The sequence below is a fragment of the Aureimonas sp. AU22 genome (assembly GCF_001463745.1).
Lineage (GTDB): Bacteria > Pseudomonadota > Alphaproteobacteria > Rhizobiales > Rhizobiaceae > Aureimonas.
On record NZ_BBWJ01000032.1, the window covers coordinates 1 to 55,849 of the forward strand.

Annotated in this window: 49 protein-coding genes and 2 pseudogenes (1 of these 51 cut by a window edge); 21 read left to right on the forward strand and 30 right to left on the reverse strand. The window is 66.9% G+C overall.

Going from position 1 to position 55,849, the window contains the following annotated elements:
- Positions 1–1,357 (forward strand): Ig-like domain-containing protein (locus AUL34_RS10695; protein WP_244492525.1); only part of this gene is annotated, 1,357 nt, incomplete at its 5' end.
- Between the two features lie 769 nt (positions 1,358–2,126).
- Here the strand turns inward: AUL34_RS10695 and AUL34_RS10700 are convergent.
- From AUL34_RS10700 to AUL34_RS10720, 5 genes are read right to left on the reverse strand one after another with little or no spacing between them, the layout of a single operon-like run.
- On the reverse strand, positions 2,127–3,023 hold the full coding sequence (locus tag AUL34_RS10700) for a polysaccharide deacetylase family protein (RefSeq protein WP_061933893.1): 897 nt from the start codon (positions 3,021–3,023) through the stop codon (positions 2,127–2,129).
- 20 nt (positions 3,024–3,043) lie between these two features.
- Positions 3,044–4,072 carry an asparaginase gene (locus AUL34_RS10705; RefSeq protein ID WP_244492526.1) on the reverse strand — a complete coding sequence of 343 codons (1,029 nt, stop codon included), beginning with the start codon at positions 4,070–4,072 and terminating at the stop codon, positions 3,044–3,046.
- A gap of 10 nt (positions 4,073–4,082) precedes the next feature.
- Entirely contained in the window at positions 4,083–4,898 is an 816-nt protein-coding gene (locus AUL34_RS10710) for an ABC transporter permease (protein ID WP_192845731.1), read from the reverse strand.
- The gene (locus tag AUL34_RS10715) at positions 4,885–5,709 is read right to left on the reverse strand and encodes an ABC transporter ATP-binding protein (protein ID WP_244492527.1); all 825 of its coding nucleotides are present in this window, start codon (positions 5,707–5,709) and stop codon (positions 4,885–4,887) included. Before AUL34_RS10715 ends, AUL34_RS10710 begins: the two co-directional genes overlap by 14 nt.
- A complete protein-coding gene (locus AUL34_RS10720; RefSeq protein ID WP_210168811.1) occupies positions 5,706–6,701 on the reverse strand; it encodes an ABC transporter substrate-binding protein in 996 nt (331 codons plus the stop codon). The genes AUL34_RS10715 and AUL34_RS10720 overlap by 4 nt, the downstream gene beginning before the upstream one ends.
- Before the next feature lie 265 nt (positions 6,702–6,966).
- Here AUL34_RS10720 and AUL34_RS10725 point away from each other — a divergent pair, with 265 nt between their 5' ends.
- Together AUL34_RS10725 and AUL34_RS10730 are read left to right on the forward strand one after the other, a co-directional pair.
- The gene (locus AUL34_RS10725; protein ID WP_082653303.1) at positions 6,967–7,659 is read left to right on the forward strand and encodes a GntR family transcriptional regulator; all 693 of its coding nucleotides are present in this window, start codon (positions 6,967–6,969) and stop codon (positions 7,657–7,659) included.
- A 47-nt stretch (positions 7,660–7,706) separates the two neighbouring features.
- On the forward strand, positions 7,707–8,717 hold the full coding sequence (locus AUL34_RS10730; RefSeq protein ID WP_061933712.1) for an amidohydrolase family protein: 1,011 nt from the start codon (positions 7,707–7,709) through the stop codon (positions 8,715–8,717).
- Positions 8,718–8,735: 18 nt separating this feature from the next.
- Here the strand turns inward: AUL34_RS10730 and AUL34_RS10735 are convergent, their stop codons facing one another.
- The 3 genes from AUL34_RS10735 to AUL34_RS10745 all read right to left on the reverse strand — a co-directional run bounded on the left by AUL34_RS10735 (position 8,736) and on the right by AUL34_RS10745 (position 10,684).
- The gene (locus AUL34_RS10735) at positions 8,736–9,200 is read right to left on the reverse strand and encodes an NUDIX hydrolase (protein WP_061933713.1); all 465 of its coding nucleotides are present in this window, start codon (positions 9,198–9,200) and stop codon (positions 8,736–8,738) included.
- A gap of 159 nt (positions 9,201–9,359) precedes the next feature.
- Positions 9,360–9,728: a hypothetical protein gene (locus AUL34_RS10740; protein WP_156420880.1), complete on the reverse strand. Its 369-nt coding sequence runs from the start codon at positions 9,726–9,728 to the stop codon at positions 9,360–9,362.
- Between the two features lie 50 nt (positions 9,729–9,778).
- Positions 9,779–10,684, reverse strand: a complete 906-nt coding sequence (locus AUL34_RS10745) for a sugar-binding transcriptional regulator (RefSeq protein WP_244492529.1) — start codon at positions 10,682–10,684, stop codon at positions 9,779–9,781.
- A 283-nt stretch (positions 10,685–10,967) separates the two neighbouring features.
- Between AUL34_RS10745 and AUL34_RS10750 the strand changes: the two genes are divergently transcribed.
- The 6 genes from AUL34_RS10750 to AUL34_RS10775 are packed head-to-tail and all read left to right on the forward strand — an operon-like array spanning position 10,968 to position 18,342.
- Positions 10,968–11,951 carry an ABC transporter substrate-binding protein gene (locus tag AUL34_RS10750; RefSeq protein ID WP_061933716.1) on the forward strand — a complete coding sequence of 328 codons (984 nt, stop codon included), beginning with the start codon at positions 10,968–10,970 and terminating at the stop codon, positions 11,949–11,951.
- A gap of 18 nt (positions 11,952–11,969) precedes the next feature.
- A complete protein-coding gene (locus AUL34_RS10755; protein WP_061933717.1) occupies positions 11,970–13,661 on the forward strand; it encodes an iron ABC transporter permease in 1,692 nt (563 codons plus the stop codon).
- Complete coding sequence (locus tag AUL34_RS10760; protein ID WP_061933718.1) at positions 13,649–14,725, forward strand: ABC transporter ATP-binding protein; 1,077 nt, start codon at positions 13,649–13,651, stop codon at positions 14,723–14,725. The genes AUL34_RS10755 and AUL34_RS10760 overlap by 13 nt, the downstream gene beginning before the upstream one ends.
- The gene (locus AUL34_RS10765; RefSeq protein WP_061933719.1) at positions 14,725–15,891 is read left to right on the forward strand and encodes an MBL fold metallo-hydrolase; all 1,167 of its coding nucleotides are present in this window, start codon (positions 14,725–14,727) and stop codon (positions 15,889–15,891) included. Before AUL34_RS10760 ends, AUL34_RS10765 begins: the two co-directional genes overlap by 1 nt.
- Positions 15,888–16,679 (forward strand): 5'/3'-nucleotidase SurE, encoded by a 792-nt coding sequence (locus tag AUL34_RS10770; protein WP_061933720.1) that lies wholly within the window; start codon positions 15,888–15,890, stop codon positions 16,677–16,679. Before AUL34_RS10765 ends, AUL34_RS10770 begins: the two co-directional genes overlap by 4 nt.
- A 25-nt stretch (positions 16,680–16,704) precedes the next feature.
- Positions 16,705–18,342 carry a Na/Pi cotransporter family protein gene (locus tag AUL34_RS10775; protein ID WP_061933721.1) on the forward strand — a complete coding sequence of 546 codons (1,638 nt, stop codon included), beginning with the start codon at positions 16,705–16,707 and terminating at the stop codon, positions 18,340–18,342.
- A gap of 53 nt (positions 18,343–18,395) precedes the next feature.
- Here AUL34_RS10775 and AUL34_RS10780 read toward each other — a convergent pair whose 3' ends face one another.
- Complete coding sequence (locus AUL34_RS10780; protein WP_061933722.1) at positions 18,396–19,307, reverse strand: AraC family transcriptional regulator; 912 nt, start codon at positions 19,305–19,307, stop codon at positions 18,396–18,398.
- A gap of 110 nt (positions 19,308–19,417) precedes the next feature.
- Between AUL34_RS10780 and AUL34_RS10785 the strand changes: the two genes are divergently transcribed.
- Positions 19,418–20,302: an NAD(P)H-binding protein gene (locus AUL34_RS10785; protein ID WP_061933723.1), complete on the forward strand. Its 885-nt coding sequence runs from the start codon at positions 19,418–19,420 to the stop codon at positions 20,300–20,302.
- A gap of 108 nt (positions 20,303–20,410) precedes the next feature.
- On the opposite strand, the gene AUL34_RS10790 is transcribed toward AUL34_RS10785, so the two are convergent.
- The 5 genes from AUL34_RS10790 to AUL34_RS10810 all read right to left on the reverse strand — a co-directional run bounded on the left by AUL34_RS10790 (position 20,411) and on the right by AUL34_RS10810 (position 28,324).
- Positions 20,411–23,503, reverse strand: coding sequence for an efflux RND transporter permease subunit (locus AUL34_RS10790; RefSeq protein ID WP_061933724.1), 3,093 nt, complete (start codon positions 23,501–23,503; stop codon positions 20,411–20,413).
- Positions 23,500–24,738, reverse strand: coding sequence for an efflux RND transporter periplasmic adaptor subunit (locus tag AUL34_RS10795; protein ID WP_061933725.1), 1,239 nt, complete (start codon positions 24,736–24,738; stop codon positions 23,500–23,502). Before AUL34_RS10795 ends, AUL34_RS10790 begins: the two co-directional genes overlap by 4 nt.
- A gap of 551 nt (positions 24,739–25,289) precedes the next feature.
- Positions 25,290–26,012 carry a 3-beta hydroxysteroid dehydrogenase gene (locus AUL34_RS10800; protein WP_156420881.1) on the reverse strand — a complete coding sequence of 241 codons (723 nt, stop codon included), beginning with the start codon at positions 26,010–26,012 and terminating at the stop codon, positions 25,290–25,292.
- A 251-nt stretch (positions 26,013–26,263) separates the two neighbouring features.
- Complete coding sequence (locus AUL34_RS10805; RefSeq protein WP_061933727.1) at positions 26,264–27,514, reverse strand: FAD-binding oxidoreductase; 1,251 nt, start codon at positions 27,512–27,514, stop codon at positions 26,264–26,266.
- 51 nt (positions 27,515–27,565) lie between these two features.
- Positions 27,566–28,324, reverse strand: coding sequence for an ABC transporter substrate-binding protein (locus AUL34_RS10810; protein ID WP_061933728.1), 759 nt, complete (start codon positions 28,322–28,324; stop codon positions 27,566–27,568).
- 476 nt (positions 28,325–28,800) lie between these two features.
- Here AUL34_RS10810 and AUL34_RS10815 point away from each other — a divergent pair, with 476 nt between their 5' ends.
- Complete coding sequence (locus AUL34_RS10815) at positions 28,801–29,505, forward strand: VIT family protein (RefSeq protein ID WP_061933729.1); 705 nt, start codon at positions 28,801–28,803, stop codon at positions 29,503–29,505.
- A gap of 354 nt (positions 29,506–29,859) precedes the next feature.
- Here AUL34_RS10815 and AUL34_RS10820 read toward each other — a convergent pair whose 3' ends face one another.
- On the reverse strand, positions 29,860–30,423 hold the full coding sequence (locus AUL34_RS10820; protein ID WP_082653305.1) for a cytochrome b: 564 nt from the start codon (positions 30,421–30,423) through the stop codon (positions 29,860–29,862).
- Positions 30,424–30,522: 99 nt separating this feature from the next.
- On the opposite strand from AUL34_RS10820, the gene AUL34_RS10825 reads away from it, so the two are divergent.
- Positions 30,523–30,951, forward strand: coding sequence for a plastocyanin/azurin family copper-binding protein (locus AUL34_RS10825; RefSeq protein WP_061933731.1), 429 nt, complete (start codon positions 30,523–30,525; stop codon positions 30,949–30,951).
- Between the two features lie 268 nt (positions 30,952–31,219).
- Here AUL34_RS10825 and katG read toward each other — a convergent pair.
- A pseudogene (gene katG, locus AUL34_RS10830) lies at positions 31,220–33,541 on the reverse strand (catalase/peroxidase HPI).
- Positions 33,542–34,753: 1,212 nt separating this feature from the next.
- Here katG and AUL34_RS22240 point away from each other — a divergent pair.
- Positions 34,754–35,020, forward strand: coding sequence for a hypothetical protein (locus AUL34_RS22240; RefSeq protein ID WP_156420882.1), 267 nt, complete (start codon positions 34,754–34,756; stop codon positions 35,018–35,020).
- A 159-nt stretch (positions 35,021–35,179) separates the two neighbouring features.
- Here AUL34_RS22240 and AUL34_RS10835 read toward each other — a convergent pair whose 3' ends face one another.
- The 4 genes from AUL34_RS10835 to AUL34_RS10850 form a co-directional block, all read right to left on the reverse strand.
- Positions 35,180–36,214: an SMP-30/gluconolactonase/LRE family protein gene (locus AUL34_RS10835; protein WP_082653319.1), complete on the reverse strand. Its 1,035-nt coding sequence runs from the start codon at positions 36,212–36,214 to the stop codon at positions 35,180–35,182.
- Positions 36,215–36,247: 33 nt separating this feature from the next.
- Positions 36,248–37,630, reverse strand: coding sequence for a tripartite tricarboxylate transporter permease (locus tag AUL34_RS10840; RefSeq protein ID WP_061933733.1), 1,383 nt, complete (start codon positions 37,628–37,630; stop codon positions 36,248–36,250).
- A gap of 1 nt (position 37,631) precedes the next feature.
- Positions 37,632–37,991 carry a hypothetical protein gene (locus AUL34_RS10845; protein WP_061933734.1) on the reverse strand — a complete coding sequence of 120 codons (360 nt, stop codon included), beginning with the start codon at positions 37,989–37,991 and terminating at the stop codon, positions 37,632–37,634.
- A 168-nt stretch (positions 37,992–38,159) separates the two neighbouring features.
- Positions 38,160–39,452: a hydroxymethylglutaryl-CoA reductase, degradative gene (locus AUL34_RS10850; protein WP_274532653.1), complete on the reverse strand. Its 1,293-nt coding sequence runs from the start codon at positions 39,450–39,452 to the stop codon at positions 38,160–38,162.
- Positions 39,453–39,578: 126 nt separating this feature from the next.
- Here AUL34_RS10850 and AUL34_RS10855 point away from each other — a divergent pair, with 126 nt between their 5' ends.
- Complete coding sequence (locus tag AUL34_RS10855) at positions 39,579–40,973, forward strand: PLP-dependent aminotransferase family protein (RefSeq protein WP_061933735.1); 1,395 nt, start codon at positions 39,579–39,581, stop codon at positions 40,971–40,973.
- Entirely contained in the window at positions 40,970–41,866 is an 897-nt protein-coding gene (locus tag AUL34_RS10860) for a hydroxymethylglutaryl-CoA lyase (protein WP_061933736.1), read from the forward strand. Before AUL34_RS10855 ends, AUL34_RS10860 begins: the two co-directional genes overlap by 4 nt.
- Before the next feature lie 234 nt (positions 41,867–42,100).
- Here the strand turns inward: AUL34_RS10860 and AUL34_RS10865 are convergent, their stop codons facing one another.
- Positions 42,101–42,997: a LysR family transcriptional regulator gene (locus AUL34_RS10865; RefSeq protein WP_061933737.1), complete on the reverse strand. Its 897-nt coding sequence runs from the start codon at positions 42,995–42,997 to the stop codon at positions 42,101–42,103.
- Positions 42,998–43,135: 138 nt separating this feature from the next.
- Here AUL34_RS10865 and AUL34_RS10870 point away from each other — a divergent pair, with 138 nt between their 5' ends.
- Both AUL34_RS10870 and AUL34_RS10875 read left to right on the forward strand, forming a co-directional pair.
- Positions 43,136–43,465, forward strand: coding sequence for a nuclear transport factor 2 family protein (locus AUL34_RS10870; protein WP_061933738.1), 330 nt, complete (start codon positions 43,136–43,138; stop codon positions 43,463–43,465).
- Positions 43,462–44,241: pseudogene (locus tag AUL34_RS10875) on the forward strand (SDR family oxidoreductase). The gene AUL34_RS10870 and the pseudogene AUL34_RS10875 overlap by 4 nt, the downstream one beginning before the upstream one ends.
- Before the next feature lie 16 nt (positions 44,242–44,257).
- Here the strand turns inward: AUL34_RS10875 and AUL34_RS10880 are convergent.
- Positions 44,258–44,743, reverse strand: coding sequence for a MarR family winged helix-turn-helix transcriptional regulator (locus tag AUL34_RS10880; RefSeq protein ID WP_061933904.1), 486 nt, complete (start codon positions 44,741–44,743; stop codon positions 44,258–44,260).
- A gap of 150 nt (positions 44,744–44,893) precedes the next feature.
- Here AUL34_RS10880 and AUL34_RS10885 point away from each other — a divergent pair, with 150 nt between their 5' ends.
- Complete coding sequence (locus AUL34_RS10885; protein WP_061933739.1) at positions 44,894–45,679, forward strand: alpha/beta fold hydrolase; 786 nt, start codon at positions 44,894–44,896, stop codon at positions 45,677–45,679.
- Positions 45,680–46,109: 430 nt separating this feature from the next.
- Here the strand turns inward: AUL34_RS10885 and AUL34_RS10890 are convergent, their stop codons facing one another.
- The 7 genes from AUL34_RS10890 to AUL34_RS10920 are packed head-to-tail and all read right to left on the reverse strand — an operon-like array spanning position 46,110 to position 51,270.
- A complete protein-coding gene (locus AUL34_RS10890) occupies positions 46,110–46,904 on the reverse strand; it encodes a transporter substrate-binding domain-containing protein (RefSeq protein ID WP_061933740.1) in 795 nt (264 codons plus the stop codon).
- Positions 46,905–46,947: 43 nt separating this feature from the next.
- Positions 46,948–47,673 (reverse strand): amino acid ABC transporter ATP-binding protein, encoded by a 726-nt coding sequence (locus tag AUL34_RS10895; protein ID WP_156420884.1) that lies wholly within the window; start codon positions 47,671–47,673, stop codon positions 46,948–46,950.
- 26 nt (positions 47,674–47,699) lie between these two features.
- Positions 47,700–48,374, reverse strand: coding sequence for an amino acid ABC transporter permease (locus tag AUL34_RS10900; RefSeq protein ID WP_061933742.1), 675 nt, complete (start codon positions 48,372–48,374; stop codon positions 47,700–47,702).
- Positions 48,375–48,385: 11 nt separating this feature from the next.
- On the reverse strand, positions 48,386–49,063 hold the full coding sequence (locus AUL34_RS10905) for an amino acid ABC transporter permease (protein ID WP_061933743.1): 678 nt from the start codon (positions 49,061–49,063) through the stop codon (positions 48,386–48,388).
- Positions 49,060–49,980, reverse strand: coding sequence for an NAD(P)-dependent oxidoreductase (locus tag AUL34_RS10910; protein ID WP_061933744.1), 921 nt, complete (start codon positions 49,978–49,980; stop codon positions 49,060–49,062). Before AUL34_RS10910 ends, AUL34_RS10905 begins: the two co-directional genes overlap by 4 nt.
- A 34-nt stretch (positions 49,981–50,014) precedes the next feature.
- Positions 50,015–50,461 carry a ribose 5-phosphate isomerase B gene (rpiB, locus tag AUL34_RS10915; protein ID WP_061933745.1) on the reverse strand — a complete coding sequence of 149 codons (447 nt, stop codon included), beginning with the start codon at positions 50,459–50,461 and terminating at the stop codon, positions 50,015–50,017.
- Complete coding sequence (locus AUL34_RS10920) at positions 50,458–51,270, reverse strand: FadR/GntR family transcriptional regulator (protein ID WP_082653306.1); 813 nt, start codon at positions 51,268–51,270, stop codon at positions 50,458–50,460. Before AUL34_RS10920 ends, rpiB begins: the two co-directional genes overlap by 4 nt.
- A 253-nt stretch (positions 51,271–51,523) precedes the next feature.
- Here AUL34_RS10920 and AUL34_RS10925 point away from each other — a divergent pair, with 253 nt between their 5' ends.
- The gene (locus AUL34_RS10925; protein ID WP_061933746.1) at positions 51,524–53,014 is read left to right on the forward strand and encodes an MDR family MFS transporter; all 1,491 of its coding nucleotides are present in this window, start codon (positions 51,524–51,526) and stop codon (positions 53,012–53,014) included.
- A gap of 115 nt (positions 53,015–53,129) precedes the next feature.
- On the opposite strand, the gene AUL34_RS10930 is transcribed toward AUL34_RS10925, so the two are convergent.
- Positions 53,130–54,029 (reverse strand): LysR family transcriptional regulator, encoded by a 900-nt coding sequence (locus tag AUL34_RS10930; protein WP_061933747.1) that lies wholly within the window; start codon positions 54,027–54,029, stop codon positions 53,130–53,132.
- Positions 54,030–54,121: 92 nt separating this feature from the next.
- On the opposite strand from AUL34_RS10930, the gene AUL34_RS10935 reads away from it, so the two are divergent.
- Complete coding sequence (locus AUL34_RS10935; RefSeq protein WP_061933748.1) at positions 54,122–55,411, forward strand: CitMHS family transporter; 1,290 nt, start codon at positions 54,122–54,124, stop codon at positions 55,409–55,411.
- A protein-coding gene (locus AUL34_RS10940) for an acyclic terpene utilization AtuA family protein (RefSeq protein ID WP_061933749.1) crosses the window boundary here: on the forward strand, positions 55,411–55,849 show its start. The gene runs 956 nt beyond the window's last position; the window shows 439 of its 1,395 coding nt (coding positions 1–439); its start codon is at positions 55,411–55,413; its stop codon lies off the right edge, out of view. The genes AUL34_RS10935 and AUL34_RS10940 overlap by 1 nt, the downstream gene beginning before the upstream one ends.

Below are 55,849 nucleotides of genomic sequence, written 5' to 3' on the forward strand. Positions count from 1 at the left end.
CGGAACCGCCATAGGCGGGACTTGGTCGATCGTTCCAACTTCGGCGCTAGCTCAAGGCACCAATACGATCCATGCAACTGCGCAAGATGCGGCTGGCAATACCAGCGCTGCGAGTGGGGATCTCACCATCGACGTCGACAGCGTCGTCCCAACGCTTGCGATCACCAGCAGCATCGCTCGCCCGAAAGTCGGTGACACGCCCACCATCACCTTCACGTTCAGCGAGGATCCCGGCGCGACGTTCGATGCCAGCGACATCACGGTATCCGGCGGTACGCTCGGGGCGCTCAGCGGCAGTGGGGCGGTCCGAACCGCTGTCTTCACGCCCCAGGCGGGCGCTGGCAGCATCGCAGTAGATGCTGGGGCCTATGCCGACACTGCGGGCAACGCCGGCGTCGCGGCGTCGCTGTCTATCGCCGTGGAAGCGCAAGTGCCAGTGCCACCTCCCTCTCCCCCCACAACGGTGGTCACGAACCCGGACGGTTCGACCACCATCATCCTGACAGAGCCGCTATCAGCCTCGCAGCTTGCCCAGTTCGCGACACCGGGCGTCGACAACCTGTCGTCTCCCTTCTCGGTCTTGCTCCCCGATGGAATCGAGAACGTCACCCTGACAGGCACCGGAGATATCAACGCCACCGGCAACAATGGTCCAAACGCCATAACCGGTAACGCAGGGAACAATATCCTGACCGGCGATGCCCCGGCTGGCAGCGCTGCTGCCTTGGCGGCGTCCGATGGACTCGGCAGTTCCAAACTTCTGGTCGGGGGGGCGGACACGATTACGGCCGGCGAAGGCAACGATATCGTTTTCGGCAACCAAGGCGCCGACTTCCTGTTCGGCAACCAGGGCAACGATACGCTCTATGGCGGCAAGGACGACGACGCCATCTACGGCGGCAAGGACGACGACTACATCGAGGGCAATCTTGGCAACGACTACATCGAAGGAAACCTCGGCAACGACGTCGTCAACGGCAACCAGGGCAACGACACGGTTCTGGGCAACCAAGGGAACGATACCGTGCACGGCGGCCAGGGCGACGACCTCGTCCACGGCGGCCAGGGCGACGACATGGTGTTCGGCGACAGGGGCGACGATCGCATCTGGGGTGATCTGGGCAACGACACGCTGACGGGCGGCGAGGGGGCGGACACGTTCCTTTTCGCCCAGGCCTCCGGAAACGACATCATAGTCGACTTCAATCGGGCGGAGGGCGACCGACTGGACTTCCAAGGTCAGAGCTACTCCGTCCAAGACATCGACGGCTCCGCAGTGTTCACTCTGTCGGGCGGCGGTGTCGTCGTGCTGACCGGTATCATGGCCACCAGCCTGGATGGGGGAGCGTTCGCGTAACCAAGCTGCGCTGTTCGGAATGGGGGGCCCGCTGCGATCGCACGCAGCGGGCTTCTTCGTGTGTTCGGTTTGGCGTCGTGAGCAACGTGGTCCGAGGCGGGCTGCGCGGCCTACCCGCCTGCCATCCGCAGCATGCTGCTCCAGCTTTCGCTCTTGTCGCGGGACCGGTGTTACGCATGCGGGCTCGCGGCGGCGCTGCCTTCAAGCGCTTGATGCAGTCCGATAACCTGCCGCCGACGCGGGGGCTTATGAGGCGCGCGGCGTGCCGAGCGAGCTGCTTCCGCAACGACCAAGTTGGGAAGGTCTTGGCGAACTGCGCGCGCATTTGCGTGACCGGCCAAAGACGACGCGGGTCTGCCGAATGCAACGCCGGACGACTTCGTCTGGCGCGGCGATGACGGTAGCCGCGATCTGGCCGCGTTCGAAAACGGCGTCGGCTCGCCGGACGCCATTCCGCGCGATCCTTTTGGCGATCATCGACGCAAATCCCGAGGCATCGTCTCCGCGTAAGCAAAGAGTACGAACCGCGATGGAGGCTCTGGTCGATGCGCCGCCACCCGGCGACTCGCTAGATGTCCGGGCAACTCGCGCCTAGTAGCCGTGCCGTGGGGGTGTCGACCTGGGAGCCCCGTAGCCTTCCTGGAGGGAATGTCCGCTTGCTGGAACAGCGCAAGAACGGCGGGGCGTCCTCGATGGCGCGACAGCGGAACCGCAGCTTTCTATCCGATCGAACCGTAAGGCGTCGGCCCGCCTTCCGCCCATCGCACGCTTAGATCGTTGTCTGTTCCTTGTACCAGTCCAGGATCTGGGAGCCTGTCCAAAGGACGACGCCATCGTGGGCGAGGATGTGGTCGTACAGCATTTCGAGATACTTGATGCGGTGTGGTGCGCCCGTGAGATAGGGATGGATCGAGATCGCCATGACGCGCGGGATTGTCGCTCCCTCGAGATAGAGGCGGTCGAACTGGTCGACGCCGCGTCGGTAGATCTCGTCGGATCGATGGCCCTGGACGGCCGATATGGCGACGTCGTTGATTTCCACCGTGTAGGGAACGGAGACGATCGGCCCGCTCCGGGTCGAGAGCGTGACGGGTTGGTCGTCGAGGCACCAGTCGCACACGAATTCGATGCCGGCCTCCTTCAGGAGATCCAGCGTTTCCATCGTCTCGGTCAGCCCCGGACTTTCCCAGCCCCGGGGCGCCTGCCCCGTCATCTCCCGGATGGCGTCGATCGTGCGTCGGATCGCGTCCGCCTGATCCTCGACGCGGTGCATCGGGCGCTGGACGAAGCCGTGCCCCATGAAGTCCCAGCCCGCCGCGTGGGCCGCCCGGCACGCCGGTTCGTAGACCTCGCAGGCCGAGCCGTTGACCGCGAAGCTCGCCTTCAGGCCTCGCTTTTCCAGAACGTCGAGGAAACGCCAGAAGCCGACCCGCATCCCGTATTCGTGCCAGGCCCAGTTGGGAATGTCGGGCAGCAGCGGCTGGCCCATCGGGGGCGGCAGCACGGCGCGCGGCATGGGCCCGGCAGGCGACCAGTCCTCGACGTTGACGATGGTCCACACCGCCACGCGGGCGTCGCCGGGCAACTTCAGCGGCGGCCGGCCGACGATCGGGCGGTATGGCAGGCGGCCTCGAATGCGATCGGCATCGATGGGGACGTCGTTCATCGTGGTCTCCGAAGCAGCGGTCATGAGAAGGCGGCGAAGGCGGCGGCGATCTCGGCGCGGTCGGCACCGCGGCCGACCAGGAACGCCAGGAGCAACCGTGCCTTCTCGGGTGACAGGAAGCCCGCGGGCACGAGGCCCCGGGCGACGAGGTCGATCTCCGAGCCGGGAAACCCGTAGGTGCTCGTGAAGACGGGACCGGCGCCGACCCGGGTCGCCAGGACGACCGGCATGGTTTCGGCTGCCTCCCGCAATGGTTCCACGAAGGAACGCGGCACGTGTCCCGCGCCCATCGCCTCCACCACGATCGCGCGATAGGCGAGCGTCCTGCACGCCGCGACGATCCGGGCGTCGTCGTCCAGCATCGCCTTGACGATGGCGACGGGAGCGGGCGCCACGGCCGGGTCGATCCGGTACGGCCGGCCAGGTGACGGCGTCAGGCGCAACCGCACGCGGCCATCCGCGACCGATCCCAGCGGACCGGATCCGGGCGAGGCGAAGGCCGACGGCAAGGCGGTGTGGGTCTTGCGCACGAAGGCCGCCGCATGGATCTCGTCGTTGAGAACGACGAGCGCGCCGAGGTCGCGGGCGCCGGGAGAGCCGGCGACCCGAATCGAGGCCGAAAGGTTCGCGCCGCCGTCGGCGCCCAGGTGATCCGCGCCCCGCATCGCGCCGGTCACCACGATCGGCTCCGAACCGGCATGGAGAAGATCCAGCGTGAACGCCGTCTCCTCGATCGTGTCGGTGCCCTGCACGACGACGACACCATCTGCCCCGTCCCGCAGGATGGTATCGATCGTCTCCGCGACGCCGCGCAACTGGCTCAAGGTCAGCGAGGCGCCCGGCACCAGGAACGGCGTCGACACGCCGATCGTGGCGCTCTCATCGAGGCCGGGAAAGGCGTCGACGAGAGCGCGGCCATCGAGGCTGGGGACGATGCCGCCGTCCGCTCCCCTCTGCATGGTGATGGTGCCGCCGAGAACCAGGATATGGACATGGGGCTTGCCCGGCACCTGGCTCGATGGCGAGGGAGGGTGAGGCGCATCGCTCACGACAGGCCCCTCACTTGGCGTCGTCCGGCCGCCAGAAGATCAGGCGTCGATCCAGCCATTCGAGCAGGAAGTATCCGCCGGCCCCAAGGCCTGCGAGGACCACCACGACCGCGAAGACCCGGTCGATGCGAAGCTGGTGGTTGTAGAGTTCGACGAGATAACCGAGCCCTTCCGATGCGCCCACGAACTCGCCGACGATGGCACCGATGACCGCGAAGGTCAGCGCCGCCTTCACGCCGGCGAAGATGACGGGAAGGGCATGCGGCAGGGAGACCTTGCGAAAGGTCTGCATCGGTGTCGCGCGGATCGAGCGCATCAGTTTGCGCGCGTCTTCCGGCACGCTTTCCAGGCCGACCAGCGTGTTGATCAACACGGGAAAGAAGCTGATCACGACGGCCATCACGATCTTGGAGCTCGGGCCGAACCCGAACCAGGCGATGAAGAGCGGAGCGAACACGATCTTCGGGACCGCCTGGAAGCCGACCACGAAGGGATAGGCGACGCGCTTCACGCCCGGCCAGATGGCGAGCGCCGTCCCGAGCAGGAGACCGATCGCCGTTCCCAGGACGAAGCCGACCAAGATTTCCATCAGCGTGACGCTGAAGTGGGCGAGGAAGAAGTCCTGGTGCACCAGCGAGACGAGCGCGGCCATCACCTTGGAGAAGGCCGGAAGGATGATCGGCGACACCAGCCCAAGCCGCGGGGCGGCTTCCCAGGCGATCAGCAGCACGACGACGATGGCGAGCGAATACAGCCGGTACCGCCGCGTCTCGCTGCGGGATACCGCCAAGGCCATGTCGGCCGCCGACATCTCAAGACTCGCCATGGTTTCCTCCCAGGAGACGACGGACCTCGAAGACGAGATCGGAATAGGCCGGCTGCCGCATCGTCTGGACCGTGCGTGGGCGAGCGAGGCCGACATCGACGATGCCGGAGACCTTACCGGGGCGCGGTGTCATCACGACGACGCGGTCGGCCATGAAGACGGCTTCCCCGATGTTGTGGGTGACGAAGAGGACGGTGATGCCTGCAGCCTGCGAGATGCGCATCAGTTCGATGTTCATGGTCTCGCGGGTGAACTCGTCGAGCGCCCCGAACGGCTCGTCCATGAGAAGCACTTCGGGCTCGTAGGTCAGCACGCGCGCGAGCGCGACGCGCTGCTGCATTCCGCCTGAAAGCTGGCGGGGATAGGCATCCTCGAAGCCGGCAAGGCCGACCGATGCGATCACGGCCCGAGCCTTCTCCCGAAGCGACGCGGGATCGAGACCGTAGACCTCGGCCGGCATCAGGACGTTGCTCAGCACCGAGCGCCAGGGGAGGAGAACCGCGCTCTGGAACATGAAGCCGACGCGACGCGAGGGCTCGCGGATCGGATCCCCGGCGAGGTGCGCCGTGCCGGCGGTCGCCGGCAGAAGGCCGGCCACCATGTTGAGGAACGTCGACTTGCCGCATCCGCTCGGCCCCACGAACGAGACGAACTCGCCCCGGCGGATGTCGAGATCGACGCCCTGTAGAGCGACGACGTCCGCCCCGCCCACACGAAACGTCTTGGCGAGGCCGCGCGAGGACAGGATCGGCACGGCGCTGGCGTCGGTCATGGCCAGTTCGGGATCGGAGAAGCGGGCCGCGGCGCTCACGGCCGGGTCACCGCAGCCTTGTCGAAGCGGTTCGCCGCCTCGAGCAGGGAGGAGTCGAGCGCCTTCGTGAGATCGACGTCGGCGGCCAGGCCGCCTTCCTCTTCGGTGCCTTGGCGCAGGAAGTCGTGATAGGCCTGGAAGCCCTGCACGAAATGCGTGCCGAGCGGCTGGTCGGCCAGGGACGCGGGCGGCGTCTTGAGGATATGCGCCGCTTCCCAGTTCGCCTTGGCGACGGCGTCGACCTCGAACTCCTCGGGCCGGATCGCCTTGGCCATTTCGAAGGCCTGTGCATCGTTGGCCGCTGCGAACGCCACGCCCTTCGCGGTCGCGCGCAGGAAGCCCTCGAACATCGCCGGGTCGGCCTCCAGCGCTTCGGCCGTCACCACGATGCCGTTGGCCGGAAAGTCCTGCGCCTCCTTGGGAAGGATCGTCGTCATCTCCACGCCGCTGGCCCGAATGGCCGCGATGTCGAAGAGGCTCGACGAATAGGCGTCGACCTGGCCCGACTGGAGCGCGTTCAGCGTCAGGGCCGATCCGTCTCCCACCGGCAGGATGCGCACGTCGCGTCCCTCGACCAGCCCGGCCTCGGCGAGAACCGCGCGCACGAGCGGCACCTCGCCGCCGGACAGATCGGACACGCCGACCGTCTTGCCCTTCAGATCCTCGATGCTGTGGATGCCGGACGCCGCGGTCGCGGCAAGCGTGAAGATGTTGGCGTACTGATAGGACGAGATCCACTTGAGATCGTAGCCCTGCGCGACGGCGTTCAGAAAGGCGCTCGGCGCAGGCAGGGCGGCCTCGGCATTGCCCGCGATGACCTGCTGGATCGCCGCGCTGGAGCCCCCGGCATCGGCGAACTCGACGGCCAGTCCTTCCTCGCGGAAGTAGCCGCGCTGGTCGGCGATGTAGAACGGGTGGAACTGGTTGACGCTCTCGACCGGGAACATGAAGCGGAAGCGCTTCAGATCCTGGGCATCGGCGGTGCCAGTCATCAGAAGGGCAATGAGGCCTGCCGCGACCGATCGGGCGACGGCCCGGTGTTTGCGAAGCGAATTCAAGGGCATCACAGTCTCTCCATATGGGAAGGGCGGCGGGGCGCCGATGTGAGCGAGCGTCGCGACCGGTCAACGAACCGATTGTCACGGCCACCATGATATATTAGATTTTGGATATCAATAGGCTCATGCCTTGATAATTGGCATGCCTGCGAAAGCGGCACGGGTGCGCCTTGCGCACAGCCGACGATGAGGATGAACGATGCGCCTATCCGACGCGGAACAGGGTTTGGTGGAAACGGTCAGCCGGAAGGACGCGGTTCTGCGCATCCTTCGTGGAGCCATCACCGACGGGCGCCTCGCACCCGGCGAGCGTCTCGACCAGAACGAGTTGGCCGAGCGGTTCGGCGTGAGCCGGATGCCCGTCCGCGAGGCGCTGAAGCAGTTGCAGGTCGAAGGCCTGGTGGTGGTCTACCCCCGCCGGGGCGTCGAGGTGGCTCGGCTGGACCCCTCGACGATCGTCGAGATGTTCGAGGTTCGCATCGCGCTGGAGCAACTGGCTCTGTCACGCGGCGTACCGCTTCTGAAATCCGCCTCCCTCGACGAGATGGAGGAGGTCCTGATCCAGATGGACGGGTTGCTGGGCGAGCCGTCGGCAGACGACCCGTGGATGACCCTGAACGGGCGCTTTCATGCCTTGGCGAACGGCGCGAGCGAGTGGCCGCACCTTCTGGAAACGATCTCGCAGTATCGGTCCAACGTCGAGCGCTACGTCCGGTCCTACTTCCATCATGGCGGACGCGCCCAGTCCCAGGACGAGCATTGGCAGCTCCTGCGCGCCTGCCGCGAACGTGACGTCCCCAAGGCCCAGGCCGTGATCGCCCTGCATCTGCGCAACACCGCCGTCACTCTCACAACGGCCATTGCCTCCGAGGGCGCGGCGCGCAGCGCATGAGCGTCCTGTTCGCGCCCCGATCTTCTTCCGCTTCCAGGATTGAACCGATGAGCCATCCCGACCTGCGTGCCGCCAAGCGGATCGACATCCACGCGCACTACTATCCCGGTTCTTTCGTCGACATGATCGAAGCGCAGGGGTGCGCCTGCGGGGCCTGCGTGCGCCGCACGCCGAAGGGGCCGGTGATCGACGCCGGACCGCTGCATGCCGGTCCCCTGGCCGCACGCTTCACGGATCTCGACCTCAGGATCGCCGACATGGACGCCCAGGGCGTCGACGTACAGGCGCTCTCGCTGACGCAGCCCATGGTCTACTGGGCCGAGCCGGTGCTCGCACGGCGACTGTCGGCCTGTTTCAACGACGAGCTGGTGCTGGCACACGAGCGCCACCCGACGCGTCTCCTGGGGCTGGCCATGCTCCCGGTCCACCACGCCGGCGAAGCGCTTGCCGAACTCGAGCGCATCGCCGACGCGCCCGGCATCTGCGGCGTCTATCTCGGCACCCATATCGGCGACATGGACCTGGCCGATCCCGCCTTATGGCCGGTCTACGAGGCCATCGAAGCATGCCGGCTCCCAGTTTTTCTTCATCCGCTGAAAGTGATCGGCATGGAGGACCGGCTGAAACCCTACTTCCTGTCGAACCTCCTCGGAAACCCCTTCGACACGACCCTGGCAGCCGCCAAGTTGATCTTCGGCGGCGTCCTGGATCGTTTCCCCGCCCTGGACTTCGTGTTGCCTCACGCAGGCGGCGCCCTGCCGTTCCTGATCGGGCGACTGTCCCACGGAGCGAGCGTGCGGCCCGAACTCGCGCACCTGGCAGCGTCGCCGGCAAGCTATCTCCAGCGGTTCCACTACGACACGATCGCGCATGACGAAGGCGCTTTGGACTATCTGATCCGCCTCGTGGGCGCCGATCGGGTCATGCTGGGGAGTGACTATTGCTTCGATATGGGGGTCGAGAGACCCGTCGACATCGTGGAAGCATCGCCAGTCCTGTCGAATGAAGGGATCAATCAAATCCTCGGCGGGAACGCGCAGCGCCTGCTGAGGCTCTGAGCGGATCGGCTGCTCTGATCAGAACTGAATGCTTCCGCCTTGCCCGAGAAAGGTACAGACTGGGCCGTTGGCCGGGAGGTTCGCGAGAAGCGTGCTCAGCTCCGGCTCTAGAACCAGATCGGCTGCATCGAGCAGCGAGACCCACGCGACACTGCGCTGGTCCCGCTCCTTCCAACGTTTCTTCCGTCGCTTGACCCTCAAAGCATAGACATCGACCCGCGTGAGCCGAAAGTCCACGCGGGTTCGGCGCCAGTACGTGTAAGAACCCACAGGGGATGGAAAGACCGCGCCAACGATGCCGGCTTCCTCCTTCGCCTCGATTCCGGCAGCTTCGGCGTCGAGCAGTCCCTTCATCGGCCATCCCTTTGGGATGATCCAACGGCCCGTACTGCGCGATGTGACGAGGCAGACTTCGGCGCACCTCTGCTCGTCGAGGTCGATCGGCACTGCGGCGATCTGATGGGAAAAGCGGCCTTCCTTCATAGCGAGCCTGCCTTCCTTCGCCCGGATCCTACCGGGTGTGGCTCGGCGCCGACAGCAGTTGGATTGCGCGGTTGTCCGGCCATTTCTGCGAAATCCAGGCCGGTGAGCGACGATGCAGTTTGTGTCGCGTTCTCGCTCCAGTGCGTTCCCGGAGCGATTTCAGCGCTCCCCGATGAATTTCTTGTCCAACAAGTAGTCGCTTATTCCAACGTGGTTCCATTTGTCGAAATCGTCCGCAGCCTTGCGCAATTCGCGCCTGTTCCTGGCCATGTTTCGAATGAGTATTGCAACCTCGGGGGGAACTCCGAAGCAGTTCCAATACTCGGCAGTCTCGTGCGGGATGGTTTGCTCGTCGCAGAAGCTTGCCATGTCCGCGTGACCCAGGGTCCGCAGATCCGACGATAGATCCTCGACCCTCGTGCGATCGTCGACCGCGTGGGAGCGGACCCGTTCGGCGAGGATGCGAAGGCGACGCGGCGGGTTCACGAGGGAATGACCTCTAAACAAGTCGCGATAGCTGGCGGGCATGGGACTCTCCTCCTCAGTAATTCGTTGGTCGTCGTCCAGGACCGTGCCGATCACCCTTGACCGAGCGTCCCTATCAAGAGGTCCGCGGTGCGCTGGTCCGTGATGAGCTTCGTTACGTTCACGGCCTTCAAGGCGGCCTTGATGGCGTCGACCTTCTGAGGGCCACCAGCCGCCAGCACGACTTCCTTGCATCGATTGAGATCGACGAGATCGATCGCGACGACACGGCGATTGATCGGATGATCCACGAGCGCTCCCTTCTCGTCGATAAAATGGCAGAGGACGTTCGCCACCGCCCCCTTGCGCTTGAGGGGGGCGATGAGGTCGGGCGAGACAATCTCGTGACGGAAGATCGTGGCGTCTCGCGACAGGTCGCCGACAGTCAAAAGAGCGATGTCGGCTTCCAGCGCGAGATCACGCACGAGGCGTAGCGCCTGCTGTTGCCAAAGAAGGTCGCGCAGATCCGGGCTGTCTACCACTACAGGTGCGGTGATCTGGTAGCTTTCGATCCCGAATGCATCCGCCAGACGTGCTGCGACGATCGATGGATTGATCCATCGGGAATGGGGCAGGTTGCCGACAAGGCCGATGACGCATCCGGTCTCCAGTGGCCGGCGGGAGATGAACTCGAGGGATCCGTAGAGCGTCGCGCCTCCGCCCACGGCAAGCTTCGTCCCGTTCACCATCGACGCGTCGAGATAGTTCGCGACGGCGTGACCGATCGCACGCTCCACGTTCTGGTCTCGTTCGGGCGTCGGCACGACGATCGCGGCTGACAGGCCGAACCGCGCTTCCAGCGCTCGTTCTTGGCGGATCTGTGCACCGGCAGGCCGGTTGATCCTCGTCACGACGACGCCGTCGGCCGCACAGGCCGACAGGATACGCATGACCTTGACCCGCGAAAGGCCGAACCGCTCCGCGATCTCTTCCTGCGTGAACTTCTCGATGTAGTACATCCACGCGATCTTGATCTCGAGATCGGATGAATTCCCCCCATTCCGAGGTGCCGACTGGACCGTTCTGCTATCGGGCTGCCGGTCTTTCATGTCTGAGGCCTTTTGCAGGAGGTGCCACGATTCGTGGCTCGCTAGCCGTGTTCAATTGTAGTTGACACGAAACAAATGAACAAGCATGTTCGCCGAAGACGCGCACAATTCCTCGGTTCCCTCCGTGGTGACTGCAGCGTCCTGCTGGGCGAGGAGGCCCCGCAATCCAAGCTGTCCATCGGGAGGAATCCGCATGTCCCTTTCACTCGGGAAGCTTACGGCGCCGTTGGCGCTCGCTTCGGCGCTCACCATCGCGGCGACAGGCGCCCAGGCCCTCACCCTCTACACGTCGCAGCCGGAAGCCGATGCGGCGCGCACGGTCGCCGGCTTCCAGGCGTTGCACCCCGACACTGAGGTTCAGGTCTATCGCTCGGGAACCAGCGATGTGCTTGCCAAGCTCGCAGCCGAGTTCGCCTCTGGCGCGCCTCAGCCCGACGTCCTCCTGATCGCGGACGCCCTCAGCATGGAGGTGCTGAAGGGGCAGGGCAGACTGGCCGCCTATCCCGAAGCCGACCTGTCGGGCTTCGAGCCGGCAACCTACGACAAGGATAAGTTCTACTTCGGCTCCAAGCTCATCACCACCGGCATCGCCTACAACACCGGTGCCGCCGAGAAGCCGGCGCATTGGCGCGACCTCGAGAACCCTGCCTACAAGGGCATGGTCGTCATGCCGAGCCCGCTCTATTCCGGCGCCGCGGCCTATCTCCTCTCCGGCTTCTCGGCGGACAAGGATCTCGGCTGGTCCTATTTCGAGCAGCTGAAGGCGAACGAGGTGTCGGCCGTTCGCGGCAACGGCGCTGTCCTCAAGTCGGTCGCCACCGGCGAGAAGCCATACGGCATCCTCGTCGACTTCATGGCGATGAACGCCAAGGCCAAGGGATCCCCGATCGAGTTCGTCTTCCCGGACGAAGGCGTTCCCGCCGTCACGGAGCCGGTGGCGATCCTGTCCACTGCGAAGGACGAGAAGGGCGCCAAGCTCTTCGTCGACTACATCCTGTCGGACGCCGGTCAGAAGCTCGCCCTGGAACAAGGCTATTTGCCCGCACGCGCCTCCGTTGGCCGACCGGCCTGGCTCCCCGAAGGCGTGAAGGTCAATGTCATGCCGATCGACATCAAGACGGTCGTCGAGCGGACCGAGAAGGACAAGCAGGCCTTCTCGACCCTGTTCGGAAACTGACGCGGAAACAGGTGCGTCATGTTCGCTCGCCTTCGCGGAGAGGCCGTGCTCCTGCCGGCCATCCTCACGCTTCTCGTCGTCCTGTCCCTCTTGCCGATGGGACGGCTTCTCCTCGAGGTCGTGGCTCCGGGAGGCCAACTTTCCTCCGCGACGATCGCGGCGGGACTGGCAAGCCCCGCAACCTGGACTGCCTTCCGCAACACGGTCATCGTCGGGGTCGGGGGAACGGTCCTGTCGGTCCTTCTCGGAACGTCGGTGGCGCTTCTCGTGTCGCTTTACGACGTGCGGTGGCGGAGCGTCTTCGTCCTTTGCTTCGTGGCGCCACTGATGGTCGCGCCACAGGTCACCGCGCTCGCCTGGCTGCAGATCGCCGGCCCGGCGAGCCCGCTTCTCAAGCTGCTCGGTCTCGCTCCGCCGCTCGGTAGCCGCAACCCGCTCTATTCGCCCGAGGGCATCGTGCTGCTGCTCGGCGTCCAGTATGGGCCGCTCGTTTTCCTGATGGTGCGTGCCGGCATGCGCAAGATGCCACGCGAACTGCTCGAGGCGGCGCTTGCGGGCGGCGCCGGGCGCATGACCGTCGTGCGCACGGTCGTTCTTCCGCTTCTGACACCAGCCATCATCGCCGCCTCGGCCCTGGCCTTTGTCTCCTGCGTCGGAAACTTCGGCATCCCGGCCTTCCTCGGCATTCCCGCCAACTATTACGTGCTGCCGACACTCATCTACCAGAAGCTCGCGGGCGCCGGGCCGGCAGTGCTGTCCGAGGTCGCCTTCCTGTCGGTGCTGATCGGCGTCGTGGCCATGGCCGGCATCGTCGCCCAGGACGTGTTCAGTCGCCGGCGCGACTACCGCATCACGTCCACCTCTCTACCGATCGAACCCTTCGAGCTCGGAAAGGCCCGCCCCTTCGTCGAGGCCGGCATGGGGCTCCTGATCCTGGTGGTTCTCGTCCTGCCGCTGGTCGGCCTGACGTTGACCTCGCTCGTTCCGGGCTACGGCATTCCCCTCGGCCTCGCCACCGTCACGCTCGACAACTACCGCTTCGTCCTGTTCGAACATGTCGCGGCCAAGAGCGCCTTTGCCAACAGCCTTATGCTGGCCACGGCGACCGCCGTCTTCGCCGTGTTCGTCGCGGTGCCCTTCGGCTATCTCATCACGTGGCGTCGGCGGTGGTGGACGCAGGCGCTCACCCTTGCGGCCGAACTGCCCTATGCCCTGCCGGGCGTGGTCCTCGCGATCGCGGCACTCCTTCTCTTCTTGCGCCCGATCCCGCTTCTCGATCTGCGCATCTACAACACGATCTGGATCATCCTCTACGCCTATCTCGCCCGCTTCCTGGTTCTGGCCCTGCGCCCGACCGTCAGCGGATACCAGCAGCTCGACCGCTCGCTGGAAGAAGCAGCCCAGGTCGTCGGTGCGAGCTTCGTCTACCGGCTGCGGACGATCATCTTCCCGCTGATCGCGCCTGCGGCCATAGCCGGCGGCATCCTGATCTTCATGACCGCGCTCAGCGAACTGACCGTGTCGGCTCTCCTGTGGGCGTCGGGCTCGGAGACGATCGGCGTCGTGATCTTCTCCTTCGAGCAGGGCGGCGATTCCAGCTACGCCGCCGCGATCTCGATGATCGTCGTGATGGTCACCTTCGCCATCATGCTCGCCTCCAACGTCCTTGCCCATCGTCTTCCAACAGGAGTTCTCCCATGGCGCGACTGACGGCCGAGCGGATCGGCAAGTCCTTCGGCGATCTGCAGGTGGTCTCCGATGTCTCGCTCGATGTGCGGGACGGCGAGTTCATCGCGGTCCTCGGCCCTTCCGGCTGCGGCAAGACCACGCTGCTGCGCATGATCGCGGGGTTCGAGCCGGTCACGACCGGACGGCTGACGATCGGCGACACGGTGGTCTCGGACGCCGGCATCCACGTCTCACCCGAGCGCCGACGGGTCGGAATCGTGTTCCAGAACTATGCCCTATGGCCGCACATGAGCGTGGCGGAGAATGTCGGCTATGCCCTTCGCGTGGCCAAGGTCGACCGGGCCAGCCGCGACCGGCGCGTCGCCGACGCGCTGGCGCTCGTCAACCTCACGGGGCTGGAGGACCGGCGGCCCGCCAACCTGTCGGGCGGCCAGCGGCAGCGGGTCGCGTTGGCACGGGCGCTCGTCGCCGCGCCCTCGCTTGTCCTATTCGACGAGCCCTTGGCCAATCTGGACGTCCACCTCCGCGCATCGATGGAGGACGAATTTGCCGACTTCCACAAGCGGACGGGCACGACGATCGTCTACATCACCCATGACCAAGCCGAGGCGATGGCTTTGGCTGACCGCATCGCGGTCATGGATCACGGGCGGCTGATCCAGCTGGCAACCCCGCGCACCCTCTACCACGAGCCGGCCAACGCGATGGTCGCCGCCTTCATCTCGCAGGGAATGCTGCTGCCTGCCGACATCCTCACGGCGGAGGAGGCGGGCCGTTGCCGCGCCCGCGTTCTGGGGCAGGAGGTGGTCGTGCGCTGCCGGAAGGGCGAGCGTCCGAGGGCCGACGCGACCCTTTGCTGCCGCTCCGACGACCTCGCCTTCTCCGACGAGGCGGGGGGCGGGTTCGCGGCGGAGGTCAAGCGGTCGATCTACAAGGGCGGAAGCCTGCGCGTCGAGATGGCTCCGGCGAGCCGGCCGGATCTGGCCATGCATATGAGCATGCCCGACTCCATCGACCTGACGGACGGGGCAAGGCCGAACGTTTGCATCCGGTCCGGATGGATCATTCCGGCGGAGATGGCCTGATGCGCATCGATCTGCACGGCGGCTTCGGCGAAAAGGGGCGCACCTGTGTCGGCGTGTCGGCAGCTGGTCTGCGTCTCCTGTTCGATGCCGGCATCAAGGTGGGGGCGACCGGCCGGGAGTATTATCCCGCCATCGAGGGGCCGGCGAACGCTTTCGACGCCCTGTTCCTGACCCATGCCCACGAAGACCATGTGGGCGCCCTGAGCTGGCTTCTGGCGGCAGGCTTTTCCGGCACGATTTTCATGACCGCGGAGACGCTGGAGGAGGCGCCCGGGACCTTGCGTGCCTATGCCGATCCCGCCGAGGTGCGCGCCCATCCGATCCCGCGCGGCCGCGTCGAGCTGTTCCGCCCCGGCGACACGCTGCGCGTCGGGGCGGTCACCATCCGCACTGGTCGCTCGGGGCATGTGGCGGGCGGCACCTGGTTCCTGGTCGAGGCCGATGGGTCCTGCCTCGGCTATGCTGGCGACGTCCTGCCGGACAGCGACGTGTTCGTGATGGACGCGATCCCGCCCTGCGATCTCCTCCTGCTCGACGCGTCCTATGGCGCCGATCCGATTTCGCCGACCGAAAGGTCTCGGGCGGTCTCGGAGTGGATAGCCCGGCATCCCGGCACCAGCCTTCTGCCGACACCCCTGCATGGTCGCTCGCTCGAGTTGATCGCTCTGATCAAGGGGCCGTTCGCGATCGAGGCCAGCATGCGCGGCGCATTGGAAGGGCAGATCGCGGCGGGAACGATGCTGCATGCGCAGGCGACGCGAGCCCTGTCCCAGCGGCTCGCCGCCGCGCAGCAATGGCGGGAGGGCGAGCCGCTGCCAGATTGCCCGCTTCTGGCCGACGACGGGATGGGCTTTGCCGGCCCGTCCGCCACTCTGTTGCCGCGCTATGCCGAGGCCGGGCTGCCGATCGTCCTGACCGGACATCTTCCGTCCGGCACCATCGGCCAACGCCTCCACGACGAAGGCCGGGCCGACTGGATCCGCCTTCCCACCCATCCCACGCTCGGCGGAAACCTGCGGATCTGGGACGAGGCGGGACGCCCGCCGGTGCTGGGGCATTCCTGCGTCGCGGACCAGCTCGTCCAGCTCGCATCGCACGTTCCGACGCTGCGCCCCGATTTTCGCACGGGACAGAGCCTCACCCTGTCGCACGGAGCCATCCTATGAGAATCCTCGTTTGCAACGACGACGGGATCGACGCACCGGGCCTCGCCGTCCTCGAGGCCGTGGCGAACCGCCTGTCTGACGATGTCTGGGTGGTCGCGCCAGACGGCAAGCGGACGGCTGGAAGCGGGGCGATCACCATCGCCCGCGACCTGAGCATGCATCAGAGGGGCCCTCGACGCTTCTCCTGCTCGGGCACGCCGGCCGATTGCGTGGTCACCGCGATGACTTGGGTCTTCGCCGACGAGCGCCGTCCTGATCTCGTCCTGTCCGGCATCAACGACGGGCGCAACGTGGCCGAAGACCTGGTCTATTCGGGAACCCTCGGCATCGCGCGGGAGGCGAGCTTCTGGGGCGTTCCGGCGATCGGCTTCTCGCGAGTGAAGGATGCGGACGCCCGCGAGGAAGACGTCGGCTGGATCGCAGGTCTCGTGTCGCGCCTCCTGGCGCCCCCGCGCGAGACGATGCTGGAGGGTCACTACTTCAGCGTCAATCTTCCCACCGCGCTGCCCGCGCCGTTGCGCCAGCCGCGGATCGGGCGCGACAAGATCGGCGGGCGTGCCGAAGTCGTCGGCGGGGAGGGGGACGTAACGCTCCTGCGCGTTCCCCGGGGCCGCTCCCACCGATCGTCGGCCGGCGACGACAACGAGGCGGTGGACGCAGGGTTCGTGACGATCAACCGCCTCAACTGGTTCGGCGAAACGCCGCTTTCGGTTTCGGTTCTCCACGCGTTGTCGGGCGAGGCCGAAGGGCGCAGGGTCGCCTTCGAGATCGAGGAGGGGAGAGTCTGAGAGGGAGCGCGCAAGGAGCGTAGGCATGACGAGTACGCATGTTCTCATCAGTCTTCTAGGTGATATCGCACTCTTGCTTTGGGGCATCCGGCTCGTCAGCACGGGCGTCCATGTGGCATTCGGGCCCTCGCTCCGCGAACTCCTCGCAACGGGTCTGAACCGTCCGTTGAAGGCGCTTGTCGGCGGCGCGGTCGTGACGGCGGCGCTCCAGAGCAGCACGGCGACGGCGATGATGGTCGCCAGCTTCTCCGCCTCCGGGCTCGTCGCTCTCGTTCCCGCCATGGCCGTGATGCTGGGGGCGAACATCGGCACGGCCCTGATCGTGCAGGCCCTGTCCTTCGACATCGCGCTGGTGTTCCCGCTGCTGCTCCTGGCCGGCTACGTGCTGCAGCGCCGCCATGCCATGCGTACCAAGGAGATCGGTCGGATCTGCCTGGGGCTCGGCACCATCCTTCTGTCGCTGGAGCTCCTGTCCGAGACCGTGACGCCCTTGGGCTCGATCCCGGCGGTGCGCGAGGTGATCGGCCTGATCGTCCAGGACCGCCTTCTGGCGCTTCTCATCGCTGGCCTCTTCACCTGGGCTGCTCACTCGAGCGCCGGCGCCGTGCTCTTCATCATGTCGCTGGCACAGACGGGCGTGCTCGGCCCGGAAACGGTCGTCGCCATGGTGCTCGGCGCCAATCTCGGAAGTTCGATCAATCCGCTTCTCGAAGGGGACCGCGGGGATCCCGCGGCCCTGCGCGTGCCGGTGGCAAACTTCCTGAACCGTTTGGTCGGCTGCGTCATCGCCATGCTGCTGCTTGACCCCATCACCGACGGGTTCGAATGGCTCGGTTACTCGCCTGAGCGCATCGCCCCCAATTTTCACCTCGCTTTCAATCTCGTCATGGCCGCCTTGTCGATCGGGTTCCTGCCCGTCATAGGCCAGCTGTTGGAACGCGCCTTGCCGGCTGCGGTGAAGGAGCCGGCGGACGCACCGCGCTATCTCGATCCCAGCGAAATCTCCGTTCCCAGTCTCGCGCTCGTCAATGCGTCTCGCGAAGCCTTGCGCATGGCGGATGTCGCGCAATTCATGCTCAAGGGTTCCAAGGAGGTGTTCCAGACGGGAGACGTCACGCGTCTCGGCGAAATCCGAAAGACGGACGACACGATCGACAGCCTGTATCGGGCCCTGCGACAGTATCTGGCTTCCGTCAGTCAGCACGATCTGACGGAGGGGGAAGTGCAGCGGCTCCAGGAAGTGCTCGACTTCGCGGTCAACATGGAGCACGTCGGGGATATCGTCGAAACCAACCTTCTGACGATCGCAGCTCGGTGTAGCGAGAACCGCCTGCTGCTCTCAGACGAGGCGATGATCAACGTGCAGGAACTGCATGAGAAGCTCATCGATCACCTGACGTTGGCGATCAGCGTTCTCATGAACGGTGACATCGGCGCCGCGCGACGTCTCGTTGCCGAAAAGGAGCAGTTCCGGCAGGTGGAGCGGCTCGCAAACGAGCATCAGCTGCAGCAGGTCCTCTCGGGCAACTCCGACGAGCGCGCGCTCGGCAGCCTGTATCTGGACGTTGTGCGCGAGCTGAAGAGGATCGGAAGCCACATCGCGACGACCGTCTATCCCCTTCTCGAGCGGTCCGGCGACTTGCGGCAAAGCCGCCTGAACTAGAGAGCGGGCTTGTTCCGCATTGCTCCAGATGCGGACGGCAGCGAACGTCCTGGCTACGCGCCGGTTCTGAAGGAGCGCGGCGTGCAGCCCATGGTGCGTTTGAACGCGTTGCTGAAGGCGCTTTCAGACTCGTAGCCGAGCCCCGACGCGATCGCCGACACCGCGGCTCCTTGCTTCAGGCGCTCGGCGGCCAAAAGCATCCGCCAACGCTGGAGATAGCCGATCGGCGTCTCTCCGACCCGCTTGCGAAAGGCGAGTGCGAAGGCAGACCGCGACATCCCGGCGATCCGCCCGAGGTCCCTCAGCGTCCAGCGACGGGCGGGATCGGCGTGGAGGGCCTCGATCGCGGCCGCAAGCTGCGGATCGCCGAGGGCGAAGTACCATCCCGTGCCGCTTGTGGCCGCATCGTCCAGATGCAGGCGCAGGGCCTGGACGAGCATCATGTGCGCGAGATGCTGGGCGACCAGCGCCCCGCCCGCCTTTCGATCGCGCACCTCGCGCCGCATCTGTTCGACGAGCCAGAGCAGCACCGCCCGATCCGTCGCACCGCTGACGTGCACGAGAGCCGGAAGCCCGTCGAGAACAAGCGATGCCAGCCGCCCCTCGATGGCAAAGCGGCTGCCGACCAGGGCGAACGAGCCGCCCCCGTTCAGCGTCACGACGTCGCCCGCGACCCGCGGCGGGAAGATCGTGTCCGCATCGACGGGAATGGTAACGAGATCGCTCCCGAGGCGGAACGGACGCCCCCTCGGCAGGACGAAGCACTCGCCCGCCTCGATGCGGACGGGCTCCGTCAACCCGTCGACGCTCAGCCAGCACGAGCCCCGCGTGACCGCGTAGCACTTGATGCGCGCCATCGGATCCTCGAAGCGCACCGCCCAGTCGCCCCCTGCTTCGAACCCGGCCGACACCGAGCTTTGCGGCTTCAGGAGAGACAGGACCTCGGACAGCGGATCGGAGAGCATGTTGGACGATCTCGACGAAAGACTGGACGCTCTCGCATGGAGCGTCCGGTGTGAGAGCGGTACACCATTTCCGAAGGCCGCGCAGGTCGGCCAGGGGAAGGGTGGACGTCATGATCGTCGTCACAACGCCGACCGGTGCCATTGGCAGCCAGGTTTTGAAGACACTCGTCACTGCCGGGGAGCGCGTGCGCCTCGTCGCGCGCGATCCCGGCCGCATCCCGTCCGGATTGCAGGCGCGCGTGGAGGTGGTCGCAGGCTCGCACGGCGACGCGGACGTCGTGGACCGCGCCTTCGAGGGGGCACGGGCCGTGTTCTGGCTGCCGCCCTCCAACATGCAGGCGCGTCATCTCGACGACGTCTACGTGGGCTTCGCGCGTCCCGCCTGCGAGGCCATTCGGCGGCACGGCGTCGCCAACGTCGTCGGGATCTCGGCGCTGGGGCGCGGCACGCCGCTGGCTGACAGGGCAGGGCTCGTCACGGCCTCACTCGCCATGGACGATCTGATCGCGTCAACCGGCGTCGCCTACCGCGCGCTCGTCATGCCGTCCTTCATGGACAACATGCTGCGACAGGCCTCGGCGATCCGCGAGCGGGGCGAATTTCACTGGCCGGGCCCGGGCGATTTGAAGGCGCCGACCTGTGCGACACGCGACATCGCCGACATGGCCGTGAGGCTCCTCCGCGATCCGACATGGACCGGACAGGGCGAGCAGGCGGTCCTCGGACCGGAGGACCTGTCCCCGGTCGATCTGGCTCGGATCATGTCGGACGTGCTGGGCAAGCCCATTGCGTTTCGCGAGTTGGCGATCGACGACCTGCGCGCCTCGCTCGCACAGCGCGGCGTGTCTCCGGCGGTGGAGGAGGGCTATGCCGACATGATGTCGGCCAAGGCGGAAGGGCTCGACACCTTCGTCGTCCGCACGCCGGACAACACGACGCCGACGACCTTCCGGCAATGGTGCACGGACGTGTTGAAACCCGTCGTCGACCGTTGAAACGTCGATGCCGTCTTGGCGGCATCACCGGACCAGGCGGCGCGCCGATCTCGTCGGGCGTCCTGCCTTCGAAAGGATCGCCTGCGGTTGGCGATCGGTGTCACCCGTTCACGGGGCGACGGCTCGGAGACGGCCGAGCTTATGCCGCGCGAAAGCCGTCAGGCGCTCGATCTCGACGAAGATCACCGGGGTGATGAACAGCGTCAGCGCCTGGCTGACGAGAAGGCCGCCGACGACGGCGACGCCGAGGGGTTGGCGCAGTTCGGAGGAGACGCCGGTGCCGAGCGCGATGGGCAGGACACCGAGAAGCGCGCAGAACGTCGTCATCATGATCGGGCGGAAGCGCCGGAGGCAGGCCTCGCGGATGGCTTCCGGCGCCGTCCAGTCGTCCTCGCGGCGGAACTGCAGGGCGACGTCGATCATCATGATCGCGTTCTTCTTGACGATGCCGATGAGCATCAGGAGCCCGATGACCGCGATGATCGACAGGTCGAAGCCGAACCAGTCCAGCGCCGCCAGCGCACCGAAGGCGGCGGAGGGAAGGCCGGACAGGATCGTCAGCGGGTGGATGAAGCTTTCGTAGAGGATGCCGAGCACAAGGTAGATCACCACCACCGCCGCGCCGATCAGGAGGCCGAGATTGCCCGTCGCCTGCTCGAACACCTGGGCGGTGCCCGCATAGGACGTCGAGACCGTCGCCGGCAGGCCGATCTGTTGCTTGATCGCATCGAGCGCGGTCGTCGCCGTGCCGAGCGACACGCCGGCCGGCAAGTTGAAGGACAGGGTGACCGCGGTGAGCTGGCCGGCCTGGTTCACCGTCACCGGTCCGGCCTCGCGCGAGACACGGGCGAAGGCCGAAAGGGGAACGAGCGTTCCGTCCGCCGCCGGCACGCGGATGGCGGCAAGACGCGCCTGGGTCCAGGGGATGTCCTGATCGTATTCCAGAATGACGTCGTAGCTGTTGCCCGTGGACTGGATCTGCGCGGCCGTGAACGTGCCGAAGCCCGCTTCCAGGGCGTTGCGCAGGCTCTCAGCCGAAACGCCGAGCGCGTCGACGCGGTCCTGGTCGACGCTGATGCGCTGCTGCAGGCCGTTGTCCTGGAGATCGGTCGCGACGTCGACGAAATGCGAGGCGTCGGCGTGCATGGCGTCGAACAGGCGACCCGACCATTGTCGGGCGGCCGCGGAGTCCAGCGACTGGACCACGAGCTGGTACTGGCTTTGCGTCGAGCGGCCGCCGAAGCGCAGGCTCTGGACAGGCGTCGCGAAGCTCTTCAGCCCGACGATCGTGCCGAGCTCACGGCGTAGCGAGGCCAGCGTCTCCTCGAGGGGCGGGCGCTCGTCCTTGGGCTTCAGCTGCACGAACATGGAGCCGGCGTTGAACGTCGCGCCGGCCGGCCCGCCGCCGAGCGTCGACGTGACGAAGGCGACGGCGGGATCGGCTCGCGCCGCCGCAGCAGCCCGGGCCTGCAACGCGCTCATCGCCTCGTAGGAGATGTCCTGCCGGGCCTGTGTGGAGATGGTGAGGAGCCCGTTGTCCTCCTGCGGGAAGAACGAGTGCGGCAGCGTCGCGAACAGCGCCGCCGAGCCCGCGAAGGACAGGACGAAGATCGCCATGACGAAGCCGCGACGCCTCAGGCACCAGTCCACCATGAGACCGTATCTCAGGGTGGCGCGATCGAAGAGGCGGGTGAAGGCGGCGGCAAAGCCCTGCGTCGAAGCATGGGCCGCCGGCAGCCGCGCGGCGAGCATCGGCGTCACCGTCAACGAGACGAGCGCCGAGGCGAGGATGGACAGAGCGACGACGACGCCGAATTCGTTGAGGACGCGGCCGACCACACCGCCCATCAGAAGGATCGGCAGGAACACCGCGACGAGCGAGAGCGACATCGAGACGATCGTGCCCGCCACCTCGCCGCTACCCTTGAGGGCCGCCGCCATCGGCGTCATGCCTTCCTCCACGTGGCGCACGATGTTCTCGAGCATGACGATCGCGTCGTCCACCACGAGACCGACCGACAGGGTCAGCGCCAGGAGCGACAGATTGTCGATGGAGAAGCCGAGCACGTACATCGCGCCGAAGGTCGCCACGAGCGACAAGGGCACGGCGAGAGCGGGGATCAGCGTGGCCGAGACCCGTCCGAGAAAGAGATAGATCACGAGGATCACGAGGCCGATCGTGAGCGTCAGCGTTTCTTCCACGTCGGCGATCGCGGCGCTGATCGAGGTGGAGGCGTCGTTGACGACCTGCAGCTGGACGGAGGCCGGGAGAGACGCCTCGAGCTCCGGCAGCTTCGCGCGGATCGCGTTCACCACCTCCACCGTGTTGGCGCCCGGCTGGCGCTGCACGGCGAGGACGATGGCGGCTCGACCGTCGAGCCAGCTCCCCTGGTTGAGGTTCTCGACGCTGTCCGAGACCGCCGCCACGTCGCCGAGGCGCACCGGCACGCCGTTCGGCCGCGCGATCACCAGGGTGCGGAACTCCGCGGCGTTCGTGCGCTGCGTCGGCGTATCGATCGTGAGCGCCTGCCCGCCGGTCTGGATCGTGCCCGTCGGCGTCTGGCTGTTGGCGGCCGACAACGCGTCGGCGACGTCGGACAGGCTGAGCGAGCGGGCCGCCAGCTTGTCGGGATCGGCCCGGATGCGCACCGCATAGGTCTTGCCACCGTAGACCTGCGCCTGCGCGACGCCCTGGATGGTCGACAGAGCGGGAGAGACGACGTTCTCGGCGAGATCGTCCACCTCCGTCAGCGGCGTGCCGTCCGAGACGAGGTCGAGGAGAAGGATCGGCGCGTCGGCCGGGTTCGCCTTCCGATAGCTCGGCGGCGAGGTCATGTTGTCGGGCAGTTGCCGGGCGCTGCGGGCGATGGCGGCCTGGATGTCGGCGGCCGCCGCGTCGATGTCGCGCGTGAGGGTGAACTGCACGGTGATCTGCGTGTTGCCGAGCGAGGAGCGTGCGCTGATCGTGTCGACGCCGTCGATCGTCTCGAACTGTTTGATGAGCGGTGTCGCGACCGCGCTCGCCATCGTGTCGGGCGAGGCACCGGCAAGTTGCGCCGAGACGCTGATCGTCGGGTAGTCCGCCTGCGGCAGGGCCGCGACCGGCAGCAGGCGATACGCCGCGATGCCCGCGAGGAGCACGGCGAAGCAGAGGAGGATCGTGGCGACGGGCCGCCGGATGAAGAACCCGGAAACGTTCATGGGTTCGCCGCCTGCGGGCTCGTTTCGGCAGCCGTCACGCCGGCGGCCGGCGCGGGCGTCGCCGCATCGGCCGCGACCTTGACCCTGGCGCCGTCGGTCAGGCCGCTCTGCCCTTCCGTCACGACGCGCTCGCCCGTCTCGAGGCTGGCCGACAGGCCCGTGCGATCGTCGTTCACGAGGGCAACCTCCACCTTGCGAAGCGCGACCGTGCCATCGTCCCGGAGGACGTAGACGACGCTTCCGTCCTGGCGCGGTTGGACGGCAACCGTCGGTACGAGAACCAGCCCATCCCGCTCCCCGGCCTTGACGGTGACGGAAATGGCCTGGCCGGGAACGAGAAGGCCGTCCGGATTGTCGATCAGCGCACGCAGGGCGAAGGTTCCCGAAGCCGCATCCACGGCGTCGTCGATGAAGCTGACGCGCGCCTGCCTGCGCGCGACCTCCTCGCCCGCAGCCTTCAGCGACACCGTCAGCATGCCGGCGGCGAGCGCCTTCTGGATGAGCGGGAGATCCTCCTGCGCAAGGGTGAAACCGGCATAGATGGGAGAGGTCTGCGTCACCCGAACGATCTCGCTGCCCGGCGTGACGAGAGCGCCGACCGAGACCTGGAAGGCGCCGAGCCGACCATCGAAGGGAGCGCGGATCGTCAGCTTGTCGAGCACCACCTGATCGGCCTGCAGCGCCGCCCGGTCGACCTCCACCACGGCGGCCGCGACCTCGGCGGCGCTTCGGGCATCCTCGCCTTGCTGCGCGGTGAACGCACCGGACTTCAGGAGCGCCGCCGCCCGTTCCAGATCCCGGTTCGCCTGGTCGAGCGTCACCTGGTCGCGTGCCAGCGCGGCCCGGTCCTTCTCGATCTGCGCCTTCGCGACTCGATCGTCCAGGGAAACGAGACGGTCACCGCGCTTGACCGTGGCGCCGTCGGCGACGGCGACCGAGGCGACCGTGCCGGCCGTGTCCGAGGTCATGACGGTGGAGGCGGCGGGCAGGATCGTTCCGATCGTGTCGCGCAGGATCGGGAGCGCGCCGTCCTCGGCCGTCGCCACCTCCACCGCGACCGGCGCGCCGCCGCTGCGTGCGCCCTGCGATCTCGATGAGGACGCACTCGACGTTTCGCTCGCCCCGCCCCGAAGGATCGATGCCAGGGCCTCCGGAGCGTAGGGCGCAAGCCTGTCGCGCTCGAAGGCGAACACGGCCGCAAGGACGCCGATCAGAAGCAACAGCCAGCGAACCATGGAAGCCGAACCTTCGACCGATGACGGGTGGCGACATAAGCCGTCCGGGAGATTGAGGAAGGCGAGCGGCTGCACGCAAGTGAATTCGCAGCAAGGAGGGCCCGCTCTCGGCCCTTGGATATCGCTATGTCGAGCTCGATCCGTCTCTTCCGTGGGTGATCCGCCCTTGGCGGCACGCGCACGACCGACGGAATGGTGCACCGGGCAGCGAAACCCCACGTCGATCGAACTGAAGCGCTGGTCCGCCCGCCGTCGATCTTTCACCCGCCCCGGCGATCGCGCACGGTGCAACGTCCGCTTCGCGGAACTCATCGGATGTCGGCGGGTCGTTTGCGGCCGGACCGCTTCGACGAACCGCTTGCGTCAAGCCGCCCGCGCTGACGGACGCAGGCTGGCGTCTTGTGTCGAGCCTACGGTGAAAGTGTCAGTCGCTCTTGGCGACGACGTGCTGAGGCTTAGCGTGAACCGCCACAAGCGCGGGTGCCACCACGGCGACGGCGACGAAGGTGGTTCGCTGGCTGGCCGTCATGCGCCGGAGACGCCGGCCCTCCTCATTCCGAGTAGTTCCGACGCTCGATGTCGGCAAGAAGGCCATTCTCCCTGGGCTCCCAGCCGAGTGCGTCCCTCGTCCGACGAGACGAGGCCGGCCCGTTTCCAGCGACCCAGACGGCCAATCCGCCGAAGTGGGCCTCGGCCTCCTCGCGCGACATCGACCGCGCTGGGACACCGACCTGCCGGCCGATCGCCTCGGCGATCCGCTGGAACGGGATGCCTTCCTCGGCGATCGCATGGAACGCTTCTCCGCAGGCGCCGCGCTCGAGTGCAAGCCGATAAACCCGCGCCGAGTCCAGACGATGGACCGCCGGCCAGAGATTGCTTCCGTCCTCGATATAGGCGGACACGCCCGTCTTGCGGGCTACGGCCGCGAGCATAGGGACGAACCCGTGGCGCTCGCGCTGGCCATGCACGGAGCGCGGATTGCGAACGACGGAGGCGTGGATGCCGCGCTCAGCCAGCGCGAAGGCCGTCTGCTCGGATGCACGGGGGAAGGCAGGGTCGACTGGAGGCCGGGCGCTCTCGTCAAACACTTCTCCCTTCGGCATCAGGAGGACGCCTCCGGTGACGACGATGGGACGGCGGGAGCCTTCAAACACGTCCGCGAACGTCTCGATCGCGCGGCGTTCCTCCTCGGCCAGTTTGACGATCTGCGAAAGGTCGAGGCCGAAGGCCGTGTGAACGATGCCGTCGGCCTCCGACGCTCCGGCCCGCAACACGTCATGGTCGGCGCTCGTTCGTGCGGAGGGCGATCAAGACTCGACCGTGAGCGTGCTCGCCGAAATCGTCCTTGGTGTGATCAGAGAACGGCTTGTGACACTCTGATCCGGCGAACTCGTGGGGAAGCGGACGGACGGCCTTCGGGCTCGTGAGCGCAGCAGCGGCCGGTCAACTCGCAGCGGAACTTGCGAAGACCGCCCCGTGGCGGCGCCTGTCGTTCGTCGGTCGACGGCCCCTTCGGCCACTCGGTCTATCCGAAACGACTGCTGCTGTAGGGTGCGGGGTCGACGAAGGGCGCAGCGCCCGTGAGGAGTTCCGCCAGAAGGCGGCCGCTGGCGGGACCAATCGTCAGCCCGTGATGAGCATGCCCGAAATTGAACCAGAGCCCCTTGTGGCGATGGGCCGGGCCGATGACGGGGCGCATGTCCGGCAGGCAGGGGCGGTGACCGAGCCAGGGCGATGCCTCGACCGGCTGACCGAGCGGCAGCAACTGCCGCGCCCACCGCTCGGCATGGTCGATCTGACGGGCATTCGCCGGGCGGTCGGACTGGGCGAACTCGATGCCGGTGGTGAGGCGGACGCCCTGGCGCATCGGTGCCAGCACATAGCCGGCCTCCTCGTCGACGACCGAATGATGGAGGGCGACCCCGGCCGGCAGGCGGTAGTGACGATGATAGCCGCGCTTGATGCCGAGCGGGATCGCATAACCGAGGCGGCGGAAGATCGAGCCCGCCTTCGACGCCAGTGCGACGACGGTGTCGGCGGCCTCGATCCGCCCCCACTCCGTCTCGACGGACCAACCGGGTTCGGTCTTGGCCAGGCTCGTCGCCTCGCCCCGGAGGATCGTGCCGCCGCGCTCTGCGAAGAGCCCTGCATAGCGCCGGGTCAGTTCGCCGGGATCGGTGACGGTCTTGGGATCCAGCCAGTGGATCGCGCCGAAAACGCCCTTGGTGCCGGTCGCGATCGACGGTTCGAGGCCGGCGAGGCCGTCCGCGTCGAGAACCGTCATCGCCAGGCCGTGCGGCGAAAGGGAGGCTGCCTCGGCGGCGGCGGCCTCGAAGCGCTTCGGCGTCCGGTAGGCGGCGATCCAGCCTTTCGCCCGGACGAGGTCGCCGGCACCGGCGGCCTCGATCAGCGCGTCGTGCTCGACGACGCTGGCCTCGATCAGCGGCAGCATCGCCTTCGTCGCGACCGCGAGATTGCGCGGCGAGGACTGACGCCAGTAGCGAAACAGGAAAGGCGCGACATGCAGGAGGTCGCGCGGATCGTAACGCACATCCGACGAGCGGTTGAGCGCATAGCGCAGCACGGTCGCGAGGCTGCGGGGGAAGGCGTAGGGCACGACGCTGGAGCGCTCGATCAGCCCGGCATTGCCATAGCTCGTGCCTTGGCCGGGCTCGCCTTTATCGACCAGGACCACGTTGCGCCCGCGCGCCTGCAGATGCAGCGCCGCCGACACACCGACGATCCCGGCCCCCAACACGATGACGTCGGTCTTCATGCGCTCACTTCAATCGGATGGCTCGCGCCGGGGGCAGCGGCGCTCTTTCCCTCAATAGATGTCGAAGGGAAAGTACTTGCTGACGATCTGCCCATAGGTGCCGTTGGCGACGATCGCCTTGATCGCGGTATTGAAACGCTCCCGCAGGGCGTCGTCGCCCTTGCGAACTGCGATGCCGGCCTCGGTCGCGGTGCCGGGCACGTCGCCCAGAAGCCGGCAACAGTCCTTGCCCGCCTTGTTCAGCCAATCGACCACGACGAACTTGTCGGAGATCATGGCATCGAGACGCCCGTTCAAGAGATCGGTCGCGGCGTCGTCCTGCGCCGGATAGAGCTTCACGTCGACGCCGGCCTTGGCGTAGACGTCCTCGGCGTAGTTGGCCTGCGTGGTCCCGGCCTGGGCGCCCACCGTCTTGCCGTCCAAGTCTGCGGCGGCGACGCCCTCCAGCGGGCTGTCCTTGAGCACGGTGACGGCGAGCGGCGTCGTGTAATACTTGTCGGTGAAGTCGACCTGTTTCTTGCGCTCCTCGGTGATGCTCATCGAGGCGACGATCGCATCGAACTTGTTGGCCATCAGAGCCGGAATGATCCCGTCCCAATCCTGCGCAACGATGGTGCACTCGGCCTTCATCTCGGCGCAGAGGGCTTTTGCCATATCGACGTCGAGGCCGGCGAGCGAGCCGTCCGGTTGCACGAAGTTGAAGGGAGGATAGGCACCTTCGGTGGCGATGCGGATCACCGCGTCGTCGGCGACGGCCATTCGGGTGAGACCGAGAAGGGCAAGCGCGGCGGCAATCAGGACCGACTTCATGGTTCTATCTCCCAGAGGGTGGAGGGCGGTGTGGGCTGGAGCGTCTTCGATATCGGCCGCGCTTCGACACGGACTGGGAGAGGCAGAACGGTGGTATGCCGAACGAGGCTGCCGGAATCGCCGACCCGGCGCAAGGGCCATGACGAAGGCCGGGCCTCAACCCGCAAAAGCCGCGAACGGCCGCCGCCCGCTTGGCGGAAATGCCGTGCAAATGGTCCCCGAAAAGAGCCTCGCCGAGCGTCGTCGACGAGATGGCGCGTGGGATCTCATCTTCCGGCATCGTCCGGATTGTTCTGGCTCTCGCGAGGTGGTCCTCCGGATGTAGGCTCGCGGTCCGATGGACGACGCGAGAAGGACCACCGCGATCTGACCCCACGACATCGTCGGCCCGGCTCGCCGTCGCGGCCCACGCTGCCATTTATCCGCCGGGGAACAGGGTGCCCGAACCGAGCGCCGCCACCGCGGGAGGAACATCCATGCCTTCGCCCGTCCGACATCCCGAGCGTCATCTCGTCTCCCGCATCGGCTGGCTGCGTGCCGCGGTGCTCGGCGCCAACGACGGCATCGTGTCGACGGCGAGCCTGATCGTCGGCGTCGCGTCCGCGTCCGCGGCCCCACGCGACATTCTTCTTGCAGGCACGGCGGGCCTCGTGGCGGGCGCCATGTCGATGGCGGCGGGCGAGTACGTCTCTGTCAGCTCGCAGTCCGACACCGAGCGGGCCGATACGGAACGCGAGCGCCGGGAGCTCGCCGAGCAGCCCGAGGAGGAAGCGCGCGAGCTGGCCGGGATCTACGAGGCACGCGGACTGGAGCCCGCTCTTGCCGCCGAGGTCGCCCGTCAGCTCATGGCTCGCGATGCGCTCGGCGCCCATCTTCGGGACGAGCTCGGCATGGCAGAGGAGACCGCAGCGCGGCCGATCCAGGCGGCGCTGACCTCTGCGGCGACGTTCGCCGTCGGCGCCGCCCTTCCGCTTGCAGCGGCGTCCTTCGCACCGACCACCCTCTTGGTGCCGGCTGTGTCGATCGCCTCGCTCCTGTTCCTGGCGTTCCTCGGCGCGATCGGTGCCAGGGCCGGCGGGGCTGACGTTCTGAAGGCCACGGCGCGCGTCGCCTTCTGGGGTGCGCTGGCCATGGCCGCGACAGCGGTGATCGGCGCCCTATTCGGGACGCAGGCGACTTGATGCGAAGATCCGGATCGGTCCTTCCGGTTGTCCTGCCGGCATTGGCTGGGCAAAGCCGTTTGCTTCGCGTTGTCTTGGGTCCTGCTTGATGGCGGCATCCATCGCGCCGGTCGGACACCGGCCGCTCCAGATGGTTGCGCCTGCGTCCGGGCAAGTGCGGGAAGGGTCATGCCGGAGAGGCCGGCCAGGAGAAGGGATGCGGTCAGGAGCATCGTGCGCATGGGGCGCCTTGCTTGGCGATACACCGACAAGCGGGCAAGCGGCGAGGCGGTTGCGGCTATACGAAAGCGTATAGGAGTTCCCCTCCGGCACCTTCGCGAGAGATGCGGTCCACGCCCGGCCACGGCTCGTTCGTCACCAGATCCGCATGCGGTTCAGGAGGCCGTCGCGCCGGATGAACTGGTGGTTGAGGGCGCCCGCGACGTGCAGCGCGGTGAGCGCGAGAATCGCCCAGCCGATCGTTGCGTGAATCTCGAAGAGCTGGTCGCTCCGGTCCTCGTTCATCGTCACGAGATCGGGCAGCGCGACGCCGAAGAAGCGGATCGTGTCGCCCGACAGCGCCGAGGCGTACCAGCCGACAAGCGGCATGGCGACGAGGAGCGCGTAGAGCGTGGCCTGCACCAGCGTCGCCAGACGCATCTCCCAGCGCTGCGTGTCGCCGGGCAGCGGCTCGATCGGATGGGTCACGCGCCAGACGATGCGCGCGGCGACGACGACGAGGATCAGGAGGCCGAAGGACTGGTGCAGGGCGACCAGCGACGCGCCGGTGTCGCTGGGGCCGAGTGCGTCGAAGGTCCAGGCGAGCCCGAACATGAGGACGAGGAGACCGGCCGTCAGCCAGTGCAGCGTGCGGATGGTCATGGCCAGTGGGCGGGGTCGCGCAACGCCGGAGTGCTCGGCGCGAGAGGTTACGAACATGTATAGTTCCTTGAATTGTCATTCAGTATCGGAGCCTACAATACTCAACCTACGAAGACCGGGTCAAATAAACCGCGCCTTCAAAACCGGAGTAGGAAAATGAAGTTTAGTAAGCTTGCTGCGGCAGCGGCAGTCCTTGCCGTCCTCGGCCCCGCCTCCGCCTTCGCCGCCGAGACCGTCTCGGTGCAGCTCGTGGGCGAACGCGGCGGCCAGATGGCGATCAAGCTCGACAAGACCGAAGTGCCGGCCGGCGAGGTGACGTTCCAGGTCGCCAACGTCGCAGCCAACACGCCGCACGAGATGGTGGTCATCAAGCTCGACAAGCCGGGCGAGACGCTGAAGGTCGATCCCGCCAAGAACCGCGTCGACGAGAAGAAGCTGATGAGCATGGGCGAGGTGTCCGACCTCAAGGCAGGCCAGTCCGGCAAGCTCACGGTCAACCTGAAACCCGGCGCCTACCAGCTGATCTGCAACATCAAGGGTCACGTCGCGGCCGGCATGGTCGCCACGTTCACCGTCAAGGCCTGAGCCCAAGCCGCCGCTCTGGGGGAAGAGCGAGGTCTTTCCCCCGGGGAGGCGGCGAGGCCGGTCTTCGCAGGGACCACCGCGCAACTGCAGCGGAAGGCCAGGTCCTCGGTGAGGGTTCTGGCCTTTTCCCGTGACACCCCCGCAAGTCCCGACCTCCGTCCGTGGCGGGGCTCTCGTTCGACGAACGGTGCCTTCAAAGCGGCCGCACGTCTCCAGTTCGGCATTCGGGCGCCGGGGCGGCCGAGCGGGAGCCCGCCGCCCCGGCGTATCAGGCTGCCATCGGCGCGTGGCGACGGTGGCCCTTCACGTCGAAGCGGTCGAGCATCATGACCTTGTCTCAAACGCGCACGAAGTCACGCCGGAAGCGCTCCTCCCCATCGCGGCCTGCATAGACGTCGCAGATCGAGCGGAGCTGGGCGTTGGACCCGAACACGAGGTCGTTTCGCGAGGCCGTGAAACGCCGCTCGCCGGTCTCGCGATCCGCGAGTTCGAAGGTCATGGCGCCCTCGTCGAGCTTTCGCCACTCGAGGTCCGTGCTCAGGAGGTTGCGGAAGAAGTCGGTCGAAAGCACGCCCACCCGGTCCGTGAAGATGCCCTGGCCCGAGCCGTCGTGGTTGGCGCCGAGCGCGCGCAGGCCCGCCGTCAGCACCGTCCATTCGGGGGCCGTCAGCGTCATCAGGTTGGCCTTGTCGAGGAACATCTCCTCCGGCGAGACACCCGTCGCGATCGCGCCGAAACCCTCGTCGACATAGTTGCGGAATCCGTCCGCCACCGGCTTCAGCCAGGTGAACATCTCGATGTCAGTGAGGTCCTGCGTGGTGTCGACGCGCCCCGGCGTGAAGGGCACCGGTAGTTCGCCGCCGGCCTCGCTCGCGGCACGCTCGACCGCCACGCAGCCGCCGAGCACGATGAGGTCGGCCAGCGACACGCGCTTGCCGTCGCCGCGGCCCTCGTTGAACGCGATCATCACGGTGCGCAGCGCCGCGATCACCGGAAGGGTCCGGCGGTTGACGGCCCAGTCCTTCTGCGGGCTGAGCGCCAAGCGCCCGCCGTTCGCGCCGCCGCGCTTGTCGCTGTCGCGATAGGTGGAGGCCGCCGAGAAGGCGGTGAAGGCAAGGTCCGAGACCGACAGGCCCGTATCGCGGATGCGCGCCCTCAGGTCGGCGATCTCGGCCTCGCCGACGAGATCGTAGTCGCGCTCGGGCAGCGGGTCCTGCCACAGGAGCCCGTCCTCGATCGTCACCTCGGGGCCGAGATAGCGGTGCCTCGGTCCCATGTCGCGGTGGGTCAACTTGTACCAGGCCTTGGAGAAGGCCTGCGTGAAGGCGTCGAAGTCGGCGAGGAACTTCTCGCAGACCTTGCGGTACTCGGGATCCACCTTCAGCGCGATGTCGGTGGTCATCATCATGAGCGGGTTCATCTGCCCCGCGACGTGCGCGTCAGGGGTCTTCGGCGCGTCGGGATCTTCGGGCGTCCATTGGATCGAGCCGGCCGGGCTCGTCGTCTTTCTCCATTCGAAGCGGAAGAGGTTCTCGAGATAGCTGTTGTCCCAGCGCGTCGGGTCGGGGGTCCAGGAGCCCTCGATGCCGTTGGTCATCGTGTCCTTGCCGTGGCCGGTCCCGCGCGGGTTGTGCCAGCCGAGGCCCATCGCCTCCATCGGCGCCATCTCGGGCGGCGGGCCGATCTCGCGGGACGGCGTCATGCCGTGGCTCTTGCCGAAGGCGTGGCCGCCGGCGATGAGCGCCACCGTCTCCTCGTCGTTCATCGCCATGCGCGTGAAGGTGATGCGGATGTCGCGCGCCGCGCCCATCGGGTCGCCGTCGCCGTTGGAGCCCTCCGGGTTGACGTAGATCAGCGCCTGGTGGGAAGCGGCGAGCGGGTTCTCGAGATCGTAGTCGGGATCGCCGTTCTCCCCCCGCCAGCGCTTGTCGCGCGCGGTCATCTTCGAGACGTCGTCCGCCTTCTCCATGTCGAGGACCTCGGGCCCCCAATAGGTCGCGTTGTCGGCCTCCCACGCGTCGAGCCGCCCGCCGCCGAAGCCGTAGGTCGCAAGGCCCATGATCTTGAGCGCGCAATTGCCGGTGAGCACCATCAGGTCGGCCCAGGACAGCGCGTTGCCATACTTATGCTTGATCGGCTGGAGGAGGCGCCGCGACTTGTCGGTGTTGCCGTTGTCCCACCAGGACGAGATCGGCGCGAAGCGCTGCATGCCCGTGCCCGCGCCGCCGCGCCCGTCGGCGATGCGGTAGGTGCCGGCCGAGTGCCAGGCCATGCGGATCATCTGCGGACCGTAGTTCCCGTAGTCCGAGGACCACCACGCAACGGAGGTGGTCAGGAACGCCTTGATGTCGCGCTTCAGTTCGGCAAGATCGATCTTGTTGAATTCGGCGGCGTAGTCGAAGTCCGGGCCGAGGGGATCGGCGGCCAGTCCGTTCTGATGCAGGACCTCGACACGCAGGCGATGCGGGTACCAGTTCTCGAGCGTCGGCCGGCTGCCCTCTGCTCCGCCGATCCGATCGCCGCCGAAGGGGCACTTTCCCTCCATCCTGTAGCTCTCGGTGTTGGTCTTGTCGTTCGACAGATGGTCCATGGCCGCGTCCGTTCCGTCAGCAAGCGTCGCGCTCGAGACCGTGCTCGCGATTGCAGGACGGTATCCGTCGCAACCACGTGCCACCACCGTCGAGCCGACTTCGATAGGTGGGTACGGAGATGGAGCAGACGCGGCCGCCCGCAATCAGCATTGCCAATCCGTATAGCGGAGGCGATGCGCCGGTGGATTTCGACGGGTAGAGGGCGGGGCTTCTCAACCCAAAGGCCACTTGTCCCGACCCCGCGCGAATCTTGCGCGCGTGATCCGCGGCCCTAGTTTCGTTCATGGGGACTGCCAGAGAAGAGCAATCGACATGCGGTTGACGTCACGATCGCGTTCCGTCGCCCCGTGGGCTCGATGGTTCGCCTGGCGCCCCGTCAAGGTATTCACCGGCGAACTTGGCCAAGCCTACCGCTGGCGGTGGCTGGGTTCGGTGCAGCGTCGGCGGCACAGCCGCGGTCACTGGCAATACATGGCGATAGAATCGGAACCGGCCGCGGCGCAGGCGCGACAGCCCGATCAGGGCAACCAACCCGATACGGGTTGAAAGAGCGATGCCGGTCGGCGTGGTGCGACGCCTCTGCGAAGGGCGCAAGGGTTCAGCGTCGCTGCGACGTTCGAGGCCTCCGCACGACCTCCGCTCCCGATGAAGAACTGTCGGCGACGGCGAAGCCCCCGGGGATCGCAGTGCCGCGGCAACTTGGAGAACGAAGCCCGTCATGCCAGGATAGCGGTGCTGCGGAAGGGCAACCTAACGGGCGCAGCACGCCCAACCGGAGGTCGTTCGGCTTCCGGTTGGGTTGCATCTCTCGACGCATTGGCAAGTCCTGCCCAGCGACGGCAGCCCCATCCGAATGTCGAGGGGCCCGGGCGCATAGCTGGACGTCCTGTTGGGGACGTCCAGCCATAGGCACCTGCCCGCGAAGGGACGGGAGCGGACAGGCGCTTCTCGTGAACCCGTGACGAGCACCCATAACTGTCGCGAGATGAATGGCAAATGAACGTTGTATACAGGTTTGTAATGTTTGCGGCTTCAGCGACCGTTACGCCCCGAGAGGCGGCCTGATCATAATAGAATATGACATCTGATTTCAGGTTATTGCGGCGAGCCTGAATCGAAGATTTCAAGCGCGACACACCCGGGCTTTCGAAACCTTCGAAGAGCCCACGCGTTTGGATCGTCGAAGGGCACGGTTTCCGGACGCGGCACGCTTGCGTGCTGTCTGGCCGCGCAAGGACTGGACAATGACTACCAACCCGAGCCTGGACGGTCGTGCTGCGGGGCGCGATTTCGATGGCAGCACCATGGGCGCGCGGCGGGAACGCGAAAGCGGCAAGCTCGGATGGTTCGTTGCCGCGATCCTCATCGTCGCGGCATTTTTCCTACTGGGCTACAACGAGCGACTGCCGATGGGGGCAGGGTCGGCCCAAGTCGGCACGGGCAACGACCTTTCGTTGCCTGGTGCGTCGCTTCCCTAGGCCTCGCCACCCAACTGACGATCTCCAGGTCGTCGATAGCCCGATCTCGCGACACCATTCGTCCTCTTCGGTCGGAGGAGCCTTCCGGCCTCCGCAACGTAACGACGGCGGTGGCTCATCTTCGATTTGCGGTGAGGTATCCCATTGCCGCAGACAAGTTCACGGCCCCGCCGCCGACATGGGGGTTGCCTGCGCCAGCGCCCGCGCAACGAAGATGCGCGAGCCCATCCCCTTGTCCCAGTCATTGGTGAAGATGAGAAGTTCGTCGGTTCCGGGACGGATCACCATGGACGTCGAACGCAGGTTGTGCCCCTTGTCTCGCCCCGGCAGGAGATACTGCCCCATCGGGAACCCCGACGGGTTGAACACCATGATGCGCCCTTGGCCGTGGAGTGCGACGTAGACGTTGCCGGCCGCATCGATCCGAAGCGAGTCCGGGCCGCCACCCACGAACGTGTAGACAACCGAGGAGCCGAACGGGGCGATCGTGGTCGGATCCGAAAGAGCCACGCGGTGCAGTTGCCCGCCGGCAAGCTCGGTCACCCACAAGGTCTTCTCGTCCGGGCTGAGACCGATGCCGTTCGCGATCCGCAGGTTCGGCACGACGAGGGTCGGCGCGCCGCCATCGGGACCGACATAGTACACGCCGCCGACGGGCATGCTGGAGCCGCCCTTGAAGTCGGTGAAGTAGAAGCCGCCCGCTTTGTCGAACACGAGGTCGTCGGGCAGGAAGCCGTCGTCCCGCGACACGACGGTTCGCAGATCCGAGCCGTCCGCCGCCATGGACACGACGGAGCCCCGGTCGGCGAAATCGCCGAGTTCGGCCATGTAGACCCGTCCATTCCGATGGACCGCGAGCCCCGCCGGGCGCAGGTCCGCGTCCGGCACGAAGCCCGTGAGCTCCTTCTGTGGGGTCAGGCGAAATACCGTGCCGCCGAACACCTCGCAGAACAGGAGGTCGCCCCGCGCATCGAAGGTCGGGCATTCCAGCTGCAGGCCTTTGTCCGAAACCTTGAAATATTCCCGCGCCTCGACGGACGGCAGATCGGCTTCGGCGGTCGGCAGGGGAACCGCACCACGAAGCGCCGGGCCGATGGTCAGGGCGGGGAGCGGGGCATCGTCCGCGGCTCGTGCGGATGGGGATGCCAGCCCCAGCGCCGCACCGAGCGTCAACATCACGATCAGTCTGGACACGGATTCCTCCCACATGGTTCCGATCTGCATCCGTCAGCCGATCAGCTTCAGGAACGCCGGGACGCTGAGGATCGCGGCGTAGTAGCCCATGAACTGCACGCCGGTGTTCATCCCCAGCACGCGGTTGAGCAGTCCGCCGACGAGGCCGACGGTCACGATGACGAGCAGGGCCAGGGGCCCGCCTTCCCAGAGGCCGATCACCAGGACAAGGCCGACGAACGTGGCGATGATGGCCTCGTGGCTGATGTGCTTGGCGACGAAGGCCGCCGCGCTTCTGGCGTGGTTCATCGCGAAGGGATAGGCGACGGCCGCTGCGATCGCGACCGCGACCAGACCCCAGACGAGAAACTCGGTCACCGACATCAGGGTGTGGAGGTTGTTGACGACGCCGCTTCCCGCATCGACCGTGAAGCGCGGCGGCGCGTTGAACAAGGGCGCTGCCGGTCCCGCCGCGACCGGGCTCAACGGGAGGCCGAAGGCGATGAGCGGGATCAGGGCTTCCGCGATATAGGTCGATTCCGTCACGCCGTTTCTGACGGCCAGGACGGATGTCAGGCGGTGGTAGGCCTGCTTCACGCGCGCCCCGACGATCTCGCCGGCGATGACGGTGACGGCGACCGGACTGAACACGAACGTGGCGCTGGTCACGGCGGCGGCGGTCGCCGTCATCGCCACCTGGCTCCTGTCGAGGACCCGGAACGGGTTGGGGAAGTAGCCGCCCCATCCCTTGACGTCCGGTGCCAGCGTAGTCCGACGCACCTCGGCGCGGTCCATGCGCTTGTTTTCGAGCGGCGACACGGCCGAGAAGAGCTCGGCGACCAGCGGTCCGACCGCGATGCCGAGGAAGTAGCTGACCCCGAGCTTCACGTCGTGGACGGCCGTAAAGCCCTGCAGCGCCACGATCAGGAGCGTGAACGGCACCAGGGCGACGACCGAGGCCCAACGGCCGGCCGAGAAGTAGGCGATGACGATCGCGGCGGCGATGAAGAGCCACGGCGCCGACGCGGTGATGTAGGTTCCGAACGGCGCCAGGATGACGGCGAACAGGACGGCCAGCGGGACTGCGATGAACGCGGAGATGACGGATCCCGCCAGCATCTTGCGCAGGGCCACGTGAGGCGCCCCGAGGTTGCGCAACGCGTTCGCCTGCTGGAGAAGCGGCAGGGCGAGCGTATCGCCGGGGATGCCGAGGAGGGCCGTGGGCACCGCATGCGTCATGTGCTTCGAGACCGCGGCGGCCATCCAGAAGGTGAAGATCGCCGCCGGCGGCGCGCCGAGCAGGACGATCAGGAGCGTCACCGGCGCGATGGTCGTCGTTTCGTCGGTTCCGGAGATGAGGCCGATTGCCGAGAACAGCACCGCTCCCAGAAGACCGAAGCCGAGAACGACCAGAATTTCGAACAGCAGACCGTCCATGTCACTCCACCTCCTTCTTGGCCGAGTGCCGGTCTTCGTAGGTCTTGAAGAGATCGTAGAGGCCGACCTCCCGCATCTCCTGCACCACGGCGGGCGGAAGCTCGGCCACCCGTCCGATGGGGCCCTCCTGCTCGAGCTGGTCGAGCACTTCGCGCTGCCACTCGGTTCCGGTCTGGGCCGCCTCCGATACGATGCGCTTGGGAGGAAAGATGCGGGCGCAGATCGCGCCGCTGGCGACAGATCCGAGGATCCCTCCCAGCATGGCGAGCGCCTTGCCTATGGCTGGCGTTGCCGCGAGCGGTGCCAAGATTGCCAAGGCCGCAAGATAGATCGCGACGCTCAACACGGCGCCGATCGCCATGGCCTTCCCAAGCTGGCGTCGCGAGACCACGTCGCCCCATACTTCCGCGAGTTGGCCATGCGTCGCCGTAGCACCTACGGCGTGCCGATCTGTCATCGATGTCCTCCCAAGTCCCGTCAGGTCACGCGCTGCCGTTGCTGCTCCTCCCGCAGCGACCGTCGCGCTGGTTTACTTTCGCAGCTCTGCGAGGATCTCCTCGGCCCGCGCGGCACGCACGTCGTGATCAGCCGCCAGTCTGCGGGCCACGGCGTCGATCTCCGGGCCCACGGCGCCTGCCCCGATCGCGATGTTGCGGGCATGAAGGGCCATGTGGCCGCGCTGGATGCCTTCGGTCGCCAGCGCCCGCAGCGCCGCCATGTTCTGCGCGAGGCCGACCGCGACGGTGACCTCCGCAAGCTCCGTCGCGGATGCGACGTTCAGGATCTGCAGCGCCGCCTGGGCGGACGGGTGCGTCTTCGTCGCGCCGCCGACGAGACCCAGCGCCATCGGCATCTCGATCGTGCCGACGAGCGTACCCTTGGCGCTTGCTTCCCATGTCGTCAGCGACGTGTAGCGACCCGAGCGGGCGGCATAGGCATGGGCACCCGCTTCGATCGCCCGCCAGTCGTTGCCCGTCGCCACGACGACCGGGTCCACGCCGTTCATGATGCCCTTGTTGTGCGTGGCGGCCCGGTAGGGATCGACCGCGGCGAACTCGTAGGCGTCCACGATCCCTTCGATCATGCGGCGCCCGGAAAATTCCTTCGTGGCGAGAGCGTCTTCCGTGATCTCGATGCGGGCGCGTGCCAGCCGCAAGTCGGCGAGATTGGACAGGATCCGCAGCCGGACCTCTCCGCCCGTGACGCGCTCGACGATGGGGGCGATCGCTTCCGCCATGGTGTTGACGGTGTTGGCGCCCATCGCATCGCGCACATCGACCAGGAGATGAAGGACGACCATCGGACCACGGGAGGTCGAGGGAAACACGTGAACCTCGATGGCGCGGCATCCGCCGCCGAACTTCACGAGGACGGGATCCTTGGCGTTGGCGGCGGCGACGATCTCGTCCTGCGCCGCCAGGATGGCCAGCCGTGCGCCATGGGGATCGGCGACGCCGAGAAGCTGGACCTGCGCACGCATGATCGGCGACGTGGACGATGTCTGGAAACCGCCGCAGCCGCGCACGATGCGCGCCATATAGGACGCGGCGGCCACCACCGAGGGTTCCTCGACCGCCATCGGCACCAGGTAGTCCCGGCCGTTGACCTGAAAGTTCGTGGCGACCCCCAAGGGCAGCTGGAACGTCCCGATGACGTTCTCGATCATGCCGTTGGCAAGCTCGATCGGCAGGGCGTCGGGAGCCCCGAGGGTCGATCGGGTCCGGTCGTCCACCATCGCGGCGTGCGCCACGGCGTCCAGCCGCTCGGCCGGCGTCATGTTGCGCATGTTCTCGATCCGCGACGTTGCGGTCTTCCTGAGCAAGGGCGTCCTCCCACGGATGCTTCGGCTTTGCAGTGATGCCAAGCTGTCCTAAACTCCTATGGCGAAGCAAGGGACGGTTTGCCGCTTAATGCACGGCACTGTCCCCAGACAGGCTTGGGACAATTGATGAAGCTGGTCGATACGATCGTTGCCCAGGTCGCCGGGCAGCTCGCGTCGGGTCTCTACCGCCCGGGGCAGAAACTCCCGTCGGTGAGGGGTGCGGCCGAGCAGTTCGGCATTTCCAAGAACACGATGGCGGAAGCCTACGACCGGTTGGTCGCGCGCGGTCTCGTCGTCGCTCGGTCGGGATCGGGCTACTACGTCTCCGAGATCCGCCCGTCGTCCGTTCCCAAACCGAAACCAGACGTGACGGAAGCCACGTCGATCATGTCGCTCCTGCGCGAACAACTCGATCAGAACTATCTGACGCGTCCCGGCGACGGTCGCCCGCCGGCGAACTGGACCGAAGACGCGGACATGCGGCGTATCCTGCGCACGAGCCGCAATGCCACGGCCGAAGTGGATTTCGGATACGGCAGTTCCTGGGGACTGGGCGCGCTGCGGGAATGGCTGCGCGTTTCCCTGGCGGAGCGGTCGATTGCGACCGAGGCCGACGGGGTGATGCTGACCAGCGGCGTCAACCACGGCCTCGATCTGATCATCCGGCATTTCCTGGAGCCGGGCGACACGGTCTTCGTCGACAGCCCCGGCTATTATCCGCTCTTTGCCAAGCTTCGCCTCGCCAAGGCGAACGTCGTTTCGATCCGACGTCTGGAGGATGGGCCGGACCTCGACGAGCTGAGACGAAAGCTCGTCAGCCATCGGCCGAAGCTGTTCTTCACGCAGAGTCAGGCCCACAACCCGACCGGCGGCACGTTGACGCCGACGCACGCGTTCAATCTCCTCCAGCTGGCCGAGGTGCACGACTTCCGCATCGTGGAGGACGACATCTTCGCCGACCTCCTCGCCCCGACGCTGCCGCGCCTTGCCGCCTTCGGCCAGCAACAGAGCGTTCTCTACGTGGGATCGTTCTCGAAGACGCTCTCCGCGAGCCTGCGCTGCGGCTACATCGCGGGCGCGCCCGCAACGATCCGCAGCCTGGTCGACCTCAAGATGATCACGATGGTGGCGACCTCGCTCCATGTCGAACGGGTCGTTCTGGAGATGATCGAGACCGGGCAATACCTGAAGAACCTGCGGCGGCTCCGGGGTTGGATCGAGGACGGCGCGAAGGCCACCGGCCAAGCCCTGGCCGAGGTGGGTCTCAACGTCTCCCTTCCCAAGGTGCAGGGCTTCTACATCTGGGTTCCGTTGCCGCCGACGATCGACGAAGCGGCGTTCTGCCGCCGGGCCGCGGCCGCCAACATCTTCGTGGCGCCGGCCAGCGTCTTTCATGCCGACCGCGACCATGCCGTCGAGCCGGCCATGCGCGTGAACGTCGCATACGGCGCCGACCCGAGGTTCTGCGCCTTCCTGCAGACCGAACTTTCGATCGACCACGGAAAAAGGATTGGCCAATGAACAGCGTTCGCTTGGTGGAGGTCGGCCCGCGGGACGGTCTGCAGAACGAGGCGGTTCCACTCGGCGTCGCCGATCGCGTTCGACTGATCGAGGGGCTGATCGACGCCGGGCTCGTCGTGATCGAAGCGGGAAGCTTCGTCTCGCCGAAATGGGTTCCGCAGATGGCCGGGTCTGCTGACGTCCTTTCGGCACTCGGACGTCGCGATGGCGTAAGGTTTCCCATGCTCGTCCCGAACATGAAGGGCTTCGAAGCGGCTCGGGATATCGGCGCCGAGGAGATCGCGATCTTCGCGTCGGCTTCTGAGAGCTTCTCCCGGAAGAACATCAACTGTTCGATCGACGAGAGCTTCGAGCGTTTCGCGCCCGTTCTCGACGGCGCCCGCGAGGCAGGCATTCGCGTCCGAGGATACGTGTCCTGCGTCATGGGGTGCCCATACGAAGGCGAAGTCGCACGCGCGGCCGTCGTCGACGTGGCCCGCCGTCTGTACGATATCGGCTGCTATGAAGTGTCGTTGGGCGACACGATCGGGGTCGGCACGCCGAACGTCGCGCGGGCCCTGGTGAAAGCGGTGGCCGAAGAGATCCCGATGGCCGCGATCGCGCTTCACGAGCACAACACCTACGGCCAGGCGCTCGCCAACATCCTGGCATGCCTGGAAGAAGGCGTGACGGTGTTCGATGCCTCCGTCGGCGGTCTCGGCGGCTGTCCGTATGCCAAGGGGGCGACCGGAAACGTCGCCACGGAGGAACTCGTCTACATGCTCGAAGGCATGGGGGTGCGGACCGGCGTCGATCTTCCGAAATTGTGCCGCGTCGCCGTCGAAACCTGCGGCAAGCTCGGTCGCCGTCCAGTCTCGCCAATCTCGACAATCCTGGCGGAAGTTCCCTCATAGCCTGCAGGTGGCCGCTTCGAGCGCCGCGCGGATCCCGCTGATTGACCGGTATGGGGCCCACGCTTCGGACCGCCGACAGGCGTGCGCCATCGTGCGCCTGACCGGCTCGATCGGGTGGTCTGCGGACGCTCGGCTGATGGGCGGTGATGGGTGCAAGCCGGCATCGAACACCGACAGGAGCCTGGCGGTTGTTTCATGCGTCGATCACCGGCAGCTCCATGTCCGTTTGTCTCGTCACCCATTGGCAAACTCTCGGGCCGCCTTGATGAAGGCGCTGAAGGCGGCCGTCGGGTTCTTCCTGCCTGGGTAATACAGCGCGAGGGGAGCGAGATCCGGGGTCCAGTCCTCCAGAACCCGCACCAGCCGGCCGGACGCGATGTCCTCGCGCACGTCCGCTTCCATCACGTAGCCGAGGCCTATCCCGTCCTGCGCCGCGATCCGTACGAGGCTCGGCTCGTCGAGGGTGATCGCGCCCTGCACATCGATATTCGACGCACTTCCGTTCTTCTCGAAGGGCCAGCGCAGAAGGGCACCGTTGGGCAGGCGGGCGCGGATGCAGCGGAACCGGTAGAGGTCGTCGGGAATGATCGGCACGCCGTGGGTGCGCAGGAACTCCGGTGAGGCGACGACGGCGTGATTGCGCCTCAAGCCGAGCGGCAAGGCGATCATGTCGCTCGGCACGAGATCGGCCGGCCGCAGGCCGAGGTCGAAGCCCGCCGCCACGATGTCGATGATCCGCCCTTCCGTGACGAGATCGATGTGCACCTGCGGATAGCGCCGCAGGAACCGGAGGACGAGCGGCGCGATCACCTCGCGGGCGGCCGAGGCGAAGGCGTTGATGCGCAGCGTGCCTGCGGGCGTCGCCTGAAGCGACTGGGCCGCGAGCATCGCATCATGGATGTCGGCTACCGCCGGCCCCACTCGCTCCACAAAGGCTTGGCCCGCATCGGTGAGCGAGACGCTTCGGGTCGTCCGATTGAACAGGCGGACCCGCAACCGCTGCTCGAGCTTTGCCACCGCGCTGCTCAAGGCGGTCGTCGACATGCCAAGCTCCAATGCGGCCGCACGGAAGGATTTGAGGCGCGCGACACAGACGACGGCGTCGAGATCGGCAATCACGGATCGGGTCATTGTCCCTCCATTCGGCATGACACGTCCTGTTCTGTCCCGCTTATGACATCAACGGCATCGATCTAAGTTCGGGGTGTCGACACCCGGAGCGGGTCGTCGCCGCCCCATCCCGGTGGCGCCAAACGATCGGAAACACTCATGGCCATCAAACTTCCCCCTGCCATCGAAACCTACTTCGAAGCCGACGGCACGGGCGATCCCCAGGCGATCGCCGCCACGTTCACGACCGACGCAATCGTGAGGGATAAGGGCAAAACCCATCGAGGCCGGGACGCCACCCGCGATTGGATGGTCGAGGCACTCCAGCAGTACAGCTACACGGCGGAGCCCTTCTTCATCGCCGAAGAGAACGCAATGACCCGGGTGACGGCGCACGTCGTCGGCACCTTCCCCGGCAGCCCGATCGACCTGCGCTTCTTCTTCGTCCTCGCGGGCGACAAGATCGCCGAGCTGGAGATCACCGTATGAGTCCGTTTCTGTCCCTGGAGGGCCGTCGGGCTCTCGTGACCGGCGGCACGATGGGAGCCGGCGCTGCGACCGTCGCCCTGTTCAAGGAACTCGGTGCCCGCGTGCTGACGACCGCTCGCAGCAAGCCGGCGGACTTTGCCGGCGCGGCCTTCGTCGCAGCCGACCTCACGACCCCTGCCGGTGTCCAGGCCGTGGTCGAAGCGGTGGAGCGGGAACTCGGCGGGCTCGACATCCTGGTCAACGTTCTCGGCGGCTCCTCGGCGCCCTCGGGTGGCTTTGCCGCGCTCACCGACGAGGAATAGGACAAGGAGTTCGCGCTGAACTTCCTTCCGGCGGTCCGGCTCGATCGCGCGCTGATCCCCGGCATGCTGGCGCAGGGGAGGGGCGTCGTCGTCCACGTCACCTCGATCCAGAACCGCCTGCCGTTGCCCGAGGCGACCACAGGCTATGCCTCGGCCAAGGCGGCCCTGAACACCTACAGCAAGAGCCTGTCCAAGGAGGTGTCTCCGAAGGGCGTGCGGGTGGTGCGGGTCTCGCCCGGCTGGATCGCGGACGCCGGTTCGAACGGGCTGGCCCTGCGCATCGCCGAGGAGGCCGGCATCAGCTACGACGAAGCGATCCAGGTGATCATGACGTCGCTCGGCGGCATCCCGCTCGGGCGCCCAGCCGCACCCGGAGAGGTTGCTGACCTCATCGCCTTCCTGGCCTCGGATCGCGCGGCGTCCATCACCGGCACCGAGCACGTGATCGACGGCGGGACGGTTCCGACCGCCTGACGCGCTCGGTCGGCGCCTACGCCTGGTCGGCGGGCGTGTCCGAGACCGACCAGCCGCCGATATGGTCGTAGACGGCGGCGCGAAGCTGGTTGATCTCGCCGTTCAGTCTCGCCAGCACCGAGGGCGTCTTCCCCGATGCCTCGAGCAGCGCGTCGCCCAGACATCCTGCTCGAGATCGCAGAGCCTTTCCCTCATCGGTGAGGGCAATGATGACCTGTCGCCCGTTTGTCGGATCCGAGGTCCTCTGCACCAATCCGGCAGCGGCCAGCCGCTTGAGGATCGGTGTCAGCGTGCTCGACTCCAGAGCGAGTTGCTGGGCCACGGCACCGACAGTCTGGGCATCCCGACGCCAGAGGACGTTGAGCACCAGATACTGCGGATAGGTGAGACCCAACTCGTCGAGGAGGGGTTTGTAGGCACGCTGGATCGCGATCCCCGCCGAGTAGATGGCGAAGCAGAGCTGGTCCTCCAGCGGTACGGGCGGGTTGGCAGGCTCGGTCATTCCATCGTTCTTTCCGCAGTTCCCATCGATCATCGCCCTAAACGTATATCGCGATAACAATTTGCTGGACAGCAGGAAAAAGCTCTGTCAGATATGTATCGCGATAACAGTCACGCCCCCAAACGCTGTTCTCTTCGAAAGGTCTCAACCATGATCCCGACCCTGCTTAACGTCGCTCTCGCGACCGTCGCCACGATCGCCGTCGCCGGAACGCTGCCGGCGATGGCTCAGGCCAACGCCCAGCCTGTGAAGAATGTCGTCCTTGTCCACGGCGCCTTCGCAGATGGCTCGGGCTGGCGGGGAGTCTACGAGGACCTGACGGCACGCGGCTATCGCGTGACGATCGTCCAGAACCCTTTGACCTCGTTGGCGGACGACGTTGCCGCGGCACACCGGGCACTGGATCGCCAGGACGGCCCCGCAATCCTCGTCGGACATAGCTGGGGTGGCACGGTCATCACCGAGGCCGGCGTGCATCCGAAGGTGCGCGGCCTCGTCTACGTCTCCGCCTTGTCCCCGGACGCCGGCGAGACCACCGCCCAGCAGTATGCTGGATACACGACCCCGCCCGAGTTCGTGATCGAAACGGGAGAGGATGGTTATGGCTTCATCAAGCCCGACGCGTTCGCGGCCGGGTTCGCGGCCGATGCGAGCGAGGCCGATGCCGCCTTTCTGAGGGATGCGCAGGTGCCGATCAACATGTCGGTCTTCGCCACCAAGCTGGAGCACGCCGCCTGGCGCACGTTGCCGAGCTGGGCCGTGATCGCTACCGACGACAAGGCCTTCGACCAGCGGATGTTGCAGGACATGGCCAAGCGCACTGGCGCAAAGGTCACGAACGTCGCCGCCAGCCATGCCGTCTACCTGACCCAGCCGAAAGTGGTCGCGGATGTGATCGACGAGGCGGCTACGCAGACGGTGGGCAACGCGCGCTAGAAGGATCTGTCCCGGTTCCGTCGTCCGTAGCGGGCCGGGGCAGGCGCCCTTCAGGCATGTAGACGGGCGGCCACGACGAAACTCGGCCGGGGAGAACGGTGCTTTCTCCCGTCTCCTCCAACCATTGCCGAGGAGCGCAGCGCAGACGACGGATCCGGCAGGATCACTCCGGCTCTGCGTTCGAGATGATGACGGACGGCGGCGACGCCTGCGCAAGCGCCTTGGCGATGGACAGGCTCGATCTCCGCTTCGTGGAAACTGGCTCGCACCGTCGAAGGTCCGCGTGGGGACGTAGGTCGGGGAGCGCGTGGATCGATGCTCGGCCGGGTTCTTCCCGCAGCCGATGCAGAGCAGCCTCCAAGCGATCGGGTGGACGCGGATCCTGCGCATCCGCGTCCACCCTCTAGTCACGTCACGTCGGCCGGTCGTCCTACTGCAGCATTTCGGCCGGCAGGGCGGAGCCGTGGAAGCGCTGGTAGATCTCGTTGAGCTTGCCGTTCTTGAGGTTGGCGGCGACCCACTCGTCGAGCTTGGCCTTCAGTTCGGGTTCGTTCTTGCGCAGGCCGATCGCGAGATCGAAGGTGCGGATCACGAACTTCGGCTCGTAGGCGAGGTCCGGATTGCGCTGCCCGATCTGGTTCACGAGCGTCGCGGAGGTCGCCACCATCTTGGCCTGTCCGCTGACGGCGGCCGTCACCATCGTGGCGTCGTCGTCGTAGCGGGTGACGGTGAAGCCCTTCTCGGAGGCGAGGCCCGTCAGCTCGGTGTCCTGCGTGGTGCCGCGGGTCACGGTGATCGCCTGGCCCCGCACGTCGTCCCAGCCGGCAATTTGCGAAGCCTTCGGCGCGCCGACCACCGACTGGAGCGCGGCGTAGGGCTTGGAGAAGTCGATGACCTCGGCCCGCTGGGGCGTGACCGACAGGGTCGAGATCACGATGTCGGCCTTGTTGGTCTGAAGGTTCGGGATGCGCGTCGCGCCCGTGGTCTGGACGAACTCGAGTTCGAGGCCCCAGTCGGCGGCGAGGAGCTTGGCCGTCTCGACGTCGGAGCCCGTCGGCTGGAGGTTGGGGTCGAGCATGCCCGACGGCGGGATCGCCATGTCGGTCGCGACCCGGATCTTCTTGGCGGCCATGATGTCGGCGAGCGCATCGGCTGCGGCCGGCGCGACGCCGGCGGCAAGCGTTGCGAGAACCGCGGCAACGGCGGTGAGCGTCTTCAGCTTCATGGGGTTCCTCCCTCGATGCGGCGGGTTCTGGGTCGCCCCGCCGTCACAGTTCTTCGGCGACGAAGTCGCGCAGCTCTGGCGTTGCCGGCCGGTCGAGAATCCCGGCCGGTCCGTGTTCGTGGATGCGGCCCTGGTGCATGAACACGACCTGGTCGGCGATGCGCCGGGCGAAGTTCATCTCGTGCGTCACCATGATCATCGTCATGCCGCCGGCGGCCAGGCTCTCGATGACGCGCAGCACTTCGCCGGTGAGCTTAGGATCGAGCGCCGAGGTCACCTCGTCGAAGAGCATGACCTTGGGCTCCATCGCCAGCGAGCGGGCGATCGCGGCGCGCTGCTGCTGGCCGCCCGACAACTGCTCGGGATACTGGTCCGCCTTCTCGGCGAGGCCCACCTTGGCGAGAACGCCCTCGGCCACCGCCCGCGCCTCCGCCTTGGCCATCTTCTTCACCGAGCGGGGCGCCAGCATGATGTTCTCGGCGATCGTCAGGTGCGGGAAGAGGTTGTAGCTCTGGAAGACGATGCCGACGTCCTGCCGCAGCCGCCTGAGGTCGAGCTTCGGGTCGTCGACCCGGTGCCCGCAGACCTCGATCTCGCCGCTGTCGATCACCTCCAGGCGGTCGATGCAGCGCAGCGCCGTGGACTTGCCCGAGCCGCTCGCCCCGATCAGCGCGACGACCTCGCCCTTCTCGACGCAGAACGAGACGCCGTGCAGCACCTGGACGGACCCGAAGCTCTTCCTGACGTCCTTGAGGGCGACGATGGGCATGGCTGTATCCTGGGTGGGAGCCGCGGTCATGCCGACAGCGCCTTGAGGGTGCGAAGACGCGCCGCGCCGCGCTGCTCCAGCCGGCGGCTGAGAAGCGACACCGGGTAGCAGAGGCAGAAGTAGAGGGCGGCGACGATCACGTAGATCAGGAAGGGCTCGAAGATCGAGTTGTTGATGAGCTGCCCTGCGCGGGCGAGCTCCACGAAGCCGACGACGGAGGCGAGCGAGGTGTTCTTGATGATCTGGACGCAGAAGCCGACGGTCGGGGGCGTCGCGATGCGGATCGCCTGCGGCAGGATCACCTGGAACATCCGGCTGGTCTTCGACAGCGCCAGACACTCGGCCGCTTCCCACTGGGCTTTCGGCACCGACTGGAGGCAGCCGCGCCAGATCTCGCCGAGATAGGCGCCGACATAGATCGTCAGCGACAGGCCGGCCGCCAGCAGCGGCGAGATCGAATAGCCGAGCGTCGGCAGGCCGAAATAGGTGATGAAGAGGATGATGAGGAGCGGCGTGCCCTGCACCACCGTGACGTAGACGCCGGTGACGACCCGCAGGGCACGCCAGGGCGCGGTGCGGCCGAGCGCGACGAGGAAGCCGACGACGCCTCCGCCGACGAAGGCCATCAGCGACAGCACGAGCGTCCACAGGGCGCCGGTGAGGAGGAACTGGAGGTGGCCGAGATTGACGGCGGTGTTCATGGCCGCGTCCCCTACAGTGCCGTTCCGAGGCGTCGCAGCCGCGGAAAGATGAGGAGGCCGAAGAGCCAGAAGACGAGGCGCATCACGAGCGACAGCGCGAGATAGAGGACGGCGGCCACGAGGAAGGTCTCGAAGGGGCGGTAGGTCTCGGACTGGATGAAGTTGGCGGCGGCCGTCAGTTCCTCGACGGAGATCTGCGAGGTCACGGAGGAGGCCAGCATCAGGAGGATGAACTGGCTGGTGAGCGAGGGGTAGACGCGCTCCATCGCCGGGCGCAGCGCGACGTGCCAGTAGGCTTTGGGCTTCGACAGGCCGAGGCATTCGGCCGCCTCCCACTGTCCCCGATGCACCGAATCGAACCCGGCGCGCATGATCTCGGCCGTATAGGCGCCGACATTGATGGTCAGCGCGATGATCGCGACGGTGACGGCGGAGAACGAGAAGCCGAGGCTCGACAGCCCGAAATAGACGACGAAGATCTGGACGAGGAACGGCGTGTTGCGGATGCTCTCGATGTAGACGCCAGCCACCCGAGATGCCCAGCGCAGGCTCGACCGCCGGGCGATCGCGCAGGCCGTGCCGATCAGGAAGCCGGTCAGCGTCGTTACCGCGGCGAGCTGCACGGTGAGGAGAAGCCCGTCCTGCAGCATCTGCCAGCGGGCGAAGATGGCGGTGAAGTCGAGGCTCATGGCCGCCCGTCCGGCGCGCCGGCGGCACGCTGCCCCGTCATCCGGTCGTAGACGCGGAACAGGGCCTGATTGCCGTTGGCGCCCTCGCCATGCGCCTTGGCCTCGAGATACTGCGTGGTCACGAGCGAGGTCGCAGGCAGCGGCACCGAGCGCGCCTGCGCCATCTCGAGCGTCAGGCGCAGATCCTTCAGCATCAGGTCGATGCGAAACCCCGCCCCGGTGTCTCCCGCGATCATCGACGGCCCGAGCTTGTCGAGCATCCAGGACGAGGCCGAGCCGCCGAGCAGCACCTCGCGCATCTGGTCGAGATCGACCCCGCAGGCACGGCCGAGCGCCAGCGCCTCGCAGATGGCCTGAAGGTTCACGCCGCAGACGAGCTGGTTGCAGAGCTTCACCGTCTGGCCGGCACCGCTTGCGCCCACGTGCGAGATCGTGGTCCCCATGGCCGACAGGACGGGCCGAACGCGCTCGAAAGCCTGCGCGTCGCCCCCCACCATGATCGAGAGCGCCGCATTCTTCGCGCCGATCGGGCCGCCCGACACGGGCGCGTCGAGCATGGAGATGCCGGAGGCGGCGAGACGCTCCGCCATGGTGTGCGTCGCCACCGGCGAGATCGTGCTCATGTCGACGAGGACGGTGCCCGGACGCATCGTCTCGACGAGACCGCCCGGGCCGAGGGCCACCTCCTCGACATGCGGGGTATCGGGCAGCATGGTGACGACGACGTCCGCGCTCGCGCCGACATCCGCCACGCTCAGCGCGGGCCGGGCCCCGATCGTCGCCAAGGCCTCGACGGCCGCCGGATCGATGTCGTGGGCGGTGACGACATACCCCGCCTCGACCAGGTTGCGGGCCATCTCGCGGCCCATCGTGCCGAGGCCGACGAAGCCGACCCGCATCGCGTCTGTGTCGTTCATCCCTGACCTCCTCCCGAAGTCGTCGTCCGATGGGTCAGTCCGCGGTTTCGAGCTGGGCGAGCTTGTCGACGCGACGCACGAAGTCCTCGTTGCGGTCGAACTCGGCGGCGAAGAAGGCGTCGACGAGGTCGTTGGCGAGCCAGGGACCAACGATCTGGGCCCCGATGCACATGACGTTGACGTCGTCGTGCTCCACCGACTGGTGGGCCGAATGGACATCGTGGCAGACGGCGGCGCGGATGCCGCGGATCTTGTTGGCCGCGATCGCGGCGCCGACGCCGGTGCCGCAGACGAGAAGGCCGCGCTCGGCCTCCTTGCCGCGCACCTTGTCGCAGACGAGCCGGGCGATGTCGGGGAAGTCGACCGGGTTCGGATCGAAGCTGCCGACGTCCTCGATCTCGTGGCCCCCGGCCTTCAGATGCTCGATCACCTCAGCCTTCAGCGGAAAGCCGGCGTGGTCGCTGCCGATGACGATCTTCATGGGTCGTTCCTTGGGTTCTGGCCGTTCGGAGGAGCTGGGTGCGGGGCCGTGCCCCGACGCTCCCTCATGCGTTGTGCGGTCTCGATCATGGTCGCCCGGCGCCGGAACTCGGCGCCGATCTCGAAATGTCGGGTGAGGAGGTCGTCGGCCTTCGGCGCGTCCCGGTCGACGACGGCAGAGAAGATCAGCCGGTGGTGATCGATCAGGAACTCGTCGATCCCCTCGATCCGGATGATCTGCTCGCGGCGGTCGAGATGCGAGCGCATCATCAGGGCCGAGAGCGAGCCGTAGATGCTGACGAGCGTCGGCGAATGGGCGGCCCGCACGATCGCCTCGTGGAAGCGGAAGTCGGCGGCGCCGCCCGCCTCGACGTCGTGGATGGTCTCGGCGATCAGCTTCAGCGCGTCGGCGATCCGGTCGAGATCGGGCTGCGTCGCCCGGCGACAGGCGAGACGCACGGCATGGTGCTCGATCGCGATGCGCGCTTCCATGATGTCGTCGATGACATCGGCCTGCTGCGCCAGCACGAAGGAGAAGAACTCGCCGAGGGTCGAAACGTCCGGCCGCTTCACGATCGTGCCGACGCCGTGGCGGATCTCGACGGCTCCGATCATCGCCAGGGCCCGAAGCGCCTCGCGCAGCATGGGGCGGCTGACGTTCAACCGGGCTGACAGTTCACGCTCAGGCAGGAGGCAGTCGCCGGTCTTCAACTGGCCCGACAGAAGCTGCTCGCGCAGGAACGAGACGACGCGCTCGTAGCCGCTTCGGGTGTCGGTGTCGCCGCGCGTGATGGAAACGTCACTGCTCATCAAGTGATCCGTCCGTGGTCAGACCACTTAAGGACGAGTCGGTCGTGCTGTCAACCGGCATCACTGTCGTCGAGCGAGTGCGCTGCCTGGCCGTGGTTCACCTCGGCGGCTTGCTTGAGGGATTTCGTGATCGCGGCGGGGTGGCCAACTGCGGGTTCGAATCGTATGTCTCCCTTGCGATACCCAGCGAAGGTGTCACGCCGCCCGGCGGCCCGGCTTGTCGTCGCCCGTGAAGCGTTCGTCTCGATTTCCCATGTCCGTTCCGTCGACCACCATCGGCCTCGCCGGTGACGCGCCCGTCCGGCGCAACTTCCGCACCGTCGCCCTCATCGTCGCCAGCGCCATGTTCATGGAGCAGCTCGACGCCACGATCCTCGCCACCGCCCTACCGACGATGGCGCGGGACTTCGGCGTCAGCGCGCCGTCGATGAGTATCGCGCTGACCTCCTACCTGATCAGCCTCGCCGTCTTCATTCCGGTCAGCGGCGCGGTGGCCGATCGCTGGGGCTCGCGCACCGTGTTCAGAGCCGCCATCGGCGTCTTCGTCGTCGGCTCGATCCTCTGCGCGCTGGCGCCGTCGCTCGGGTTTCTGGTCGCCGCGCGCCTCCTGCAGGGCCTCGGAGGCGCGATGATGATGCCGGTCGGGCGCCTCGTGCTCCTGCGCTCGGTGGAGCGGCGCGATCTCGTCTCGGCCATGTCGTGGCTGCTCGTGCCCGCGCTCGTCGGCCCGATCCTCGGACCGCCGGTCGGCGGCTTCATCGTCACCTATGCGGACTGGCGCTGGATCTTCTACATCAACGTGCCCGTCGGCCTCCTCGGGATGGTGCTCGTCAGCCTCTTCATCGACGAGACGAAGGGCGAGCGCGTCGGCCCGTTCGACGGCGTCGGCATGATCCTATCGGGCGTTTCGCTGGGCTCGCTCCTCTTCGGTTTCGAGACCGCCAGCCGCGAGGGCGAGGGGATGCTGGCGCTGGCGCTCGTCGCGGTCGGCCTCCTGACCGGCGCGGTGTACCTCCGTCATGCCCGGCGCCATGCCGCGCCGATCCTCGATCCCGCCCTGATGCGCGTGCCGTCCTTCGGCACCTCGGTGATCGCGGGATCGCTGACCCGGATCACGCAAGGCGCGCAGCCGTTCCTCCTGCCCTTGATGATGCAGCTCGGATTCGGGCTTTCGGCGGCGACGAGCGGCCTCATCACGATCGCGACCGCGATCGGCTCGCTGATGATGAAGGCGCTGGCGCCGCGGCTGCTTCGCCGCTTCGGCTTCCGACAGGCGCTGGTGGTCAACGGCATCCTCGCGGCGCTTCTTTACGGCGTCTGCGCCTTCTTCCGCCCGGACTGGCCGCTGCCCGTGATCTTCGGGGTGCTCGCCTGCTGCGGCTTCTCGATGTCGTTCCAGTTCACCGCCTACAACACGGTGGCCTACGACCGGATCTCGCCGGCGCAGATGAGCTCGGCGACGAGCTTCTACACGACCTTCCAGCAGCTCATGCTGTCGCTCGGCATCTGCATCGCGGCGCTCTCGCTGCATGGCTCGATGAGCGTGCAGGGGCACGCGGTGCCGCAGCTTTCGGACTTCTCGCTCGCCTTCGGCGTCGTGGTGGCGATCTCGCTTCTGGCGACGGTCTGGAACCTCCAATTCTCCGCCGATGCCGGTCGAGAGATCAGCGGCCATGGCCGCGTCGCCGAAACGGTGAAGCGTCCGGCCGCCGAAGCGAGCGAGGCGCTCGAGCATAGCCGCTAGCGGGACAACACGGGATGGGGCTCGGCCGGAGCGCTGCCGACGCGAGCCGCATCCTCCTGCCTCGGGCATTTGCTTTGCCGCGAACCCTGCACCGCGCGAGGCGTCGGCTCGGCTTTCACAAGTCCAGCATTCGCAACCGTTGGCAAACCAGGGCGGCCGTCGGCGACAGGGTTCTTCCCCTTCGCCGCACGAGACAGATCGCACGATGCACCACGGGAGCGTTCAGCGGGCGGGCGGTGATCCCGCCGGTGTCGAACGCCTTCAAGGCGAGTTCCGGCAAGGCCGTCGCGCCGAGACCCGCCGAGACGAGAGCCCCGGCCGATGCGAGGTGCGAGACCTCGAAGGCCGGCTCAACCTCGCAGCCCGCGTCCAGGAAGCCATGGTCCGTCAGTTGGCGCACGGAGGTCACCCTCGTCATGGCGACGAAGGGATGCGCCGCGAGATCGGCCCAGGCGAGTTCCTGCCGCTGTGCCAAAACATGGGTTGCGGACAGGACGGCCACGAAGCGATCCGTGGTCAGGGGCTCGAAGACGAGATCGGGCAACCGTCGCGACGGCTCGACCGCGATGCCGAAATCGACCTCGCCCTGAGCGACCGCGCCGGTGACCCCATCCAGCAACGTGTCGATGATCGAGAGCCGGATTTCGGGGTCGTCGCGACGCAGCCGTGCAAACAGCGGCGGGAGGATCGCCGAGGCGATCGAGGGGAGGGCGGCGATGGCGACATGCCCGCCGATCGCCGACAGGGACTGCGTGATCTCGTCGAGCGACGTCGTGAGATCGTGGATCACGCGCCGCGCGATCGGCAGCAGCGCCTCGCCCTGCGGCGTCGGGACCACCGATCGGCTCGTCCGGTCGAAGAGCCTCGCCCCGATCCGCTGTTCGATGCGCGCCACCGCGCGGCTGACCGCCGGCTGCGACAGGGCGAAGTGCTGGGCGACCGATCGGAAGCTACCCGTCTCGGCGAGGACGAGGAACACCTGCAGCTCGAAGGGCGACAGATCGATGCGTTTCATGCATCGATGAATGAACCGAATTCAATTTACGCACAAGTTGCGCAGTGCCAACCTCCGGCCCGGCCTCGGGAGAAGGCCTTGGGAGGATGGAAATGCTGGCCTTGCTTGGCTTTGGCACGATCGCCGTATTTCTGGCGATCACCTTGAGCGGACGCTTGTCCGTTCTCGTCGGATTGGTGCTCGTGCCCCTCGTGGCGGGGCTTCTCGGCGGCTTCGGCGCCGACCTCGGCAAGATGATGATGGACGGCATCGTGCGGGTCGCGCCGACCGGCATCATGATCATGTTCGCGGTCCTGTATTTCGGCCTGATGATGGGCACCGGCATCTTCAAGCCGATGATCCTCGGCCTCGTCTCGCTGGTGCGCGGCGATCCGGTGCGCCTCTGCCTCGTATCGGCGGCGCTGCCGATGCTGGTTGCCCTGGACGGCGACGGCGCCACGACCTTCCTGATCTCGATCACGGCGCTCCTGCCCATCCACCGGCACATGCGGATGAACCCGCTGGTCCTGCCCGGCATCGTCGCGCTGGCGGCGGGCACGATGAACATCCTGCCCTGGGGCGGCCCGACCGCCCGCGCCATGAGCGTCCTCGGCACGAGTTCGCAGGAGATCTTCCAGCCCGTGATCCCCGCCATGCTGGTCGGACTCGCCTGGGTGTTTCTGGTGGCGGCCTATCTCGGGCTGAAGGAGCGCCGACGTCTCGGTGTGGCCGAGGGCTTCGACGCGGGCGCCCATGTCACCGAGACGGCGGAGGACGAATCGGCGCTGCGGCCGAACCTCTTCTGGTTCAACGTCGCTCTCACGCTGGTGCTTCTCGTCATGCTCTTCACGCATGTCCTGCCGCTCGCCGTGATCTTCATCATCGGCTTCGCGGTCGCGCTGCTCGTCAACTATCCGAGCTGGGAGGCGCAGCGGGAACGCCTCGTGGCCCATGCCGACAGCGTCGTCACGGTCACCACCATGATCTTCGCCGCCGGCATCTTCACCGGCATCCTTCAGGGCACCGGCATGATCGAGGCGATGGCAACCTCGCTCGTCGCCGTGGTGCCCGACGGCATGGCGCCGTACCTGCCGCAGGTCGTCGCCGTCGCGAGCATGCCGCTCAGCCTCGCCTTCACGCCGGACGCCTTCTACTTCGGGATGCTGCCGGTCTTCGCCCAGACCGCCGAGGCGCTCGGCCACGAAGGCGTGGAGGTCGGACGCGCCGCCATCCTCGGGCAGATGACGACCGGTTTCCCGCTCAGCCCGCTCACCGCCTCGACCTTCATCCTGATCGGCCTGTCGGGCGTCACCCTCGGCGCGCACCAGCGCTTCATCTTCAAATGGGCCTTCGCGACGACGCTGATCATGGCCGCCGTCGCCTGGATCACCGGAGCCATCTGATGACGACTGCAGATCCCCATTCTCTCGTGCGGATCGGATGCGCGTCGGGCTTTGCCGACGACCGGTCGGATGCCGGCGTCCCCGTCGTGCGCGAACTCGCACGCTACGAAGGGCCGCGCTTCCTGATCTACGAGACGCTCGCGGAGCGCACCCTGGCGCTCGCGCAGCTCCGGCGCCGGCAGGACCCGGAGGCCGGGGCGAGCGAGGCGATCGAGCGCTTCCTGCGCCCCGTGCTCGCCGAATGCCTGGCGTCGGGCATCCGCATCGTCGGCAATTTCGGGGCCGCCAACCCCCGAGCCGGTGCGCGCACCATCCGCCGTCTCGCCACCGAACTCGGCTACTCCGACATCCGGATCGCAGTTGTCGAGGGCGACGATATCTCCGGTGCCTTCTCGCACGAGGAACTGAAGACGCGCGAAATGGACGGCGACCTTCTCG

Excerpts from the sequence above, each read along its gene's own strand:
- AUL34_RS10720 (WP_210168811.1), bottom strand. The coding sequence starts at position 6,701 with ATGACTGGCACCGCCGATGCCCAGGATCTGAAGCGCTTCCGCTTCATG.
- AUL34_RS10740 (WP_156420880.1), bottom strand. The coding sequence starts at position 9,728 with ATGCCCGCCAGCTATCGCGACTTGTTTAGAGGTCATTCCCTCGTGAAC.
- AUL34_RS10725 (WP_082653303.1), top strand. The coding sequence starts at position 6,967 with ATGCGCCTATCCGACGCGGAACAGGGTTTGGTGGAAACGGTCAGCCGG.
- AUL34_RS10765 (WP_061933719.1), top strand. The coding sequence starts at position 14,725 with ATGCGCATCGATCTGCACGGCGGCTTCGGCGAAAAGGGGCGCACCTGT.
- AUL34_RS10860 (WP_061933736.1), top strand. The coding sequence starts at position 40,970 with ATGAACAGCGTTCGCTTGGTGGAGGTCGGCCCGCGGGACGGTCTGCAG.
- AUL34_RS10785 (WP_061933723.1), top strand. The coding sequence starts at position 19,418 with ATGATCGTCGTCACAACGCCGACCGGTGCCATTGGCAGCCAGGTTTTG.
- AUL34_RS10730 (WP_061933712.1), top strand. The coding sequence starts at position 7,707 with ATGAGCCATCCCGACCTGCGTGCCGCCAAGCGGATCGACATCCACGCG.
- AUL34_RS10925 (WP_061933746.1), top strand. The coding sequence starts at position 51,524 with ATGTCCGTTCCGTCGACCACCATCGGCCTCGCCGGTGACGCGCCCGTC.
- AUL34_RS10930 (WP_061933747.1), bottom strand. The coding sequence starts at position 54,029 with ATGAAACGCATCGATCTGTCGCCCTTCGAGCTGCAGGTGTTCCTCGTC.
- AUL34_RS10755 (WP_061933717.1), top strand. The coding sequence starts at position 11,970 with ATGTTCGCTCGCCTTCGCGGAGAGGCCGTGCTCCTGCCGGCCATCCTC.
- AUL34_RS10890 (WP_061933740.1), bottom strand. The coding sequence starts at position 46,904 with ATGAAGCTGAAGACGCTCACCGCCGTTGCCGCGGTTCTCGCAACGCTT.
- AUL34_RS10700 (WP_061933893.1), bottom strand. The coding sequence starts at position 3,023 with ATGAACGACGTCCCCATCGATGCCGATCGCATTCGAGGCCGCCTGCCA.
- AUL34_RS10825 (WP_061933731.1), top strand. The coding sequence starts at position 30,523 with ATGAAGTTTAGTAAGCTTGCTGCGGCAGCGGCAGTCCTTGCCGTCCTC.
- AUL34_RS10735 (WP_061933713.1), bottom strand. The coding sequence starts at position 9,200 with ATGAAGGAAGGCCGCTTTTCCCATCAGATCGCCGCAGTGCCGATCGAC.
- AUL34_RS10855 (WP_061933735.1), top strand. The coding sequence starts at position 39,579 with ATGAAGCTGGTCGATACGATCGTTGCCCAGGTCGCCGGGCAGCTCGCG.
- AUL34_RS10805 (WP_061933727.1), bottom strand. The coding sequence starts at position 27,514 with ATGAAGACCGACGTCATCGTGTTGGGGGCCGGGATCGTCGGTGTGTCG.
- AUL34_RS10760 (WP_061933718.1), top strand. The coding sequence starts at position 13,649 with ATGGCGCGACTGACGGCCGAGCGGATCGGCAAGTCCTTCGGCGATCTG.
- AUL34_RS10895 (WP_156420884.1), bottom strand. The coding sequence starts at position 47,673 with ATGCCCATCGTCGCCCTCAAGGACGTCAGGAAGAGCTTCGGGTCCGTC.
- AUL34_RS10750 (WP_061933716.1), top strand. The coding sequence starts at position 10,968 with ATGTCCCTTTCACTCGGGAAGCTTACGGCGCCGTTGGCGCTCGCTTCG.
- AUL34_RS10745 (WP_244492529.1), bottom strand. The coding sequence starts at position 10,684 with ATGTACTACATCGAGAAGTTCACGCAGGAAGAGATCGCGGAGCGGTTC.
- AUL34_RS10775 (WP_061933721.1), top strand. The coding sequence starts at position 16,705 with ATGACGAGTACGCATGTTCTCATCAGTCTTCTAGGTGATATCGCACTC.
- AUL34_RS10885 (WP_061933739.1), top strand. The coding sequence starts at position 44,894 with ATGATCCCGACCCTGCTTAACGTCGCTCTCGCGACCGTCGCCACGATC.
- AUL34_RS10845 (WP_061933734.1), bottom strand. The coding sequence starts at position 37,991 with ATGGCGATCGGCGCCGTGTTGAGCGTCGCGATCTATCTTGCGGCCTTG.
- AUL34_RS10880 (WP_061933904.1), bottom strand. The coding sequence starts at position 44,743 with ATGACCGAGCCTGCCAACCCGCCCGTACCGCTGGAGGACCAGCTCTGC.
- AUL34_RS10780 (WP_061933722.1), bottom strand. The coding sequence starts at position 19,307 with ATGCTCTCCGATCCGCTGTCCGAGGTCCTGTCTCTCCTGAAGCCGCAA.
- AUL34_RS10810 (WP_061933728.1), bottom strand. The coding sequence starts at position 28,324 with ATGAAGTCGGTCCTGATTGCCGCCGCGCTTGCCCTTCTCGGTCTCACC.
- AUL34_RS10815 (WP_061933729.1), top strand. The coding sequence starts at position 28,801 with ATGCCTTCGCCCGTCCGACATCCCGAGCGTCATCTCGTCTCCCGCATC.
- AUL34_RS10910 (WP_061933744.1), bottom strand. The coding sequence starts at position 49,980 with ATGAACGACACAGACGCGATGCGGGTCGGCTTCGTCGGCCTCGGCACG.
- AUL34_RS10935 (WP_061933748.1), top strand. The coding sequence starts at position 54,122 with ATGCTGGCCTTGCTTGGCTTTGGCACGATCGCCGTATTTCTGGCGATC.
- AUL34_RS10870 (WP_061933738.1), top strand. The coding sequence starts at position 43,136 with ATGGCCATCAAACTTCCCCCTGCCATCGAAACCTACTTCGAAGCCGAC.
- AUL34_RS10820 (WP_082653305.1), bottom strand. The coding sequence starts at position 30,423 with ATGTTCGTAACCTCTCGCGCCGAGCACTCCGGCGTTGCGCGACCCCGC.
- AUL34_RS10790 (WP_061933724.1), bottom strand. The coding sequence starts at position 23,503 with ATGAACGTTTCCGGGTTCTTCATCCGGCGGCCCGTCGCCACGATCCTC.
- AUL34_RS10920 (WP_082653306.1), bottom strand. The coding sequence starts at position 51,270 with ATGAGCAGTGACGTTTCCATCACGCGCGGCGACACCGACACCCGAAGC.
- AUL34_RS10795 (WP_061933725.1), bottom strand. The coding sequence starts at position 24,738 with ATGGTTCGCTGGCTGTTGCTTCTGATCGGCGTCCTTGCGGCCGTGTTC.
- AUL34_RS10770 (WP_061933720.1), top strand. The coding sequence starts at position 15,888 with ATGAGAATCCTCGTTTGCAACGACGACGGGATCGACGCACCGGGCCTC.
- AUL34_RS10840 (WP_061933733.1), bottom strand. The coding sequence starts at position 37,630 with ATGGACGGTCTGCTGTTCGAAATTCTGGTCGTTCTCGGCTTCGGTCTT.
- AUL34_RS10710 (WP_192845731.1), bottom strand. The coding sequence starts at position 4,898 with ATGGCGAGTCTTGAGATGTCGGCGGCCGACATGGCCTTGGCGGTATCC.
- AUL34_RS10865 (WP_061933737.1), bottom strand. The coding sequence starts at position 42,997 with ATGACCCGATCCGTGATTGCCGATCTCGACGCCGTCGTCTGTGTCGCG.
- AUL34_RS10900 (WP_061933742.1), bottom strand. The coding sequence starts at position 48,374 with ATGAACACCGCCGTCAATCTCGGCCACCTCCAGTTCCTCCTCACCGGC.
- rpiB (WP_061933745.1), bottom strand. The coding sequence starts at position 50,461 with ATGAAGATCGTCATCGGCAGCGACCACGCCGGCTTTCCGCTGAAGGCT.
- AUL34_RS10905 (WP_061933743.1), bottom strand. The coding sequence starts at position 49,063 with ATGAGCCTCGACTTCACCGCCATCTTCGCCCGCTGGCAGATGCTGCAG.